The organism is Dinoroseobacter sp. S76 (assembly GCF_049801095.1).
Lineage (GTDB): Bacteria > Pseudomonadota > Alphaproteobacteria > Rhodobacterales > Rhodobacteraceae > Dinoroseobacter.
Genome location: NZ_JBNAGH010000004.1, coordinates 1 through 56114, shown reverse-complemented (window position 1 = coordinate 56114; position 56114 = coordinate 1). Strand labels below are relative to the sequence as shown.

The window sequence follows — 56114 nt, the reverse complement described above, 5'->3', positions numbered from 1 at the left end:
GATATGGACCCAATCCGCATCAGTCTCTCCGGTCAGCAGGATCATGGTGGCGATGGAGCCGGGCCCGGCAATCAGTGGTGTCGCCAGCGGGAAGACCGAAGGATCATCGGTCTCGCTCTCTTCATTGCTCGCGGCCTGATCCTCGCGCCGTTTCGTCCGCCGCTCAAAGAGCATGTCCAGTGCCGTCAGGAAGAGCAGAATGCCCCCGGCCATCCGGAAAGCCGGCATGGAGATCCCGAGGAAGTTCAGCACGGCCTCTCCGGCCAGGCCAAAGAGGGTCAGCAGAACCAGCGCCACGAGACAGGCGCGCAGGCCGATGGCCCGGCGCGCCTTGGCCGATGCGCCTTGGGTCAGGGCCACGAAAAGCGGGGCGAGTCCGATCGGATCGATCACCACAAAGAGCGCCACGAAGGCGGTGATGTAGAGGCTGATATCCATGCTGTGCTCATAGTAGAAGATTTGTCGCAGGGCAAAATGCAGGCGTCGCATCCCGTGCAAGTTCGCCCTATCTCAAGCCGGGAGCGTTGACCACCCATCGCTCCGTCCTTGGGATTCACATGGGTTATCAAAATCTTAACGCGCGTTGTGTTTTGCGGCTGCTTGGCCTTGCCGAATGGGAGGTCAGTGTCCAGCTGGATCGAAGTTTCTTGTTGATGAGCAATAACTTGCTGCACTGCAACACGAGCGTTGACCGAAAAAGGTTAACCGGTTAACCACACCCTCGGAACGCGTTAATAAGGAAATGACTATGTCGTTTAAGAGTCTGGCCGCCGTGCTGGCCATAGGTCTGGGTGTTGCAACTTCCGCATCCGCTGCCACCGATAAGTTTGTGTACGAGACTGCGCCCGGTAATGGCGCCTATACATTTGATCTCGAGTTTACTGTGACCACCGCCGATAGTTCGCCCGCGATCGGATTTCTGGTCGAAGATTTCTTCTCCGTTGGTGCCTTTGCACTGTCTTCGATCGATTCCGGAGCGATTTCCTACACGGTGAATGGGGTCGATACCGCATTTGACAACGTGCTGGCCGCTGGACAGTTTCCGTTCCCGGTCGGTCTCTATGACAGCAATGACGCGGTGTTCGTCCTCGGCTTTGGGTCTCAGAGCCTCGCTGTCGGGGATGTTGTTGGCTTCTCCGCAACGGGTCTTGTCCCCTCTCTGGCTGCGCCTGCGCCGACAGGTGGTGATCTGACCGCTTTCCTGCTGAACAATACCGGCGATGCGATCTCCGAGCGGATCATCATCGAAGAGCATGTGCCTGCGCCCGTGCCGCTGCCAGCGTCTGGCCTGCTGCTGATCGCGGGTCTGGGTGGGGCCGCCGCCGTCGCGCGCCGCCGCAAGGCTGCCTGATCGCGGCCAATGCCCTGATCTGAAGTTGTCAGCGCGCCTCCTGGCGCGCTGTTTTCGTTTTGGGAGACGTTAGGCGGCCGACGCTTTCTCCGCCGTCTCGAGCTTTTCGAGCGCGGCCATCCAGAGCGCTTCGGCCCGGTCCAGACCGTCCATGACCTCGGCATATTTCTTGTTCCAGGTCTCGAGTTCCCCGGCCTTGGCATCCTCATATAGCGCGGGATCGGCGAGCTTGGTCGACAGCTTCTCCTGCATCTCGCTGATCTTCTGGACACGCTCCTCGCATTTGCGCACCTCGGCGCGCAGGGCAAGGATCGCATCGCGCGAGGGGCGCTTGGCTGCGGGGGCGGCGGCGGGCTTGGGTTTGCGCGGCTTGTCCGGGGTCAGGAGCATCTTGCGATAGGCCTCCAGATCCTCTTCGTACGGGGCCACATGGCCATCCTTCACCAGCCAGAGCCGGTCCGCCACGAGGCTGAGCAGATGCATGTCGTGGCTCACGAGGATCACGGCACCGGTATAGGCGGTAAGCGCCTCGACCAGCGCCTCGCGGCTCTCGATATCCAGGTGGTTGGTGGGCTCGTCGAGGATGAGAAGGTGGGGCGCGTCGAGCGTGGCCAGCAGGAGCGAGAGCCGTGCCTTTTGTCCACCGGACAGTCGCCCGACCTCGGTCTCGGCCTGAGCGGCCATCAGCCCGAAGCCTGCGAGACGGGCACGCAGCTTGGCCTGACCTTCCTCGGCGCGGACGCGCAACAGATGCTGCAGCGGGGTTTCTTCGACCCGCAGCTCATCCACCTGATGCTGGGCGAAAAACCCGATCCGCAGCTTGTTGGAGGAGGTCATCCGCCCCTCCATCGCCTCAAGCCGCCCGGCGAGCAGTTTCGACAGGGTCGACTTGCCCTCGCCATTGCGGCCCAGCAGCGCGATACGGTCATCTTGGTCGATCCGCAGAGAAAGCTTGCGCAGCACGGGCGTGCCGTCATAGCCGACCATGGCGCCTTCGGTGGCGACGATGGGAGGGCTCAGCTCCTCGGGCGTCGGAAAGCTGAAGACCGTGCGGGCCGCGTCTTCGGGGGCGCGGATCGTCTCCATCTTCTCGAGCATTTTCACCCGGGACTGGGCCTGCTTCGCCTTGGAGGCCTTGGCCTTGAAGCGGGTGACGAAGCTTTGCAGATGGGCGCGCTTGGCCTCCTGTTTGCGGGCGGCAGCGGCTTGCAGGGCGCGTTTTTCCGCGCGCTGGCGGGCGAACTGATCATAGGGGCCGGAATAGAAGGTGAGCTTGCGGTCCTCCAGATGGAGGATCCCGCCCACGGCCCGGTTGAGCAGGCCCCGGTCGTGGCTGACGATCAGCACCGTGTGGGGGTAGCGCGCGAGATAGGCCTCGAGCCAAAGCGCGCCTTCGAGGTCGAGATAGTTGGTCGGCTCGTCGAGCAGCAAGAGATCGGGCTGGGAAAAGAGCACCGCTGCCAACGCCACGCGCATCCGCCAGCCGCCCGAGAAGGCTGAGCAGGGCTGGTGCGTTTCCGCCTCGGTGAAGCCCAGGCCGCGCAGGATCGACGAGGCGCGCGCCTCTGCCGACCAGGCGTCGATATCCGCAAGCCTGGTCTGGATCTCGGCGATGCGGCCCGGGTCCGTGGCCGTCTCTGCCTCCGCCATGAGTGCTGCGCGCTCGGTATCCGCAGCCAGCACCGTGTTCAGGAGGGACACCTCGTTGCCGGGCACCTCCTGGCTGACACCGCCGATCCGGGCGCCGGAGGGCAGAGAGATCTCGCCCGTATCCAGGGTCAGCTCGCCCCGGATGAGCCGAAAGAGCGTGGTTTTGCCCGTGCCGTTGCGGCCCACGAGCCCGACCTTGTGGCCGGTGGGGATCACGGCGGAGGCGTGCTCCAGCAGGGGGCGGCCTTCGACGGAATAGGAGATGTCTTCGATGCGCAGCATGAGGGGGATGTGGCGAGGTTTGCGCGCCCTGTCAACGGGGGCGCGTGGGGTGCGGGCGGGACGCCTCCGGCGGGAGTATTTCAGGAACAATGAGGAGAGGGCGCGCGCGCCGGGTCAGGCCGGGTGCTGGCTGCTGCGCAAGAACGTCTTTTCAACTTGCCCGGGCCGTGTTAGGCGGCGCGCGAGTGTCCGGCGGGCTGCCCGCCACCATGACCCTAAAGATGACATCCAAGGAGCGAGTCCCATGGCCATTCAGCGCACATTTTCGATCATCAAACCCGACGCCACCAAGCGGAACCTGACCGGCAAGATCAACGCCAAGTTCGAAGAGGCCGGGCTGCGGATCGTTGCGCAGAAGCGCATCCACATGACCAAGGCGCAGGCCGGCGTGTTCTACGGCGTGCACAAGGAGCGTCCTTTCTATGACGAGCTCTGCGAGTTCATGGCCTCCGAGCCGGTGATCGTTCAGGTGCTTGAAGGGGAAGACGCCATCGCCAAGAACCGCGAAGTCATGGGCGCCACCAACCCTGCCGATGCGGCCCCGGGCACCATCCGTGCCGAGTTCGCCCAGAGCGTGGGTGAAAACTCCGTCCACGGCTCCGACGCGCCGGAGACCGCTGCCGAAGAGATCGCCTATTTCTTCGCCGGGATCGAACTGGTCGGCTAAGCCCTCCGGATCGCGAGTTGTTGGAAGGCCGCCCGGGGGGCGGCCTTTTTTCATGGCGCCGCCCCGGTCACGTCGTGTTGGGGCCGTATTTCCATGGTTCCCCTGGGTGATCCCCGGAAAGGAGAGGTGGAGATGCGCAGATCAATCCTGTTCGTGCTTGGCGCGGCGCTCGGGCTTGCGGCCTGTGGCGGCGGTGGCAGCCCGGATATCCTCGCGCGGCAGGTTCCGCTGGACAATGCCACGCGCCTGCAAGCCCAGTCTCTGGTGGATGAGGGGCTGCATCACCCGGATTCGTCCTTTTACCGGATGGATCGGGCCTACCTCACGGCGGAGGGCGATACGGTGATTTGCGGGTCGGTGAATGCGTTGGCGCCCAAGGGCAGCTTTTCCGGCTTTACGCCCTTCTATGTGCGGTTCGAGATGAAAGGGAAGCGGAGCAAGACCAAGCAGCTCCTGATCGATACGCAGATCGCGCCGCTGCATTGCGCGCAGATCGCCGGCGGCGTTGTGCCCCGGGCGGGCTAGCCGCTGCGCGCCGGGCGCACGCCGATTTCATCGAGAATCCGTTCAATTCCCGGGATGACCTCGGGCTGGCACAGGGCCTTGAGCCCGTCAAAGCGCACGCGCAGCGCGTCTTTTTCCTTGCCCTTGGCATCATTCCAGGGACGCCCCTGCATCCCCATGACGAGCGCGTAATAGGCGATGAAATGCGGGCGCGACCCACCATTGAGCAGCCGTAGATAAGCCGCATCCGGTCCCAGATCATGGAGCATCTCCGCATCCGTGATCCCGACGCCGCTTAGGGCGTCGGCCATGGCGGGGCCGATATTTCGAACAGATGTCAGGGGCTCTGGCATGGCGGCAACCTAGCCGCGCCCGTGGCCCGAGAAAAGCCGGAACCGACCGCATCGGCAAACGCGGGCCGGGCCGGTCAGGCGCCGCGCCTGCGTGCCGATTGTTCAGAAGGGGGGGCTCAGATGCTGGCCCAGTCCGTGAAGCGGAAGGGCGGCTTCTCGGCTTGCCCACCGGAGGCCGGCGGGGCGCTCGGACGGGGGGCGGATGTCGGTGTCGGGGTTTGATCTTGATCTTGCATTTTACTCTCCACTCACACACGCGGGGTCTTTAAAAACTCTAGCCCCGCAAAGATATGTTACCACAAACCGCGCGAAATCTTTTCAAAAATTTCGCAAATTAACCTCAAATTGCTTAGAGCTCCTTTTAAGCGTTTCAAAACTGCTTAGGATTTGGGCAGTTCCGCGGGGCAGAGCGCCCGGAAAAAACCCTTGCTCAAAACGGTTTGGACGGACAGTGTGTCGCACAGGAGGCATGATTGTGATCGGGAGGGGAGCCCGGGCCATTTCTTGGACAAGTTGAAGTCTGCAACAGGCTTGCAACGGTTTTGATCGACAATGGTTCGCAGACGACGCTTCTGTTTCCCGAATTGCAGTGTCTCGAGACAAAAAACGATCCATGGGAGGATACATTGTCTTATCACGTGACCACAAAAACCGGACGCCTGATGCTGGGGGCCGCCATGGGGCTGGCCCTGACCGCAGGTGCCGTGCAGGCGGACACCATTCGGTTCTGGACCACCGAAGAGCAGCCCGAGCGCCTTGCCAAGCAGCAGGAGATGGCCGCGCAGTTCGAAGCGCAGACCGGCACCGCCGTTGAAGTGATCCCCGTGACCGAAAGCGATCTGGGCACCCGCGCGACGGCCGCCTTTGCAGCGGGCGATCTTCCGGACGTGATCTATCACACCCTGCAATATGCGCTGCCCTGGGCCGAGGCGGGTATTCTCGACACGGATGCGGCCAGCGAAGTGGTCGAGGATCTGGGCGAGGGGACCTTTGCGCCCGGTGCGCTGGCCATGGCCTCGACCGGCGATGGGGTTGCCTCGGTGCCCGTGGATGGCTGGACCCAGATGGTGGTCTACCGCAAGGACAAGTTCGAAGAGATGGGGCTGGAGGCGCCGACCTCCTTTGCCAATGTGACCGCCGCGCTCGAAAAGCTGCACAACCCGCCGGAGATGTATGGCTTCGTCGCCGCCACCAAGGTGGACGAGAATTTCATGTCTCAGGTGCTGGAGCATGTCTTCCTCGCCAACGGTGTGAGCCCGGTGGATGATGACGGTTTTGCACCGCTGGATGTGGCCGCGACCACCGAAGTGCTCGATTTCTACAAGGCGATTGCCGAGGCGTCCCCTCCGGGTGAGCTGTACTGGAAGCAGTCGCGCGAGCTCTATTTCGCGGGGCAGGCGGCGATGATCATCTGGTCGCCCTTCATCCTTGATGAGCTGGCCGGTCTGCGCGACAGCGCGCCGCCCACGATCAATGATGACCCGACCAGCTCGGAGCTGGCGAGCCTGACCGGGATTGTGACGAACTTCTCCGGTCCGTCGAACCCCGATGGCGCGGCCTGGGGGGATATCCGCTATTTCGGCATCACCAATGATGCGGATACGGATGCGGCCATGGAGTTCGTGAAGTTCTCGGTCGATGAGGGCTATACGCAAACGCTCAGCATCGCGCCCGAGGGCAAGTTCCCGGTTCGCAAGGGCACGGCGGAGGAGCCCACGAAATTCACCGACGCCTGGTCGAAACTGCCTGTCGGGGTGGATCGCAAGGCACCGCTCGGCGATCTTTATGACGCGCGGATGATCGACGAGATCGTCGGCGGGCTCGACGTGGCGCAGCGCTGGGGCGTGGCGGAGGGACAGCTGTCGCTGGCCTCCAAGATGATCAACAGCCAGGCGATCAACCGGATCGTGCGTCAGTATATCGATGGTGAGGTCGATGCGGCGGCGGCTGTTGCGGCCATGAACGACGCGCTGTCCGAGATCAACTGATCTGACGATGCGTGCGGCGTCCCGCCTTTGCGGGGCGCCCCGATCTAGCCTCGGAGCGGTGCCCCATGACTGACACGCCCAACCCCACGCCGCCCACCGGGCGGGGTGCCTTGCAGCGTCGCGAGGCGCGTCTCGCCTGGGGGCTCTTGCTGCCCACGGTGATCAGCGTCTCGCTGGTGGTGATCCTGCCGCTGCTGGCGATCTTCTGGATCAGTTTCAAACCGGTCGGGCTCGCCGATCTGCGCCCCACGGCGCCGATTGTCCGCGAGAGCCTGCGGGGCTCCGGGGACAACCTGCGGATCGAGTACCGGGTGCGGAACTCCAGCCAGGAGAAATCCGTCGCGGATGTGGCGCTGAGCGATACGCTCCCGCCCGAGGTACAGCTTGTCGGACCACCGCCGGAGCCCTGTACGCTGGACGGCAGCGTCCTGCGCTGCGTGTTTGGCGATATTCCCGGCGGGTTCAATGAGCGGATCCGCCTGCCCGTGACCCTGGCCGATGGGGTGGATGAAGACAGTGCCGAGGAGGCCGTGGAGAGCGGCCTGCCCGTGATCACCGGGACCGGCGACAGCATTCTGACCAATGCAGAGTTCACGCTGGAGAATTTCGCGCGGGTCTTTGATGGCGACGAGTTCGTCGAGGTCCTCTGGGTGACGATCTTCTACACGGTGTTCGGCACGCTCGGCGCGCTGCTCTTCGGGCTTTTTGCGGCGATGCTACTCAATAAGTCGTTCAAGGGGCAGGGGATCCTGCGGGGGCTTTACCTCTTCCCCTATGTCGCGCCGGTGATCGCCGTGGCCTTCACCTGGGTCACGCTGTTTGATCCGTTTTCGGGCTCGGCCAATGCGCTGCTCATCCAGATGGGTGTCACAGATGAGGCGATCAATTTCTTCGGGCAGCGTCCGCTTGCCCTGATCATGGTGACGGTGTTCGAGATCTGGCGGTACTTCCCGCTGTCGTTCCTGTTCATTCTTGCGCGGATGCAGAGCATCGATACGGATATGTATGAGGCCGCCGATATGGACGGCGCGTCGCCGTTCCAGAAGTTCTGGTATCTGAGCCTGCCCATGCTCTTGGGGATCCTGTCGGTATTGTTCCTGCTGCGCTTCATTTGGACCTTCAACAAGTTCGACGACATCTTCCTGCTGACCGGGGGCAATGCGGGGACGCGGACCCTAACCGTGAATGTCTATGAGCAGGCCTTCGCCGTGAGCAACATCGGCGCCGGGGCGGCGGTCGCCGTGGTGATTTTCGCCTGTCTTTTGCTGTTCTCGGTCCTGTTTTTCCGCTTCATCAGTCGGGAGGAAGGGCTGTGACCGCGCGCCAGTGGCGACCGGTTTGGCGCGTCTGCGACGCGGGCCTCCGGCGGGAGTATTTCGGGAACAATGAGGAGGGCAGCCCGTGAAGATGTTCTGGCACGGCCTTGTGACGGGCCCGGTTCTGGGCGCGCTTTGGATGGCGGTTCTGTCGACCACCGTGGCGGTGACCATGTCCTTTGCCACGGGCGATCCGTTCAAGCCGGCGATCCTGCTCTCGCTGATCTGGGGGGCGGCGATTGGGGCGCTTTTGCCATTGCGGGCGGGCGACCGGGTGGTCCAGGGCGGCGCGGCGATCGCGCTGGTCGCTTTGGTCTTGGTCGGGATCGGGCCGCTGGTCATGGGCGAGGGGGTGAGCCTTGGGGCGCGGGGCTTTGCGGCCTTGGCGCTGGCGGGGATCTTCGTCTGGTCCATGGCGGCGATCCTCCATGAGGTGCCCGCGGGCGCGCTCAATCGCCATGAGTTCGAGGCGGCGGTGATCCGGTTCCTGACGGGGTTCGGCTATATCTTCTTCACCGCCATCGTCATCATCCCCTTCTACGTGATGGTGATGACCAGTCTGAAATCCCAGCAGGCGCTGTTGCAAAACCCGCTCGATTTCTCGCTGGATCTGAGCCAGGGCTGGGATCTCTTTCGCTCCTATACGGAGCTTTTCGGCCAGTTCAATTTCGGCACCTATCTCTGGACCTCCTTCTTTGTCTCGGTGCTGACGGTGCTGATCACGCTCGCCTTCTCGATCCCCGGGGCCTATGCGGTGGCGCGGCTGCGCTTTGCCGGGCGGGCGGCGTTTTCGCGCTCGATCCTTCTGATCTATATGGTGCCGATGATCGTGCTGGCCCTGCCGATCTATATCGCCTTTTCCGTCACCGGGCTGCGGAACACGATCTTTGGCATCGTGCTGATCTATCCGGTGACGACCATTCCCGTGGCGCTTTACATGCTGCAGGGCTATTTCCGGGGCCTTCCTGCAGAGGTTGAGGAGGCGGGGCTTATGGACGGGCTCAACCGGTTGCAGGTGATCTGGAAGATCACCTTGCCGCTGGCGCTTCCGGCGCTGGCCTCGGTCAGCCTCTATGTCTTCATGATCGCCTGGAACGAGTTCCTTTTGGCCTTCATGCTGCTGGATGACCCGTCGAAATTCACGCTCACACGGGGCATTGCCAGCCTCAACAGCTCGGAGATCCCGCGCCAGCACCTGATGGCGGGGGCGGTCATCGCGACCGTGCCGATCATGGCGATTTTCCTCGGGCTGGAGCGGTTCATGACCAAGGGCCTGACGGCCGGATCGGTGAAGGGATGAAGGATCTATCGATGGATGTGGATGCGCTGGACGCCGAAGCCGAGCGCATCCTGCGGATGAATGACCGGGGCGGATATTCCGTGCCGACCGCCGGGCTCTATCCCTATCAGTGGAACTGGGACAGCGCCTTTGCCGCCTATGGTTACGCGATGTTCGATCTGGATCGCGGCTGGCGCGAGCTGGAGGTGCTCATGGCAGGGCAATGGCCCGACGGGATGGTGCCCCATATCCAGTTCCACAAGGTCGATCCGAGCTATTTCCCCGGCCCGGATATCTGGGGCGGGGTGGGGCCGGTGCCCTCGTCGGGGATCAGCCAGCCCGCGATTGCGGCGACCATGGCGCGGCTGGTCTATGAGCTCGACCCGCATGCGGGGGCCGAACGGATGCGCGCGCTCTATCCGAAATTCATCGCCTGGCATCGCTGGTTCATGGACTGGCGGCTGGACCGGGACGCGGTCTGCCTGACCCATCCTTGGGAGGCCGGGCGCGACAATGCCCCGGATTGGGACGGCCCGCTCGCGCGGATCGATCCGAGCGGCATCGCGCCCTATGAACGACGCGATACGGGCCATGTGGACCCGAGCATGCGCCCGAAAAAGGCCGATTACGACCGCTATCTCTGGCTCGTGAAGCAGGGCCACGATTGTGGCTGGGATCAGGCGCATCTGCGCGAGGTGAACCCGTTCCGCATGGCCGATCCGACCATGCATTTCACGCTGCTGCGCGCCCATCGGGACCTGATGTGGCTGGGCGAGGCGCTGGGGCTCGACACAAGCCCGCTGCCCGATTGGATCGCGCAGCTGGAAGCCGGTGCCGAGACCCTGTGGAACGCGCGCCTCGGGGCCTATGACTGCCGCGATACGGTGACGGGGGACTGGGCCGATGCGGTGAGCAACGCGGCCTTCCTCTGCTGGTATGCCGGGGTCGATCCCAAGACCACCGCCCAAGCCTATGCCCGGGTCCAGTCCAAGGTGCAGTTCGGTGTGGCGAGCCACGACCCCGAGAGCCCGGCCTTTGAGCCCAAGCGCTATTGGCGGGGGCCGACCTGGGCAATGATGAACATGCTGATCGCCATGGGGCTTGATGACGCCGGGCGGCCCGAGGGCGCAGAGCTGCGCGCCTCCACCGCGCGGCTGATCGCGGGCAACGGGTTTGCGGAGTATTTCGACCCGCTGACCGGCGCCCCGGCAGGGGGCAAGGATTTCACCTGGACAGCGGCCATCTGGCTCGGCTGGGCCAGTCCGAAGGCGCGGAGGGGACGATGGGCGGCATAACACTCAACAAGGTCGAGAAATGGTTCGGCGATGTGCAGGTGATCAAGGGGGTCGACCTGCAGATCAAGGATGGCGAGTTCGTGGTCTTTGTGGGCCCGTCTGGCTGCGGGAAGTCCACGCTTTTGCGGATGATTGGCGGGTTGGAGGACACGTCGCGCGGTGCGATCCTGATCGATGGCGACGACGTGACCGACCATCCGCCCGCCAAGCGCGGGCTGACCATGGTGTTCCAGTCCTACGCGCTCTATCCGCATATGTCCGTGCGCGACAATATGGGCTTCTCGCTCAAGACCGCCGGCGCGCCCGAGGCGGAGATCCGGGAAAAGGTCGATGCCGCAGCCGCCGTCCTGAAGCTTGAACCCTATCTCGACCGCAGGCCCAAGGATCTCAGCGGTGGGCAGCGCCAGCGGGTCGCGATTGGCCGCTCCATCGTGCGCGCGCCCACGGCGTTCCTCTTTGACGAGCCGCTCTCCAACCTTGATGCCGCCCTGCGGGTCGAGATGCGTTACGAGATCGCAAAGCTGCATCAGAGCCTCGATACAACCATGATCTATGTGACCCATGATCAGGTGGAGGCGATGACGCTCGCCGACCGGATCGTCGTGCTGGAGTTTGGGAAAATCGCGCAAGTCGGCACGCCGCGGGAGCTCTATGAGAACCCGGCGAACCTCTTTGTGGCGCAGTTCATTGGCAGTCCGAAGATGAACGTCATGCCCTGTGCGACCAGCGGCGGGGCGTTTCAGCTCGAAGGAGGGCGCGGCGGGGATTTCGCGGGTGATCAGGCCGCGACCCATCTGGGCATCCGGCCCGAGCATATCACGCTGGGACCTGCGGGGACCGGGGCCTGCGACGGGCGGGTCGATGTGGTCGAATATCTCGGCGCGGACACGTTGCTGGTGATTGATTGCGGCCCCCTGGGACGCGTGACGGCGCGGGTCATCGGCGACACGGATCTTACCCCCGGCGCGGATGTGGGCCTGAGCTTTGATCCCGAAAAGCTGTCCTTCTTTGGCGCGGATGGGCTGGCGATCCGGACGGGATCATGAGCGCGGCGCAATCGGCGCTGTTCCAACGGCTCTTTGACCTGACGGGCAAGCGCGCGCTGATCACCGGCGCCTCCAGCGGGATCGGCGCGCATCTGGCGCGGACCCTTGGCCAGGCCGGGGCGGATGTCGTGCTGGCCGCGCGCAGCGAGGACAAGCTGGAGCGCTATGCGGCGCAGCTCCGCTCTGAGCAGATCGGCGCGGAGGTGGTGGCAATGGACGTCACCGACGCGGCCTCGGTGGGGGCCGCCGCCGAGGCCGTGGGCGCGGTCGATATCCTCGTGAACAATTCCGGCGTTTCCGGGCATGAGATGCTGATGGACACCGCCGAGGCGGACTGGGACCGGGTGCTTGATACCAATCTCAAAGGGGCCTGGCTCGTCTCCAAGGCCTTTGCCCCCGGGCTCATCGCGCAGCAGGGGGTGATCCTCAAAGTCGCGTCGATCCTCGGGGCAGGGCTCGGCGTGCTCAAGACCGTGGGTCCTTATGCGGCCTCCAAGGCGGGGCTGGTACAGCTGACCAAGGCCATGGCGCTGGAACTGGCGCGGGACGGCGTGCGGGTGAACGCACTGGCGCCCGGCTATACGGAAACGCCGATCAATGCAGAGTTCTTCGCGACCCCGGCAGGGCAGAAGATGATCCGGGCCATTCCCCAGCGACGCCTTGCCCAGCCTGAGGATCTGGATGCCGCCGTGCTCAGCCTTGTGGGGCCCGGCGGGCGCGCGACCACGGGCACGGTGATCGTGGTGGATGGGGGGCATACGCTCGCCATTTCCTGACTGCCCCTGCGGTACCTTGTTGCAGTCGCAATAAATTCTTCCCAGAGCTCTGTTCACGCGTTAACACTTCACTCGGGACATGCGTCGCCAGAAGGCGCGCATGGGAGCGATCCGATCAACTTGCCGCCAAGAGAGGCTTCGGAGACGCATGAGTTTTGATTTTCTGTCCGACCCCGCACGGCCGTTCTATGACGGGCTGGCCGAAGGGCGTCTCATGATCCAGACCTGTCTGGCCTGCGGCACCAGTTGGGCGCCGCCCACGACGCGCTGCGAGAGCTGTAGCGAGACGCAGCTGGAATGGCGCGCCTCGGCCTGTCTGGGCACGCTGGAGCGGACGATTCCGCTCGGCGATGAGGCGGCCTTTGGTGATGACCCGGAGGCCACGCGCGCCATCGGCGCGGTACAACTGCGCGAAGGGCCGGTGGTGTCCGTGCGGATCGCAGGGGCGGTGCCGCCCGTGGGCTCCGTGGTTGAGATCCAGGTTCTGGCGGGTTCGCTGATCGCCCGCGCGCCCTCAGGGGTGTGAGATCCGCCGCAGCTGCCGGTTGCGTTCGAGCACGTCGAGCCCCTGCATCTGCAGGTAATGCAGCATGTCGATGAAGACCCAGTTCTCCGCCAGCTTGTCGCCCTCCCGGCGATAAACGTCCACCACGCGCATATCCGCCGGAAAGCCCGAGCCGGGCAGGCCAAGGAAGCCGCCCTTCGTGGTGTTGGTCAGGTTGGGCCAGCCGAAAAACGCGCCGTAATTCCCCTCGGCCAGCCGGGCCACATGGCCGTTGAAGGTCTTGTTCCCGAGGCTGAGGCGGAAGGGAAAGGTGTGCTGCTCCTGATAGCGGGGCAGGGTCTGGGTCGCGCCGATCCCGTAAGGCCCGTACCAGGACATGTCATCATGCCAGGTCTTCTGGAGCATCTCGATCCCCGCCCGGTCATTGCCCGACAGGTTCAGCGCGCTCAGATCCGCAACCATCCGCTCGATGAGATTGAGCGTCGCCGCGCCCTCGGCCGGATCATGAGGGCCGGTGAGCAGCCCGTCATGGGTGCGCGGGCCGGGATAGATCGCCATGGCACCGGTGGAGGGGGGCAGGGGATAGACCCCCGCCTGATGCATCAGGGACAGGATGTCGATGAAAGTCGCGCTCTCGGTGATCACATCGCCTTCGACCTTGTGAAATTCCGCATAGCGCAGCCAAGTCAGCCGCCCAGTGGCCGGGATGTCGAGAAAGTCGCGGTCAAAGAGCCCGGTCAGATGCCCCATGGAGCAGACCCAGATGCCCGGAGAGACCTGCAGATCGCTCTCGCCCGCAAAGAACACGTCCTGCCTTCGGTGCAGGTTCGGCATGGCCTCGGCCAATGGTGTCCAGAAGGCCGCGCTGACGTCTTCCGCGCCGGTCTGTTCGTGGAACGGCGCCACCCCGCGCCAGTGCCAATCGGGCGCGACGTGGCGGGCGAGCGCTTTGCTCATCCCGGCGGCGCCCGCCGCGTCGAGATCTGCGAAAAGGGCCTGTGCCCGGGCCTTGGCGGTTTGAAACTGGGTCATGATCGTTTGGGAATCGGGGATGTCGGCGCGACCTTGCGGCGCGCGGGCGAGGACCGCAAGCGCCATCTGCCTGCAGTTGCAAGCGACCGGGATGCGGGGCATTCTGGCCGCACCCGGAGGAGAGATGCGATGACCGACCAGACGCCCTTGCGCCGCAATGCCAAAGGGATCGCCACGGCCCTTGATGTGATGCGCCAACAATTTGGCGACCGGGTCCAGACCGGCGCGGCCCTGCGCGCCCAGCATGCCCACACCACCACTTGGCTCGAAACCCAGCCCCCCGATGCGGTGTTCTTTCCGCGCGAGACCGCGGAGGTGCAGGAGGTGCTTCGGATCTGCTCGGCATATGGCATGCCGCTCGTACCCTTTGGGACGGGCACCTCGCTGGAGGGGCATGTGAATGCGCCGCTTGGGGGCCTGTCCCTCGATTTTGCGGAGATGAACAAGGTGCTGGCCGTGCATCCCGAGGATATGGATTGCGTCGTGCAACCCGGCATCACCCGCAAGGCCCTGAATGAGGAGCTGCGCGCGACGGGCCTCTTTTTCCCGGTCGATCCCGGCGCGGATGCCTCGATCGGAGGGATGGCGGCGACCCGGGCCTCGGGGACCAATGCGGTGCGCTATGGCACCATGCGCGACGCGGTGATCGCGGTCGAGGCGGTGACCGCCGATGGTCGCGTCATGCGCACGGCTCAGCGGGCGCGCAAAACCTCAGCCGGGTATGACCTCACACGCCTGCTCGTGGGCTCCGAAGGCACGCTCGCGGTGATCACCGAGCTGACCCTGCGCCTCCATGGGATCCCGGAGGCCGTGGCGGCCGCGACTTGCAGCTTTCCCACCGTGGCGGAGGCCTGCAACGCGGTGATCGAGACCATCCAATACGGTGTGCCCGTGGCGCGGATCGAGTTTCTCGATGTGGTGTCGATCCGGGGGATCAACGCCTATTCCGGCCTGTCCTTGCCCGAAGCGCCGCTTCTCCTGCTGGAGTTCCACGGCTCCGAGGCGGGCGTGGCCGAGCAATCCGAGACCTTTGGCGAGATCGCCGCCGAGCATGGCGCGCTGGCCTTTGACTGGACCGCCGATGCCGAGGCCCGCAGCGCCATGTGGCAGGCCCGCCATGACGCCTATTGGGCGATGAAATCCCTGCGCCCTGGGGCGGATGTCTTTGTGACAGATGTCTGCGTGCCGGTCTCGAAACTGGCCGAAGCGGTCACTGCCTCGGCGGAGAAAGCCAAAGCCGAAGGCTTCATCGCGCCCACCGTGGGCCATGTGGGGGACGGGAATTTCCACGTCGCCCTCCTGATCGATCCGGAGGACCCCGCCGCGCGCGCGCGGGCCGAGGCCTATGTGGGCTGGCTGAACGATCTGGCGATCTCGCTGGGCGGGACCTGCACGGGCGAGCATGGGATCGGGCAGGGCAAGGCCAAGTATCTCGGGCGCGAGCTCGGCCAGACCTCGCTGGACATGATGTCGGCGATCAAACAGGCAATGGACCCGGACAATATCCTGAACCCCGGCAAGCTGTTTCAGGCGTGACCCGGGCGCGCGGCATGCAGAAACCGCCGGAAATCCCGGCAGATGCAGCGCAAATGCGCTCGGTTTCGCGCCGGATCCCCCGCCGATCTCCGGTCATCAAAAATTTACCAGTTGATAAAATTTTCGCGCCGTGTAGCGTTTTCTTCAGTCACCCGCGTCAGAGGTAGCCAACATGACTGCAAACCCGCACACTCCCGGTGTCGTGAATGCGCGCTTGTCCGAAGACGAGCTCGCGGCGAATTTTACCGATCTGCATGCGCCCTATGAGGTGCACGAAGCGCGCGTCGCGGCGGATCGGTGCTATTTCTGCCATGATGCGCCCTGCATCACGGCGTGCCCGACCAGCATCGACATCCCGCTTTTCATTCGCCAGATCGCCACGGATACGCCCGAGGCGGCGGCCAAGACGATCTTTGATCAGAACATTCTGGGTGGCATGTGCGCCCGGGTCTGCCCGACCGAGACCCTCTGCGAGGAGGCTTGCGTCCGTGAGGCCGCCGAAGGCAAACCGGTCGAGATTGGCCGGCTCCAGCGCCACGCGACAGATACGCTGATGGCGCAGGGGGCGCATCCCTATACCCGCGCGGCGGAGACCGGCAAGCGCATCGCGGTGCTGGGGGCGGGGCCTGCGGGACTGGCCTGCGCCCATCGCCTCGCGCTGAAGGGGCACGCGGTGGATCTTTTTGATGCCAACACCAAGCCCGGCGGGCTCAACGAGTATGGCATCGCGACCTACAAGACGGTCAACGATTTCGCCCAGGCGGAGGTCGACTGGCTGCTCAAGATCGGTGGCATCACCCTGCATCAGGGGCAGGCGCTCGGGCGTGAGCTCGACCTGACCAAGCTGGCGGCGGAGTATGACGCGGTCTTCCTCGGGATTGGTTTGGCCGGTGTGAACGCGCTCGCCGTCGAAGGGGCCGATAAGGAGAATGTCGCCGACGCGGTGGAGTTCATCGCGTCCTTGCGACAGGCCGAGGCCAAGTCGGATGTGCCCGTGGGTCGCCGGGTCGTAGTGATCGGCGGCGGGATGACTGCGGTGGACGCGGCGGTTCAGTCGCGGCTTCTCGGGGCCGAGGATGTCACCATCGCCTATCGCCGGGACAAATCCGCCATGAGCGCGAGCCTTTTTGAGCAAGAGCTGGCCACGGCCAAGGGCGTCCGGATCCTTTATAACGCGCAACCCAAGCGGATCCTTGGCAACGGGGCCTGCGTCGGGGTCGAGTTCGCCTATACCGAGAGCGGCCCGGACGGGCTGCGCGAGACCGGTGAGACCCGAGTCGTGGCTGCCGATCAGGTGTTGCGCGCCATTGGCCAAACCCTGGAAGGGGCGCCCGAGGCGTTGACCATCACCGGCGGCAAGATCGCCGTCTCCGAGACCGGGCGCACGGATATGCCATCGGTCTGGGCCGGGGGCGATTGCGCGGCGGGCGGTGAGGACCTGACGGTCACCGCCGTGGCCGAGGGGCGCGACGCCGCCGAAGATATTCACGCCAGCCTGATGGGCTAACCGAGGGCTCTGCCTTCAGAAAGGACGACTGGACATGGCTGATCTGCGATCTGAATTTGTCGGGGTGAAATCGCCCAACCCGTTCTGGCTGGCCTCCGCGCCGCCCACGGATAAGGAATACAATGTCCGCCGCGCCTTTGAGGCCGGTTGGGGCGGTGTCGTGTGGAAGACCCTGGGCTTTGATCCCCATGTGGTGAATGTGAACGGCCCGCGCTATGGCGCGGTCTGGGGGGCGGATCGCCGTCTTCTGGGCCTCAACAATATCGAGCTGATCACCGATCGCCCGCTGGAGGTGAACCTCCGCGAGATCAAGCAGGTCAAGCGCGACTATCCGGATCGGGCAATGATCGTCAGCCTCATGGTGCCCTGCGAAGAGGAGCCCTGGAAGAAGATCCTGCCCCTGGTCGAGGACACCGGCGCGGATGCGATTGAGCTCAATTTCGGCTGTCCCCATGGGATGAGCGAGCGGGGCATGGGCTCCGCCGTGGGACAGGTGCCCGAATACATCGAAATGGTGGCGCGCTGGTGCAAGCAGCACACGCGCATGCCGGTCATCGTCAAGCTGACCCCGAACATCACCGATATCCGCTACCCGGCGCGCGCGGCGCTGGCGGGGGGCGCGGATGCGGTCAGCCTGATCAACACCGTGAGCTCGATCACCTCGGTCAATCTCGACAGCTTCAGCCCGGAGCCGAGCATTGATGGCAAGGGCTCCCATGGCGGCTATTGCGGCCCGGCGGTCAAGCCGATCGCCCTGAACATGGTGGCCGAGATCGCCCGCGATCCCGAAACGGCGGGCCTTCCGATCTCCGGTATTGGCGGGGTGACGACCTGGCGCGATGCGGCGGAGTTCCTGGCCCTTGGTGCGGGCAATGTGCAGGTCTGCACTGCGGCCATGACCTATGGCTTCAAGGTGGTGCAGGAGATGATCACGGGCTTGTCCCAGTATCTCGATGAGAAGGACATGGCCCTGTCAGATCTGGTCGGGCGGGCCACGCCGAACGTGACCGATTGGCAGTATCTCAACCTGAACTACGTGGCCAAGGCCAAGATCGACCAGGACGCCTGCATCAAATGCGGGCGCTGCTACGCGGCCTGTGAGGACACGTCACATCAGGCGATCTCCATGAGTGAAGATCGCGTGTTCGAAGTGATCGACGCGGAATGCGTCGCCTGCAATCTCTGCGTCAATGTCTGCCCGGTCGAGGACTGCATCAGCATGGTGGAGATGGCCCCGGGCGAGGTAGATCCCCGCACGGGCAAGGTGGTCGAGAAGACCTATGCCAACTGGACCACGCATCCGAACAACCCGTCCGCGCAGGCGGCAGAGTGACAGACCGGCGACAGGACTATTCGTCCTGCGCCGCCATATCCGCCGGAAGCACACGCGGCACCATCGCCTTGTCCGGCTCCGCCGTCATCAGGGCGGTGGCCAGAGCCTCGGCACTGAGCCTGGGCAGGGTCGGCTCGCGGTAGGAGAGCGCATTGCGCGCCTGCGCCTCATCCAGAGGATCCCGTGGTGCCTCCGCACCGGTGACATCCGTGGACTTGGCGTCCTTGTCGGCCTTTTGCTTGAGCTCGGTGAGCGTTGCCGCTTCCCCTGCCTGTCGGCTATGGGGCGATGCGGAGCCGCTCGCCTTGGCAACACGTGCGACCGCATCCGGGATCCTTTGGCCCGATTGCGGCTGAGATTGCTGCTGACCCATGGGGGACACCCCCGGGCCAGTATCGAAATATGGTCTGTGCCCCTCGATTTTCATGACACGCCTCGCGGTTCATAACGCCGCCCACCGAGATCATGATTAGCACTGAAGTCTTACCGGGGTCTTAAGGCGGGCCGGTCTCTGAGCCGGAATTGGCTGCGACATCTGGGGCAAGAAGTCGCGCAAACATGTGGTCGAGAAAGGCTGCGGCATCCGGGAAGGGGTCCTCGCCGGTCCCGAGCACCATGTCGATCTGGGTGCGGAAATCCGCGTAATGCTGGGTCGTGGCCCAGATCGAAAAGATCAGATGCTTGGGATGAACATCGGCGATCTTGCCCGCGGCACTCCACTCGGCAATGACCTTCGCCTTCTCATCCACAAGGCGGCGCAACTCACCGCTCAGCAACCCCTCGATCTCTGGCGCACCTTGCAAAATTTCCGTTGCAAATAAACGGCTTTCACGGGGAAATTCACGTGCCATCTCAAGTTTTCGTCCCACATAGGCGCGCAACTCCTGCAGGGGGTCGCCGCCCTCATCCATGCTGATCAACGGGTCGAGCCAGGTCTCGAGGATCTGGGACAGGACCTGTGTATAGATCGCCTCTTTCCCCGCAAAATAATACAGCACATTCGGCTTTGAGAGCCCCGCGCGCGTTGCGATCATGTCGAGTGTCGCGCCGCGAAACCCGTGCTGCGAGAACACGTCGAGGGCAGCATCGAGGATCGCCTCGCGCTTGGCCTTCTGGATTCGGGTCTGACGGACAGGCGGGCGGTCGGGAGCGGCTGAGGACGGAACGCGGGACATCGAAAGGGCTTTCTTGAAATAGAGCGCAGCTGAAACACGAGATGGCGTATGATCACTACACGTTAAGCGCGCTCGATTCACAAGCGAAACGCTGAGGAGATGTGCGGATCGGCGAAGTGCGGGATGCTGGGGGCGGGCTATGCTTGACTGGCTCCCGCGCTTTGATAGCGTGAAATGGACCATTTGGTCAAACTGTTGAAGCGCCCTGAGAGGAGACTGCCATGGCCCTGGATTCAAAGTCCCGTCCAAACGATCTGAGCGCGTTCTGGATGCCGTTCACGGCGAACCGGCAGTTCAAATCGAACCCGCGCATGTTTGTCGCGGCTGAGGGCATGCACTACACCACCGCGGAGGGGCGGCAGGTGCTGGATGGCACGGCGGGGCTCTGGTGCTGCAATGCGGGCCATAAGCGGCCGAAGATCGTTGAGGCGATCCAGGCTCAGGCGGCAGAGCTCGATTACGCGCCTGCGTTCCAGATGGGGCATCCCAAAGCGTTTGAGCTGGCCAACCGTCTGGTCGAGATCGCGCCAGAGGGAATGGATCATGTATTCTACACCAATTCCGGTTCGGAGGCCGTTGAATCGGCATTGAAAATTGCCATTGCCTATCATCGCGCGCGGGGCGAGGCCGGACGAACGCGGCTGATCGGGCGCGAACGGGGTTATCACGGAGTTAACTTTGGCGGGATCTCCGTCGGGGGGATCGTCAATAACCGCAAGCATTTCGGGACGTTGCTGGCCGGAGTTGATCACCTTCCCCACACGCACATCCCTGAAAACCAGTGGTCCAAAGGCATGCCGGAGCATGGGGCGCATCTGGCCGATGAGTTGGAGCGGATCATTGCCCTCCATGGGCCCGAAACGGTGGCTGCCGTCATTGTCGAGCCCATGGCGGGATCAACCGGTGTTCTCTTGCCGCCCAAAGGGTATCTGGAGAGATTGAGAAAGATCACGCAAGATCATGGAATCTTGTTGATTTTCGACGAGGTGATCACCGGGTTTGGCCGTGTTGGCGCCGCCTTTGGCGCGCAACGGTTCGGGGTCACACCGGACTTGATCACCTGCGCCAAGGGGTTGACCAATGGCGTGATCCCCATGGGCGCGGTGCTCTGTGCCAGCCATATCCATGATGCGTTCATGCAGGGGCCGGAGAACCTGATCGAGCTCTTCCACGGTTATACCTATTCCGGCAACCCGATGGCCGCGGCGGCGGGGCTGGCCACGCTGGAGACCTATCGCGAGGACGGGCTCTTTGAACGTGCGCTGGAGCTGGAGCCCTATTGGCAGGAGGCGCTGCACTCCCTGCGCGATGCGCGTCACGTGATCGATATCCGCAATCTCGGACTGATCGGCGCGGTAGAGCTCGAACCGATTGCCGGCGCGCCGACCAAGCGCGCCTTTCAGGCGTTTCTCGATGCCTATGAGAAGGGGATCCTGATCCGCACCACGGGGGATATCATCGCCATGTCGCCGCCCCTGATCATCGAGAAGCCGCAGATCGACCAGCTGGTCGAGACCCTGCGCGATGTCCTCATGGCGCTGGACTGACGGGGTGGTGGTCCGCGACGGAGCAGAAATGGTGCGCCAGATGGCGCCGCGCCTGTGTGACGGGGTGTTCGGCTTCGAGGCCGCGACCGCCTCTGCGATCGCGGCGGACGCGCTCTGCTGGTTCCGGGAGGAGGAGGGTGTCTCGGTCATCCGGCCTGTCCCCGCGGGCACCCCCGACGCCATGCGCCAGATCACCCTCGATGTGCATTCGGCGCTGGATGGCGTGGGTCTGACGGCGGCTGTGTCGAAGGCGCTCGCTGCCGCAAATATCCCTTGCAACATGGTGGCCGCTTTGCACCATGATCACGTATTCGTCCCCGAGGCGGACGCCCCGCGCGCGCTGCAGATCCTGCAGCGGCTCAGCGCGGGCGAAGACCAGACCTAAGACCAGGAGAGAGCGATGCCCGCCGACACAGACGCCGCCAGCGCAGCCCCCGGAGAGAACCTCAAGATCGACGGCAGCCGTCTCTGGGACAGCCTGATGGAGATGGCCAAGATCGGCCCGGGGATCGCGGGCGGCAATAACCGCCAGACCCTCACGGATGAGGATGCCGAGGGCCGCGCCCTGTTCCAGCGCTGGTGCGAGGCGGCGGGCTGCACCATGGGCGTGGATACGATGGGCAACATGTTCGCCCGGCGCGAGGGGACGGACCCGGATGCGCTGCCGGTCTATGTAGGCTCCCATCTCGATACCCAGCCCACGGGCGGCAAGTACGATGGGGTTCTGGGCGTGCTCGGCGGGTTGGAGATCATCCGCTCGCTCAACGATCTGGGGATCAAAACCAAGCATCCCATCGTGGTCACCAACTGGACGAATGAGGAGGGGACGCGCTACGCCCCTGCCATGCTCGCCTCGGGCGTGTTCGCGGGCAAGCATACGCAGGACTGGGCCTATGACCGCGTCGATGCCGAGGGCAAGCGCTTTGGCGATGAGCTCAAGCGGATCGGCTGGGTCGGGGATGAGCCCGTGGGCGACCGCAAGATGCACGCGTTCTTCGAGCTGCATATCGAGCAGGGCCCGATCCTCGAGGCCGAGAACAAGGAGATCGGCGTGGTCACCCATGGCCAGGGCCTGCGCTGGATCGAATGCACCGTGACCGGGAAGGAAAGCCACACGGGCTCCACCCCCATGCATATGCGCCGCAATGCCGGGCGCGGCCTCGCGCGGATCACCGAGCTCGTTCATGAGATCGCCATGAAGAACCAGCCCAATGCCGTGGGCGCGATCGGCCATATCGACGTCTATCCGAACTCGCGCAACATCATCCCGGGCAAGGTCGTCTTCACCGTGGATATGCGGACCCATCTGCTGGACAAGCTCAATGGCATGGTCGCCGAGTTCAACGAGAAGGCGCCGAAGCTTTGCGAGGAAATCGGCGTCGAGTTCTCTTCGGAAATTGTCGGTCAGTTCGATCCGCCTGCGTTCGACGAGGGCTGCGTGACGGCGGTGCGCAGCGCGGCGGAGCGGCTCGGGTATTCCCATATGGATATCGTCTCCGGCGCGGGGCATGACGCCTGCTGGATCAACGATCTTTACCCGACCGCCATGGTGATGTGCCCCTGTGTGGACGGGCTCAGCCACAACGAGGCCGAAGAGATCAGCCCGGAATGGGCCACGGCGGGGACGAATGTGCTTTTCCATGCGGTGGTCGAGACGGCGGAGATCGTGGCATGACGCGGTTTGCCGCCTTCGGCGCGCTTTCCCTTGGCCTCGCGGCCTGCGAGCCCCTGACCGATGAGGCGGGTGTGCCGCTCTTGGAGGATATCTCGCCCCGCGCGCTCGCGGCCTTGCCCGACGGCGTGCCAGCCTCGCTGCTCATTCGGGACAAGAATGGCTGCTACGGCATCGCCATCGAGGCGACCGAGCCGCAAACCGGCGCACCGCTCATGGATGCGGATCAGCAGTTGATCTGCGATCCGTAGCGCCATCCCGGCAGAGTCACAGCGAGGAGCCATGCCATGACCGCCCTTGAGACAATGGATGAAACGCAGCTGCGGATCGATCTGGCCGCGGCCCTGCGCCTGTCCTGTCGCGAGGGCTGGCATGAGGGCGTGGCGAACCATTTCTCGGCGGCGGTTTCGGCGGATGGGAAGCGGTTTCTGATCAATCCGCGCTGGATGCATTGGAGCCGGGTGCGTGCCTCGGACCTGGTCCTGTGCGATGCCGAGGATGCGACCACGATGGACCGCGCGGATGCGCCGGACCCGTCGGCCTGGTCGATCCATTCCGCGCTGCATCGCGAGGTGCCTCAGGCGCGGGTCGCGCTGCATCTGCATCCGCCCCATGCCACGGCGCTGGCCGCGCTCAAGGATCCGACGATCCATCCCATCGATCAGGTCACCGCGCGCTGGTACAAACGCATCGCCTATGACCTGTCCTTTGGCGGCATCGCGTCGGAGGCGGAGGAGGGCGCGCGGATCGCCCGCTCCGTCGGCACCCATCAGGCGGTGATGATGCAGAACCACGGGGTGACGACCTTTGGTGCCACCGTGGCCGAGGCTTGGGACGCGCTTTATCACCTGGAACGTGCCGCACGAACCCTCGTGCTGGCCTATTCCACGGGCCAGTCGCTCGCCATCCTGCCAGACGCGCTGGCCGAGGCCACCGCCGCCGAGTGGCAGACCTATAAACAAGCCGAACTCGCCCATTTTGCCGAGATGAAGCGCCTCCTCGAAAGGGATGCGCCGGATTACAAAGACTAACACGAGCCAAGGCCCGGCCTTGCCCCGCGCAAGGCCCCGGCCGCAGACCCGAGACGGAGAGAGCCTATGTCGACAGTCATCAAGAACGGAACAGTGGTCACAGCCGACCTGACCTATGCGGCCGATGTGCTGGTCGAGGGCGGCAAGATCGTCGAGATCGGGCAGGGGCTTTCCGGCGATACCGAGCTCGACGCGACAGGCTGCTATGTCATGCCCGGCGGGATCGACCCGCATACCCATCTGGAGATGCCCTTCATGGGCACCTATTCCTCCGATGATTTCGAGAGCGGCACGCGCGCGGCCCTCTCGGGGGGCACGACCATGGTGGTGGATTTCGCGCTGCCCAGCCCGGGGCAGGGGCTGCTCGACGCGATCCAGATGTGGGACAACAAGTCGACCCGCGCCAATTGCGATTACTCCTTCCATATGGCGATCACCTGGTGGGGGGAGCAGGTCTTCAACGAGATGGATGCGGTGACCCAGCGCGGCATCAACACCTTCAAGCATTTCATGGCCTATAAGGGCGCGTTGATGGTGAATGATGACGAGATGTTCGCGTCGTTCCGGCGTTGTGCCGAGTTGGGCGCGCTGCCGCTCGTTCATGCGGAGAATGGCGATATCGTTGCCGATCTGCAGGCCAAGCTTATGGCCGAGGGCAATAACGGCCCCGAGGCCCATGCCTATTCCCGCCCCCCTGCGGTGGAGGGCGAGGCTACGAACCGCGCGATCATGATCGCTGATATGGCCGGTGTGCCCGTCTATATCGTCCACACCTCCTGCGAGGAGGCCCATGAGGCGATCCGCCGGGCGCGGATGCAAGGTAAGCGCGTCTATGGTGAGCCGCTGATCCAGCACCTGACCCTGGACGAGAGCGAATATGCCCATCCCGATTGGGACCACGCTGCGCGCCGTGTGATGTCGCCGCCCTTCCGGGATCAGAAGCATCAAGACAGCCTCTGGGCCGGGCTGCAATCGGGCTCGCTCTCGGTGGTGGCCACGGATCACTGCGCCTTCACCACCGCGCAAAAGCGCAATGGGGTGGGCGATTTCACCCAGATCCCCAACGGGACTGGCGGGCTCGAGGATCGGATGCCCATGCTCTGGACCGAAGGTGTGGCGACCGGGCGGCTGACGCCGAACGAGTTTGTCGCGGTGACCTCGACCAATATCGCGAAGATCCTGAATTGCTACCCGACAAAGGGCGCAATCCTTGTGGGGGCGGACGCGGATATCGTGGTCTGGGATCCGGAGAAAGAGAAGACGATCACCGCCGAGACCCAGCAATCGGCCATCGACTACAACGTGTTTGAGGGCAAGCATGTCAAGGGCCTGCCACGCTATACGCTGACCCGCGGCCAGGTTGCCGTGATGGATGGGGAGGTGAAGACGCAAGAGGGTCACGGCAAGTTCGTCGAGCGCCCGCCCGTCACTCCCGTTGCCAAAGCACTCAGCACTTGGAAGGAGCTCACGGCGCCCCGCAAGGTCGAACGCACCGGCATTCCGGCAAGCGGGGTCTAGCGCACCCCATGCTCAGTCGCGACGAAATTGACGGGTTCGATCATGAGCCCGAAGAGACGAAGAGTGCCCAGCCCGTGCCACCCAAGGTGACCCCCTCAACCCCTTTGGCCGGAGAAGCGGAACTAGCCGCGCGGAAGGGCAGCTGGCGCTACGAGGCGCCCGCCTCTGCCGCGGTACCCGAGCCAGAGGCGGAGGCGCCGCCCGCTGCGCGCGCGGCGCAGACCCGCGAGGCGGTGATCTCGGCGCGGGATGTGGATCTCGTATTCGAGACCAATGACGGTCCGGTGCACGCCCTGTCGGGCGTCAACCTTGAGATCGAGAAGGGCGAATTCGTGTCCTTCATCGGCCCTTCGGGTTGTGGCAAGACCACCTTCCTGCGGGCCGTTGCGGGGTTGGAGCATCCCACCTCCGGCACGCTCACCGTGAACGGGATGAGCCCGGATGAGGCGCGGCAGGCGCGGGCCTATGGCTATGTGTTCCAGGCGGCGGGGCTTTACCCGTGGCGGACCATCGCGCGGAATGTATCTCTGCCGCTGGAGATCATGGGCTATCCCAAATCTGAGCAGGCCGAGCGTGTGGCGCGGGTGCTGGAGCTCGTGGACCTGTCCGGGTTCGCCAAGAAGTTCCCCTGGCAACTCTCTGGGGGCATGCAACAGCGCGCCTCGATCGCCCGGGCGCTGGCCTTTGATGCGGATATCCTGCTGATGGATGAGCCTTTTGGCGCTTTGGACGAGATCGTTCGGGACCATCTGAACGAGCAGCTTCTGGCGCTCTGGCAGCGGACCGAGAAGACGATCGGCTTTGTCACCCATTCGATCCCTGAAGCGGTCTATCTCAGCACCAAGATCGTGGTGATGTCGCCGCGCCCGGGCCGGATCACCGATGTGATCGACAGCCCGCTGCCCAAAGAACGCCCGCTGGAGATTCGCGATACGCCCGAGTTCATCGAGATCGCACATCGGGTGCGCGACGGGTTGCGGGCGGGGCATATCGATGAGTGAGATCAACAGGATGAGCCGCTTGCCCCAGCCAAGCGGCAAGCGACCCTCATCGTTCACGGTCATCGGCTCTCCAGCCTGTACCGTGGCTCCAGAGAACCGCAGATTGGTTTCATTGTTCCTAAAATACTCAAAAACCTGCGCGAGGGGCTGGCGTTGCGTCGTGAGTATTTGCGGAACAATGAAGGAGAGACCGTCATGCGTCTGATCCTGCCGGTTCTCACGGTGATCGCGGCCCTGGTTGCGATCTGGTATGCGGCTGCCGTGCCCATGAACATCAAGGGCGTGCTGGTCGAGGCGGAGCGGGCCGGGGCGGTGGTCACGCCGGAAACCCCCGCCGCGCGGCGGGATATGAGCGCGCTCGTGCTGGTGGCGACCAACAGCTTCGCGATCCCGGCGACCTGGGCACAGGATCGGCCCCGGCTGCCCGCGCCCCATCAGGTGGCCATCGAGCTTTGGGAGACCACGGTCGAGAAGAAGATCACCTCCAAGCGCAGCCTTGTCTTCCATGGCTGGGTGACCCTGAGCGCCACGATGCTCGGGTTTCTGATCGGCTCGGCGGCGGGCGTGCTGCTCGCCATCGGGATCCTTTATAACCGCGCGATGGATCTCAGCGTGATGCCCTGGGCGATTGCGTCTCAGACCATCCCGATCCTCGCCATCGCGCCGATGATCATTGTGGTGCTGAACTCAGTGGGCGTGCAGGGGCTGCTGCCCAAGGCGATGATCTCGGCTTATCTCAGCTTTTTCCCTGTGGTGGTCGGCATGGTGAAGGGGCTGCGCAGCCCTGATGCCATGCAGACGGACCTGTTGCGCACCTATAACGCCAGCCCGGCGCAAAGCCTTTGGGTGCTGCGCCTGCCGGCCTCGCTGCCTTACCTCTTCACCTCGCTCAAGGTCGCCGTAGCTGCGAGCCTTGTCGGCGCCATCGTCGGTGAGCTGCCCACGGGTGCGGTGGCCGGGCTGGGAGCGCGGCTGCTCGCGGGGAGCTATTACGGCCAGACGATCCAGATCTGGTCCGCGCTTTTCGGGGCGGCGATCCTCGCGGCGCTGCTGGTCGGGCTGATCGGGGTGATCCAGCGGGTGACCCTCTCGCGCATGGGGCTGAGCCAATGACCGGGGCGCTGCGCAGCTATGGCGCCTTTCTGGCGGTGCCGCTTCTGGCGGCGGTGCTGGATCTTCGCCTGGGTCTGGTCCTGGCGCTTTGGGCGGCGGCCTGGGCGCTCAATGTCTGGCTCTCGCGCAGCGCGGCACCTGCGGTCCGCGCCGCGGTGCCCGTTGTCTTTGGGCTGACCATCCTCGCGCTTTGGGAGGCGACCGTGCGGCTCTATGCGGTGCCCGGGGTCATCCTGCCGCCGCCTTCGGCCATCGGGGCGCGGATCGCCACGAGCCTGCCGATCCTGTGGGAGGATTTCGTCCAGACCTTCGTCAAGGGCGCGCTCTCAGGCTATGCGATGGGGGCGCTTGCGGCCTTCGCCGTGGCGCTTCTGGTGGATCGCTATGGGTTCCTGCGTCGCGGGTTGCTGCCCGTGGGGAATTTCATGGCCGCGCTTCCCATCATCGGCACGGCGCCGATCCTCGTGATGTGGTTCGGCTTTGACTGGCAGTCCAAGGCCGCCGTGGTTGTGGTGATGGTCTTCTTCCCGATCCTCGTGAACACCGTAGAAGGCTTGCGCAGCGCGGACCGGATGCAGCGCGACCTGATGCACACCTATGCGGCCAGTCACTGGCAGAGCCTGATCTTCCTGCGCTTGCCCGCGGCGATGCCGTTTATCTTCAACGGGCTCAAGATCGCCACGACGCTCGCGCTGATCGGCGCGATTGTGGCGGAGTTCTTTGGCTCCCCGATCCGCGGCATGGGCTTCCGCATCTCCACCAGTGTGGGGCAGCTCGCCCTCGACATGGTTTGGGCCGAGATCACCGTGGCGGCCCTGGCCGGATCGGCGTTCTACGGGACGGTGGCGCTGATCGAGCGGCGGGTGACCTTCTGGCACCCCTCCATGCGGCGCTAGGCCAAAAGAAAACGGGCGGTCCCGAGGGGCCGCCCGCGCATTTTCCAGAGACTTACGAGCTTCAGGCCGCTTTGCGCTTCCGGCGCTTGGCAGCACCCAGCGCGCCGAGACCCAGCGCCAGCAGCGGCAAGGCCGCAGGCAGGGGGATCGGCGACGCATTGACGTCGTAGTAGAAGAACCCACCCGTTGCCGCGGTGTTCAGATCATCGATCTCGACACTTGCGATGGTGCCAAAGGCGCTCAGATCAACGGTGAATTGCGAGATGCCATTCGCGTCCGCGCCACCTGCGGCAAGATCGCCCGAATCCACATCCACGGTCCCGAGCAGATTGCTCATGGCATCAAAGGCTGAAACCTGGATGGTATCCACGGCCCCGACCGGCAGCGCGTCGCCGACCGAAAAGCTCACATCCGTCGAGGGGGTCGCAAAGGTCAGGATCAGATCATTGGCGCAGGTCGTGCCGTCGAATGCGCAGAACACGACTTCCTGCACGCCAAAGACAGGCGCGCCGCCGACGAAAATGGTGGCGGCAACCTCGGGTGTCGAAATGGACAGCTCGGGCACCGAGACCGGATTGCCGGAGGTGTCTATCAGCGAGGACAAATCAATTGGAGCGGCCTGAGCGGAAAAAGCCGAGGCCGTCAAAGCAGCAAAGGCGAGGGCCGAAACGCGACGCAACATGTTCATGTACTCCCATAAGAACAATTAACCCTATGGTAACACATTTTGGCGGTTGCGAAGATAGTTCCCGAGGGACTGGCTGAGTTCTGCTCAGATTGAGACCGTTTCCCCGAGATCACCTTTGAAACGCGATGTTTTTTCCCGATGGCCGCAGCGCTTGCTGGTGTTTCCTGACACATTGGTCAAAATATCAATGGGCACACGGGAATACGTGGCCAGGGAACACGAATCACGACGGGAGACTTGTATGAAGACGGCATTGATCGGTGCGGGCATGGCGGCCATGTTTGGAGCTTCGGCGGCTCAGGCTGCGGATGAGGTGAAGCTGCAGCTGCAATGGGTCACGCAGGCCCAATTCGCGGGCTATTACGTGGCGCTCGACAAGGGGTTCTACGAGGAAGAGGATCTCGACGTGACGATCCTGCCGGGTGGTCCTGACATCGCGCCGCCCCAGGTGCTCGCGGGCGGTGGCGCCGATGTGATGCTAAACTGGATGCCGTCCGCGCTCGCGGCGCGGGAAAAGGGTTTGCCGGTGGTGAACATCGCCCAGCCGTTCAAGAGCTCGGGCCTGATGCTGACCTGCTGGAAGGATACCGGGATCACCGGCCCTGAGGACTTCAAAGGCAAAACCATCGGCGTTTGGTTCTTCGGCAATGAATACCCGTTCCTGAGCTGGATGAGCCAGCTGGGCATCCCCACCGATGGCGGGGATGAGGGCATCACGGTGCTCAAGCAGGGCTTCAATGTGGATCCGCTGCTCCAGCGTCAGGCCGATTGCATCTCGACCATGACCTATAACGAGTATTGGCAGGTGATCGACGCCGGGGTCAGCCCGGAGGAACTGGTGACCTTTAAATACGAAGAGCAGGGCGTGGCCACTCTCGAAGACGGGATCTACGCGCTGGAGGAGAACCTCTCGGATCCGGCTTTCGTGGACAAAATGGTCCGCTTCGTGCGCGCCTCCATGAAGGGCTGGAAATACGCCGAGGCGAACCCGGATGAAGCCGCCGAGATCGTGCTCGACAATGACGCGACCGGAGCCCAGACCGAAACCCACCAGAAGCGGATGATGGGCGAGATCGCCAAGCTGACCGCGGGCTCCAACGGGACGCTGGATCCGGCGGATTTCGACCGCACGGTGGCGACCCTGCTGGGCGGCGGCTCTGACCCGGTGATCACCAAGGAGCCTGAGGGCGCCTGGACTCACGCCATCACGGATGCGGCGCTGAACTGAGCCTGCGCAAAGCTGAATTTGATCCTCGCAGCCCAAGACAGGTTGCGGGGATTTTTTTTGTGACTTGGCTAGAGGGCGGGGCTTGTTTTCGTCGCCCGGGACCAAACGAACGGTCTCGACCGCCTCGATTTGCGCGCCAATTGCCTGTCAGTTTATGGGGCGCGACGCGTCTTGGTCCGAGCTGGTCTGATGCGGATCTGTTGGGGCCGCTCGGCAGGCTGGCGCGAGGGCAAAAAAATGCTCGCGGCGCTTCAGAAAACTATTGATCCGACTCAGCAATGGTTCCATATGCGCCCGTATTGACGCCAACGCACGCGCCTCTGCCGGGGCGGATCCAAGCGGATCCAAATGGGTTATGTAGCGACGGTAACGTCTTCTTTGGTACTGGTCGGGACCGCAAGGGCCCGGGTCTGATGGAGATGACCATGAACGCTTACGTAACCGGGCTCGCCCGTGTGGCGCCCATTGCGCCTGTTTCTCTCGCTTCTGATGCCGTCGAAGATCGCCTGCGCGCGTTTATCGATGGGCGCGTGTTCGATCGCCCGACGCTGGTGCTGGATTGCGGCGCGGTGGTGGCCAAGTACCACGCTCTGGCGCGCGGGTTGGGGCAGGGCACGCTGATCCATTATGCGATGAAGGCCAACCCGGCGCCGGAAGTGTTGCGCGCACTGGCGGCCGAGGGTTGCGGGTTCGATGCGGCATCGCGCGGCGAGATCGAGATGGCGCTGGCCGCGGGCGCGTCGCCGGAAAAGATCTCCTTCGGGAACACGATCAAGCGGGTGTCGGACATCGCCTATGCCCATGCCCATGGGATTGATCTCTTCGCGGCGGATGCGGAGGCCGAGCTCGACAAGATCGCTGCACACGCGCCGGGCGCGCGGGTGTTCCTGCGCGTGCTTGTCGGGGCGACCGGGGCGGACTGGCCGCTCTCGCGCAAGTTCGGCTGCGCCCCGGAGATGGCCCTGCGTCTCATGGATCGGGCGGCCTATCTCGGGCTGCGGCCCGTTGGGCTCAGCTTCCATGTGGGCTCCCAGACCCGGGATCCGGGCATGTGGGCGGAGACGCTCGATGCCATGGCCGAGATCTGGCATGCGGGCCGGGCGCAGGGCCATGACCTGACGTTGATCAATATCGGTGGTGGGTTCCCGGCCTTCTATGGCGATCCGGTGCTCGAGGCCGAGACCTATGCTGCGCGGGTGGCGGCATTGGTTCAGGCGCGGTTTGGTGCTGCGACGGTGATGGCCGAGCCCGGGCGTGGGCTGGTGGCCGAAGCCGGAATGATCGTGGCCGAGGTCTTGCTCGTGTCGCGGAAATCCGAGGATGATCTCTGCCGCTGGGTCTATCTCGACATCGGGAAGTTCTCGGGACTGGCGGAGACCATAGAGGAGGCGATCCGCTATCAGTTCGAGACGCCCCATGATGGGGGCGAGCTTGGGCCCTGCATCGTCGCCGGTCCGTCCTGCGACAGTGCCGACGTGCTCTATGAGAAGCGCCCGATGCATCTGCCGCTGGCGCTGGCTTCCGGGGACCGGGTGCTGATCAAGGCGACGGGCGCCTATACGACCACCTATTCCAGCGTGGGGTTCCTGGGGTCCCCGCCGCTTTTTGTGTTGGTTTTGGGTGGGGGTGCGCGGGGCCCCCCCCGCTGGGGGGCGCCGCGGACGCGCTTGGGCCTTTGGTCAGGATCTTGTTGCAACCCCAGCTGCGACGCGGGTCCGCGCCCTGCGCAGGCGCAGGGCGCCACGTTTACACGTCCGGATAGGTCGCCGTCACGCCGTCCAGGGGCAGATCGCGCAGCTTGCGCAAGAGATCAATCATCCCAGCCACTTGATGGGCGCAGGTCGCGCGGCCTTTCTCGGCCGTCCCGGCGCTGGCATCGCCCACGGTGCCCGCCTGGTTCAAATCGGACGACACCCAGCCCAGGCTCAACGGCCCGATCGGCGAGATCGGTGCGCTCTCGGCACTGGAGCGAAAGGCCTGCGCTTGGGACAAATCCACCGTCTCGGGTCGGAAGGCGAGCATCAGTGAGGTCTCCACATCGCCGCCATGAATGCCGAAGGCCCGCTCCGCCTCGGAATACATCCCCTCCGGCGTGCCAAAGCTCATCCACTGCGCTTTGACCGCCAGCATGCCCGCGCGCACGCGCAGCTCCCGGCTCAGGATCGAAACCAGATCCAGATTGCCCCCATGGGAGTTGATGCAGACCACCTTGCGCAGCCCGGTGCGCGCAATGGACAGGCCCACCTCGCGCCAGGCGCCCAGGGCGGTTTCGGCTTCCAGCGTCAGTGTTCCCGGCGCGTGGATATGTTCGTTCGACTTGCCCACCGCCTGGATCGGCAGGATCCGGATCTCCAGATCCTCGGGCAGGGCCGTGCAGAGCGCGTCCAGCATGCCCTGCATGATCATCGTGTCGGTGCCCGTTGGCAGATGCGGCCCGTGCTGCTCAATCGCAGCCGTGGGCAGGATCGCGATCACCCGCTCTGGATCGAGACCCTCGAATTCCGTTGTCCGGTATTCGGCCCACCAGTGTCGACGCTCAGCCATAGGTTGCCTCCAAACGGCTGCGCAGATACTCCGCGCCCGAGATCGGGGCGTATTTCGCCTCGCCCAGACCGGGCAAACAGGCCACCTCCGCCTCCGGGTTCGGGTCGAGGAAAAACGCGATGGAGCGCCGCTGTCGTGGCGGCGGCAGCACCCGGTGGGGCGTCGAGACATAGGTGTCGTTGGACCAGCGCATGAGGCAATCGCCGATATTGATGATATAGGCGCCGGGCACATCCGGCACATCGATCCAGTCCGACTGGCCGCGCGGCTGCACCTGCAATCCGGGCACGCCGTCCGTCAGCAGGAAGGTCAGCGCGCCATAATCCGTATGGGCCCCCGCGCCGATCCCATCCGTCGCGGAGCCCGCCGGATAACTCAACAGGCGCAGGGTCGCCATGGGCGCATCGAAGGATTTCTCGAAATGCCCGGGAGGCAAGCCCAGATCCCGGGCCACTGCCTGCATCACGCGCTGGCCCAAGCCATGAACCGCCTCGAAATACTGCCGCAAGGTCTCCGCAAACCCCGGCAGGTCCGGCCAGCGATTGACCCCACGAAACGGCTCCCCGGCGAGGATGCGCGGATCGTCCGCAGCCAGATTGAGCCCCATGTTGAAGGCCTCTTTCCGGTCCACCTGACCACTCTCGGGATCGAGCTTTTCACTGCCTTCCCAGGCCCACCCGCGATTGCCCGCATCGATGGCAATGCGCGCCTTCTCGGCCTCTGGCAATGCAAAGAAGGCATCCCCCTGAGCGAGCACCTGCGCGATCAGATCCGCCGAAACCCCGTGGTTCTCGAGCAGGAAAAACCCCGATCCCCGTGCCGCCCGACCGAGATCCGTCGCAAACCCATCCGGATCCTGGGCCATCCGCTGGGCATCAAGAAGGGGGATCTCCATGTGCTCAGGCCACCGCTGTGGGCTGAGGCTGCGAGCGCGGCGCCTTGCCGATGAGCTTGTCCATCACCTTGCCGACCTTACCCAGATGGGCGGCGCGGCTCTCGGGCGTGGAACTGTCCATCAGGTAATGGGCTGCGAAATGAACCTTGCAGCCCTTGGCACAGATCAGCCGCACGCCCCGGGTCAGCGTCCGCCGCCCAGGCGCCCCGATCAGACTGGTGAGCCAACGGCTCGCCCCGCAGGTCGTAAACACCCCAAGCGAGGTGATGTTCGTCAGCCCCGGCCGAATATCCTTGTTCTCCGCGTCAGGCATCAGGAAAGCCACATCGGGCAAAAGCACCCGGTCCAGCCACCCCTTCAGCATCGCAGGCAACCCGTACCACCAGGTCGGGTAAACGAAGATCAACGTGTCCGCCCATCGCAGATCGGCCACATCCCGAGCCACGGGCTCCACATTGTCCGGACAGTCCAGATAGGCATCGAGCTCGCAGGCGGGCAAGACCGGCGCAAACTCTCTCTCATACAGATCGATCAACCGCACTTCCGCCCCCCCGCGGCGCAGCTTGTCGAGAACCGTATCTTTCACGGCAGCATTGAAGCTGCCCTTTTTCGGGTGGCAATACACGACCAAGGCGCGCATCAGAAAGCCTCCATCTCCCGGGTGACCTTGTCGAGAAAGGCAGCCCGCTTGGCATCTGTCGCGCGGTTCATGTCATAGAGCGCGAGATACCGCATCTTGAAGGGACGACAAACGTGCCAGACAGCCCGCTTGACGCAGTGACGGGGCGGGTCCCCTGCGAGAAACGCACGGGTACGCGTACCTCCATAGGTTGTCACAGCTGCGAGCCTTTTAATATGCGTCAGATTGGGCTTTACCTTGCCATCCACCAGTTTAAACGACACGCCGGGTAGAAAAACCCGGTCGAGAAAGCCTTTGAGGATCGCCGGATAGCCGAAATTCCACACCGGAAAGACCATGACCATGGCATCCGCCGCTCGCAGCCGCGCCACGTACTCTGCCACGGGCTCGATATTCGCAGGCTCCTCGTGATAGCCGCGCCGCCCGGTCTCGGACAGAACCGGGTCGAACCCCTCGGCATAGAGATCGCAATCATCCACCTCCCAGCCTTGCGCCGTCAGGGTCTTCACCACCCGCGCATGCAGGGCCTGGGAAAAGCTCTCGGGACAGGGATGGGCCGCCAGTACCAGAACGCGCCCTTTGCCATCCGCCGCCATGATCAATCCTTCTTAAGTCTGGAAATATCCCGGGGGGAGGCTGCGGCGCAGCCGGGGGGCAGAGCCCCCCAAACGCGGGCATCTCCTTGGGCGCAGCCCACAATTGGATCCTGCGTCATTCCCGTCATTCCGCCGCGGTCATCTTCGGGTAGGCATACATTTCCGAGAAATCGAAATCCGGATCATCCCAGGCGATCATCTTGCCCGGGTTGAGCAGGCCTTTTGGATCCGCCTCCCGTTTGAAGGCCAATTGCCGGTCATCCACGGTCTGCCGCCCACCTTCCTCCAGCGTATAACGATGGGGGTTGAAGATCATGGCCCCGGCCTCCTCATGGATCCGGATGATCTCGTCCAACCGCTCCTCGGAGGTGAATTTCACAAGGCTCAGCCCGGCAAACATCACCTTGCCGTTCTCACGCAGCACCTCCAGATGCTGGAGCACTTCGGGGCTGAATGCGTCGCGCATCTTCTCGATCAGGCTGAGATGCTCGGGAAAGCCGTAGCGCACCTGCAGATAGGTGATGCTCGGATCCACCTTCAGCGCCCGCAGGGTCGTGTGGTTCCAGCCATATTCAAAGACCGGCCCGGGCCCACGCTCCCAATCGCTGGCATCCGAGCGATAGACAATCCGCGCCTGCGGACGCCGCCCGAGAAAGGTCTCGAACCCGTCCATGGAATGGGGCGCGACCATGAGGCCGATCAGGGTTTCCTTGTCCGAGATATGGGGCTTCACACGCTGGAAGTAGTCAAGCGGCGCCGGGGCCTCATAGACGCTGGCGAGCTTGATCAGGATCCCGTCCTCATTGGCCAGCTCCTCTGCAAAGCGGGCCGCATCCATGAAATCCTCGCAGGCCACGAACATCTCGACCCAGTCATAGGCGGGCGCCAGCGGCATCTCGATCTCGGTGATGATCCCGTTCGTGCCATAGGCATGGGAGACGCGCGCAAGTTCCTCGCCGCGGAACTCCAGCACACGCGGCTCTTCCTCCATGGTCACCACGCGCAGCCGGATGATATTGCCCAGATCCCGCAAGGACCCCCAGGTGCAGGAGCCGACGCCGCCGGAGCCCCCGGCGATGAACCCGCCAATCGTCGCCGTGGCCCAGGTCGAGGAGAACATGCGGATCTCCTGGCCCGAATCCGCTTTGCAGGCCGCGTCCAGATCCTTGAGCAGGATCCCCGGCTCGCAGACCACCCGACCCGGCGCGATTTCCTTCACCGCCGTCATATGGCGCAGATGCATGACGCAGCCGCCGCGCATGGGCATGGCCTGCCCGTAATTCCCGGTGCCCGCGCCGCGTGTGGTCACCGGCACGTCATGGGCGTAGCAGACCCGCAGGATCTCAATCACCTCGGCCTCGTTCCGGGGGCTGACCACGAAATCCGCGATCAGGTGATCCATCCGCGCCTTGAGCACGGGCGAGTACCAGAAGAAATCCCGGCTCTTGGATTTGATCGCGTTGTCATTCTGCTCGATGTCGAGATGGGCGAGGGCTTCCTTGGCGGCAGCCACATTGGCGGGCAGGGTCATGTGTCGGTCTCCATCAGGGCGTCGAGTTCGGCATAATCGGGCAGGGTGCGGTCGATCGGCTCGCCTCCGCGCAGAACAATGCGGTCGCTTTGCGGGCGGGCGAAGAACTCGTTCCAGTTCCGCGCGCGTGTGATCACCAGATCCGCGGGCGCGCCCACGGCAAAGCTCGGCGCGTCAAAGCCGCAGCTCGCCGCCGGGGTCGCAGTAAAGGCGCGCACCCAGTCGCTGCGGCCATGGTCGAGATGGCCGATCCGCGTTGCCTCCCGCATCACCTCGATCATATCCATATCGCCATAGGCATAGAACGGATCGCGGGTGTTGTCGGAGGCAAAAGAGACGGGGATGCCGCGCTCCACCATTTCATGGACCAGCGTGATGCCGCGCCCGCGCGGGGTGCGGCCCGAATGGCGGTCCTGTAGATAGAGGTTGCAGAGCGGCAGGGAGACCACGTTGATCCCCTGTTTCGCCACCAGATCCAGCGTATCCAGCGCGCGCGCCTCCTCCTGGGTGCTGAGCGAACAACAATGGCCCACGGTGATCGGCGCGTCGAACCCGACCTCGGCGGCAATCTTGGCGATGCTGCGCAAGGTTTCCGAGCTCGGATCCATGGTCTCATCCACATGGAAATCGGCCGCCAGTCCCCGTTCGGCGGCCAGCGCGAAGAAGCCGCGCAGCCGGTCATCGAGATCAGGCACGGGATAGGTCACCATGCCCAACACGCCGCCCTTGGTGCGCGCGACGATATCGGCGGTCTCCTTGAACGGGCCGCCTGAGGAGAAGTGATCGCAACCGATCAGACACACTGCCTGCAGATCGATCCGCCCGGCCCAGTCGGCCTGCAACTCGGAGAAGACCGGGAAGCTGATCCCGTCCTGGGGCGGAATGCTGTCGAGATGGGTGCGGATCGCGCGGGTCCCATGGGCATAGGCGCAGCGCAGGGAGAACTCCATCCGCGCACGCACATCCTCGGCGCTCCAACTGGCGACCCGATCCGCGCCAACCGTGGTCAGCGCCCCCATGAAGGTGCCGTCGGGATTGGGGGAGCGGGGCCAGATATGCCCCTTGTCCAGATGGGTGTGCATATCCGTGAAGCACGGCAGCACAAGCGCGCCTTCCATGTCGATGGCGATGGGCTGGGGCTCCGACAGCGCGCCTTGGGCGTCAATGGAAATCTCGGTCAGGACAAGATCTCCGTCCTGTCCCAAAAGGCATGCGGGAACATGCACATTCGATAAAGTGTAAGCGCCGCTGGGCAAAGCGCGGTAGTCCATCAGCCCTCCCGTGTCAGGGCACTCTCGTGCCATTTATGGAGCAGAGCATGACTGAGGATCGAGAGCGCCGCAAAGATAAAGACGCCCATCGCGGCAATGAGCGAGAGAGCGGCGAACATCCGCGCGATGTTGAGCCGGTAGCCCGCCTCCTGGATCCGCGCGGCGAGCCCCGCGCCCACGCCGCCCGTGCCCGCCACGAGTTCGGCCACCACGGCGCCGATCAGGCTGAGACCGCCTGCGATTTTCAGCCCGCCGAGGAAGTAAGGGAGCGCCGAGGGCAGTTGCAGCATGGTCAGTTTCTGCCAGCGGCTCGCCTTGTAGATCCGGAAAAGGTCGCGGAGGTTGTGATCCACCGAGTTGAGGCCCAGCGTCGTCGAGCTTAGCACCGGAAAGAACGCCACGATCCAGGCGCAGAGCAGCATTCCGGCGGTCTTGCTGTCCACATAGATGAAGATCAGCGGCGCGATCGAGACCACAGGCGTCACCTGCAGGATCACCGCATAGGGGTAAAAGCTCATCTCCACCATCTTCGACTGGTTGAAGAGGATGGCGAGGCCGGCCCCGCCCAGCACGGCCAAAAGGAGCGCGAGGATCGTGGTGCGCGCGGTCAGGAGCGACGCCTCATAAAGGATCCCCCAATCGGCGATCAACGTGTCGAGCACGCGGCCAGGCCCGGGCAGGATGTAATGGGGGATCTCGTTCCAGACGACGATCCGATCCCAGAAGAAGATGCCGAGTGCCATGACGATGACGGGCAGGGACCATTTGCCGATCTTTTCGAGCCGGCGGGCGCGCAGCCGGGCCAGCTCGTCCGCGTCGGGCGCCTCGACCATGGGGGTGGGATCGGCAATGCTCATGCGGCCACTCCAATCGCTTCGTGCAACGCGTCCGAGGCGGCCCGGCAATGGGCGGCATATTCGGCGCTGGTGCGGAATTCCTCGGTGCGCGGGTAGGGGGCGTCGACCTGCACCTCGCGCAGAACGCGCCCGGGACGCGCGGCCATGACAACGATCCGATCCGACAGGAACACACTCTCGAACACGGAATGGGTCACGAAGATCACCGTGCAGCCGATTTTTTCCTTCAGGGCGAGAAGGTCGTTGTTCAGCTTGAAGCGTGTGATCTCATCGAGCGCGGCAAAGGGCTCATCCATCAGGATCAGTCGCGGGCGCGTGACCATGGCGCGGGCAATGGAGACCCGCATTTTCATCCCGCCGGACAGCTCTCGCGGATAGGCATTCGCGAACTTGTCGAGGCCCACGAGCTTGAGCGCTTCGAGCACTTCGTCCTTCACCGAATTGTATGATTTGCCGCGCAGGCGGTAGGGCAGAAACACATTCTGCGCGACCGTGGCCCAGGGCATCAGCGTCGGCTCCTGAAAGACCACGCCCAGATCGCCTGTATCATGCCCTCCGGCCCAGTTCACCGAACCCCGGGTCGGGTGCAGCAGGTCGGCGATTATCCTGAGGGCGGTGGATTTCCCGCAGCCCGAGGGCCCGAGCAGAGACATGAAGTCCCCCTGATTGATCTGCAGGTTCAGGTCCCGGAGGGCGACCACATCGCCATTGAACACCTTGTCGACCCCGGTGAGGGTCAGGACCGGCGGGCGCGCATCCAGCGGGGCCAGCGGAGCAGGGGCAGCGAGAGACATGCCTATCCTTTGCACTCAAGCGCCGGCACGCTCTCGCGGACCGGCGGGGTCGTTCCGAACCGTCCGCGCGCGTGGGAGGTGCTGCGCGGACGGTGTGAGGCAGCCTCAGCCGCCGGGTTTCAGGTCCATGCCGAGGCCCTGGCCCACGAACTCTGTCGTATAGGCGGCCTTGATGTCGAGCCCGTCATCGATCACGCCCGCGGCGACCATCTTGGCATAGAAATCCTCGACCACCGCGTCGGTCATCACGCCGATGCCCATGGTCTCGGCATCGCCGGAATCCACGATGCCTTCGGTCAGCATCTTGTCGATGGCAAAGGCGATCTTGTCGTCAGACATGTCCGGGTTGGCCGCCTTGATCAGCTCATTCGCCGCTGCGTTGTCACCATAGAGGTAGTTGTACCAGCCCTTGATCGAGCCCTCGACGAAGCATTTCACCTCCTCGGGCTTCTCCTCGATCGTGGCGGCCATGGTCTCGATCGTGGTGGCATAGCTGGAATAGCCATTATCCGCGATCAGGAAGATGTTGGGTTTGAACCCGCCTTCCTTTTCAACAACATAGGGCTCGGAGCTCAGGTAGCCCTGCATGCCCAGATTGGTGTCTGCAAGGAAGGGCGCCGGATTGAAGGTGTAGGGCTGACGCTGCTCGACCGTGAAGCCATGGGCCGAGATCATCCACTGATAATAGGAGGTGAAGCCATTGTCGCCGATCAGCAGGGTCTTGTCCTTCAACTGATCCCAGCTCGTGACATCCGGATGGGCCACGATGACCTGCGGGTGTTTCTGGAAGATCCCGGCGATGGCAACCACCGGAATGCCCTCTTTCACCGCATTGAACGCCTGCAGCAGGTCGCCGCCCATATGGTAGTCGATCCGCCCGGCCAGCATCAGCGCTCGGTTGTTCACCTGAGGTCCGCCAGAGATGATCTCCACGTCCAGACCACAGGCCGCATAGGTGCCATCGGCCACGGATTGATAGAAACCACCATGTTCAGCCTGCGCCAGCCAGTTGGTGCCGAAGACGACCTTGCTGTTTTCTGCCGAGGCGGCGCTCGCGCCAAGCACAGCGGCCAGAGCCACCAGAGAAGGGGTGAGACGGGTCATGAGCTCTCCTGTCGGGTTTTTGTACTTCTTGGTCCAAAGTTAACGTTTCGGGACGAAATGGCAGGCTCACATCGGTGTCAGGGCGCGGAGCTGCTCATTTTTCCGGCGACTTGGGTTAAGTGTTGAGCGTGGTGATCAAAAAGCAAGCGGTTTTTGACGATCCTCTCCGTGAGGCGCTTCGGGCTGGCCTCTCTCCGGCGGGGCTGGCACCATCTGCCGCGAGACAGAGAGGAGACTTCGATGCTGCGCCCGCTTATCCCCGAGACGATCCGCCCGCCCTTTGCCCGCTATGCCCATGGGGTCGAGGTGCCCGCGGGCGCGCGGCTGGTGGTGTGCTCGGGGCAGCTGGGGATCGGCCCGGACGACGTGGCCCCCGAGAGCGCCGAGGCGCAGGCGGCCTTGTGCTTTGCCAATCTCGACGCCGTGCTCGCCGAGGGCGGGATGGGGCGCGGTGATGTGGTGCGGATCAACGCCTATGTCACGGACCGCGCCCATATGACGGGCTATATGGCGGCGCGGGATGCCTGGTTGGCTGCCATGCCGGATCATCTGCCAGCCTCGACCCTGATGATCGTGTCGGGCTTCACGCGCCCCGAATTCAAGGTCGAGATCGAGCTTTTGGCGGCGCAGGTTCCCCAAGGATGATCACAACAGATCCGAGGTGAGCTTGCTGAGCTCTTCGGTCAGTTCCGCGTCGAGAAGCGGCGGCGGCGTCTGTCCGGCCAGCTCTGTCAGACGGCGATAGACCGTGTTGTTGCGATGGGCGCGGCGCAAGATTTCCCGGGTGAACGGCCCGGCCTGAGGATCGTCAGCGCAGACCCGCTCCAGCCGTTCGGTCATGAGCGTGATCATCTCACCCTTTTCGACCCAATAGGTGATCATGCCGTCAAAGAGCGGCCCGCCCCCCGCCAAACGACGCTGCGGCGGCCAGGGGCGGGGCACAGCATAGAGCCGCCGCTCGGTCTCGCTGAGTTTCAAGGTATTGGCGAGCAGGCTCCCGGCGATGCCCATGGCGCGCTGCGCCTGATCCCGGCCATGATCCGCGAAGCTGTCGGTGATCGAGACCAGCCAGCGCAGCTTCATTTCTGATGCAAGCTGCGTGCTGTATCCATCTGTAATCTTGTGAAAAAGCTCTGCGGCTTCCGTGCAGTTCGGGTCGCGTCGCAGGATCACGACCGCCGCGGCCAGAAGATGCGCCAGCCGGGATTGGTCGGCGAATTCCGGTTGCAGCTTGCGGAAATGGCGGATCAGGTTTGGCTCCCGTCCGGCCCAGGTGTTCCCTCGGCGCCCACCCACCAGGCTGTCGGCGAAGGGCGTCAGATCCACATCTGGCGGCGGCAATGCCTCCGCCGCGGTTTCGATCCGGATGTCCTGGTGATCAAAAAAGGCCGGCCAGAGATCCCAGACATGCGGCGCGGGCGTGGGGATCTGCGCAATGGCCCGCCGGGGTGCAACGCAGTCGGGCGCATAGCCCAGCAGCTCAAAATCCTTGGTATAGATGCGGGTCAGCCGTTCGCGGATCTCTGCGGGCACTTCGGGCAGGGTCTCCGGACGTTCCGGTGCCGTGAAGGATGGAAGGTCTTCCGGCAAGGGCTCCTCCGCGCGCAGCACCCGTGTCGCGCGGTGCAGATGTCGGATCGGATGGGTCTGGGGCGCAAGCGCCGCCTTGAGCTGTGCCTGCGGGTAGGCCCGGCTGTGATCCAGGGGCGCGCGGGGGTTCTCGAGAATGTCGAGCGCAGCTTCGGCAGTCAGTCCGGGCAGGCGTGGTGCCGTGGCGCGCTCCTGCGGGGTGGCGAAGGCCTCCAGCACGCGGGCAAACCGCAGGAATGGGTGCGCAACAAGCGCGATCAGGGGCAGATCGGGCGCCTCCATCCGAGTCACGCGGCGCCTCTCCACCGGGGCGCCAAGAACCGCGCGCAGCTCCGCCGCGCCAGTCCCGGGAATGTCCAGCAGGACAAGGTCCGGATTGGCATATCGGTAGCTGGTCACGGGCGGGTCCTCACTGGCGTGAGCCGAGTGTAGCGGTGCCGCAAACGAGGTGCGAGAGGTCAGGCGCAGATGGCTCGAATTGCAGCGAGATTTCCAAATGAAAACGCCGCGCTGGTGGGCGCGGCGCATCAAATTTCATGGCCGTAGCGGATCAGCCGACGGTTGCAGGCTCATCCTTGCGCTCTGCGTAGATCAGCAGCGGCTTGGCATCGCCGGAGACCACTTCCTCATTCACGACCACCTCATCAACGCTGTCGAGGCTCGGAAGGTCGAACATGGTGTCGAGGAGGATGTCTTCGAGGATCGAGCGCAGACCCCGCGCGCCGGTCTTGCGCTGGATCGCGCGCCCGGCGATGGCGCTCAGGGCGTCATCGGTGAAGGTCAGCTGCGCCTCTTCGAGCTCGAACAGACGCTGGTACTGCTTGACCAGCGCGTTCTTCGGCGCGGTCAGGATCGTAACCAGCGCGTCCTCGTCGAGATCCGTGAGCGTTGCGATCACCGGCAGACGCCCGACGAATTCCGGGATCAACCCGAATTTCAGCAGATCCTCAGGCTCCAGCTCCGTGAACATCTCGCCCACGCCGCGATCGTCATTGTTCCGCACATCGGCGCCAAAGCCCATGGCCGAGCCCTTGCCGCGCTGCGCGATGATCTTCTCGAGACCCGCGAACGCGCCGCCGCAGATGAAGAGGATATTCGTGGTATCGACCTGCAGGAATTCCTGCTGCGGATGCTTGCGTCCGCCTTGGGGTGGCACGGAGGCGACCGTGCCTTCCATGATCTTCAGCAGGGCCTGCTGCACGCCTTCGCCCGACACGTCCCGGGTGATCGACGGGTTGTCGGACTTGCGGGTGATCTTGTCGACCTCGTCGATATAGACGATGCCGCGCTGCGCACGCTCCACATTGTATTCGGAAGCCTGCAGGAGCTTGAGGATGATGTTCTCCACATCCTCGCCCACATAGCCCGCCTCGGTCAGAGTGGTCGCATCGGCCATGGTGAAGGGCACATCGAGGATCCGCGCCAGCGTCTGCGCCAGCAGGGTCTTGCCGCAGCCGGTGGGCCCGATCAGCAGGATGTTCGACTTCGCCAGCTCGATATCGGTTTTGCCCGCGTGGTTCAGGCGCTTGTAGTGGTTGTGCACCGCCACCGAGAGCACCCGCTTGGCGTGGCTCTGGCCGATCACGTAATCATCGAGGACATCGCAAATCTCCTGCGGGGAGGGAACCCCCTCGGAAGATTTCAGACCGGACGATTTTGTCTCTTCGCGGATGATATCCATGCAGAGCTCGACGCATTCATCACAGATGAACACAGTCGGACCCGCGATGAGCTTGCGGACCTCATGCTGGCTCTTGCCGCAGAAGGAGCAGTAGAGGGTGTTTTTACTATCGCCGGAGTTATTCGCCATCGGGTACCTCGTCGATTGCACCCCCAACCTTTGATCCGGTCAAATCAACCCGTTTTTCGGGCCGGCGGGGAGCGCGTTTCGGCCATGCTAGGGCAGGGCCTAATCCTTCACAATGCCAAAATTTGGCGCATGCCGGAGAGGTGACGTCACATCACCGGGACCGGCTCGGGGCAGGGGGAACGGGGCAAGCGATCTTGCCCCGCGCAGGCTTAGCTTTCGGCGTCGTCACGGGGGCGGTTTTCGACGATCTCGTCGATCAGGCCCCAGTCCTTGGCCTGTTCCGCATCCATGAAATTGTCCCGCTCCAGCGCGTCGACAACCTTCTTCATCGTCTGGCCGGTATGCTTGACATAGATCGAGTTCAGCCGGTCCTTGAGCTTCTGGGTCTCCTGGGCGTGGATCATGATATCCGTCGCCTGGCCCTGATAGCCGCCGGAGGGCTGGTGCACCATGATGCGGCTGTTGGGCAGCGAGAAGCGCATGCCCGGCTCCCCGGCAGTCAGCAGAAGCGAACCCATGGAGGCCGCCTGACCAATCACAAGGGTCGAGACCTTGGGCTTGATGTACTGCATCGTGTCATAGATCGACAGACCGGAGGTCACGACACCGCCGGGGCTGTTGATATACATGGAGATTTCCTTGCTCGGGTTCTCAGCTTCGAGATGCAGAAGCTGGGCCACCACGAGCTGGCTCATCCCGTCATGGACGGGGCCGTTCAGGAACACGATCCGTTCTTTGAGCAGGCGCGAGAAGATGTCATAGGCGCGCTCGCCGCGGCTGGTCTGTTCAACCACCATCGGAACGAGATTCATGTAGGTGTCTACGGGATCGTGCATGCGGTGCCTCAAGTCTGTGCGGGGGTGTTGTAGGACTGAACTGTCAACAAGATGTTAGGTCCGCGAACGGGGAGGTACAAGGGCATCTCGCCGCATCCGTGATCGGGGCCTGTGCGAGGACGCTTAGGCGCGCCGGGAAGGGTGGTATTCGGGGATAAGCGCGCGCGGCTCGCGCCTCGGACCCATGCCCTGACCGGTGCCTTGACCCGGGCCAAGGCCAGCTTAGCTCCGTCCCATGGATGCACCGACCCTCTTTCCGCCCAGCCGTGACGCGGCGCTTGCCCGGCTCCGGGATTTCCTGCCCAAGGCTGGTGCCGATTATGCCCGCAAGCGCAACTACAGCCTGCCTGAGCAGGGGCACCCCCATGTCTCGACCCTCTCGCCCTATCTGCGCCACCGGATGCTCACCGAAGAGGAGGTCGTGCAGGCGACGCTCGGCCGGCACTCGGCCTCAGCCGCGGAGAAATTCGTGCAGGAGGTCTTCTGGCGCACCTATTGGAAAGGCTGGCTGGAGCGGCGCCCCCAGGTCTGGACCGCCTATAAGGCCGGGCTGGCCCAAGCCCTCAACCGGGTGCAGAGCGAGAGCGGGCTGCGTCGGGGCTGGGAAGAGGCTTGCGCCGGGACCACGGGCATCGATGGGTTCGACGACTGGGCGCAGGAGCTCGTGGGGACCGGCTATATGCACAACCACGCGCGCATGTGGTTCGCCTCGATCTGGATTTTCACCCTGCGCCTGCCATGGGAGCTTGGGGCGGATTTCTTCCTGAGGCATTTGCTCGACGGGGACCCGGCCTCGAACACGCTGAGCTGGCGCTGGGTCGCGGGGCTGCAGACCCAGGGCAAGCATTATGTGGCCCGGGTCGCGAATATCTCGAAATACACTGAAGGTCGGCACCGGCCCCTGCATCAGCTGACACCGCAGCCCGAGCCGCTGATGGGGCTGCCCCATCCGCCGCTGGGCCCTGTGCCCGCGCCGCCATTGCCACAGGGCGATGCACCTTGGGCGCTGCTGATCACCGAGGATGACCTGTCCCCAGGCTATCTCCGCAAAGCTCTGGCGCAGGGGCCTTTGGGAACCGCGGTGATCAACGGCACCGGTCATCGGTCACCATTGGCAACGGCGGAGCCTGTCACCCGCTGGGCGGAGGCCGCGATCGCAGAGACGACCGCCCGCTATGGGGACTGGATGGGGCGCGTCACCCATGGGCCCGAGGATCTGGTGCAATGGGCGCAGGATTTGGGGGCGCGCCAGATCGTGATGCCCTATACGCCGGTGGGGCCTGCAGCGGACCTGATCGCGCAGCACCGCGCCGCGCTCGATCAGGCCGGGCTTCCCCTCGTGCCCGTGCTGCGCAGCTGGGATGCGGCGGCCTGGCCCCATGCCACGGCGGGGTTCTTCAAGCTGAAGTCGAAAATCCCCACCATCCTGGCCGAGCTTCGCGGCCTGTCGCTCGCCTCCTGATACGCACGCCCGGCACCTCCGTTTCCCGCGCCCCCGCGTCCGCATGTCGCTGGACGCCGCGCGCGCAATCGGCCATATCTGGGCCATCCGGACCGGAGGCCTTTATGAAGTTCCTGCTGCAACTCATCACCTGGTGGAATGCCGAAACCCTGGGCATGCGCCTGTGGACCAATCGCAATGGCGAGAAGGTGGGCGAGGACGAGGCTGGCAACGTGTTCTACCAGTCCAAGGACGGCAAGCGGCGCTGGGTCATCTATAATGGTGAGGTTGAGGCGAGCCGTGTGTCTCCAGACTGGCATGGCTGGCTGCATTTCACCTGGGCTGAGCCGCCCACGGACAATCCGCTGCCGCACAAGCCCTGGGAAAAGCCCCATGAGGAAAACCTCACAGGCACTCCGCTCGCTTATGCGCCTTCGGGGTCTCTGCGGCGCGCCGCTCCTGCGGAGCGTGCCGACTATGAGGCATGGCAGCCGGAATAAACTGCCTGTAAGATGCGCGCGAACCACAACCGCGTGACGTCCCGATGGGGGCGCACGCCGCGCAACGGGATCGCAGACAGGCATGTCGCATACACCAACTGAAGTTCTCGTGGGCGGGGCCGTTCTGGCCGTCGCTCTGGGGTTTTTGGCCTTTGTCGGCAGCTCGACCGGCGTCTCGGGCAGTGGCGGGGGCTATCCGCTCACCGCGAGCTTCCGCACCGCGGACGGGATCTCTGTCGGCACGGATGTGCGACTTGCGGGCGTGAAGGTCGGCACGGTGACTGGCATCGATCTCAACCCGGATACATTCCGGGCTGACACGACCATCTCCGTGGCCAGCAATATCGAAATCCCCGATGACAGCGCGATCTCGGTCTCGTCCGAAGGCCTGCTCGGAGGCAATTTCGTCGAGATCCTGCCCGGCGGCTCGCCCTTTGTGCTGGCCGAAGGCGATGAGTTCACGTCCACCCAGGGCTCCGTCAGCCTCGTGTCGCTCCTGATGAAATTCGTGGGCTCGGGCGGGGACGACTCGTGATCCGGCTCGCGCTGCCCCTGGCATTGCTCTGGGTCGGTTGCGCGGCCGCGGCCCAGCAGGATGCGATCATCGTTTCGCCCCTCGATGAGCTGGAAGAGCGCGCCGAGGATGGCTTTGGCGGCGCGCTGAGCCTCAAGGATGAAGAGTTCCAGACCTTTGAGCAGGAGCAGCGGGTCACCGATGCCGAGGCCGGGTTTGTCCGCGTGCTCGACAAGACCACCGGGCGGGTTGAAACGCTGGAGCTGCAATCCGGGGAAACCCGTGCCAGCGGACGGTTGCAGGTCGCCATGATCGAATGCCGGTATCCTGAGGAAAACCCCTCCTCGGATGCGTTCGTCCAACTTCGGATCTCGGAACAGGGACGTCCCGGACTGCTCTATGATGGCTGGATGATCGCGTCTTCGCCCGCGCTCGCGGCGCTCGACCATCATCGCTATGATGTCTGGGCGATCCGCTGTCGTCTGCCGGGCGGGGTGCAGACGCCTGAGGTACAGGCCGGGCTGCAATCGCCGCGCCCGCCGGCACGGCCCTGACACGGCTCAGCGCGTGAGACTGTCCGCTGGATCGGGCGGCAGGGCGCAGCGCCGGATATCCGCATCCACCGACAAAGCCTCGCGCAGACGCGCGCGATAGGTCTCGCGCGGGATCTCCATCGCGCCCATGCCCGCCAGATGCGGGGTCACGAACTGCGTGTCGAACAGGGTGAAACCGCAGGCCCGCAAATGGGCACAGAGCGCGACCAGGGCCACTTTCGACGCGCTCGGTGCGCGGGAAAACATGCTCTCGCCAAAGAACGCGCCGCCAATGGCCACGCCGTAGACCCCGCCGATCAGCTCCGCACCGTCCCACAGTTCCAGCGCATGGGCATGGCCCATCTCATGCAGATCCGTATAGGCCTCGAAAATCTGATCGTTGATCCAGGTCTCGTCGCGATCGGCGCAGCCCTCCAGTACGCCGATGAAGTCCCGGTTCAGGGTCACGCGCCATTCTGTTCGCCGCATCAGCCGCGCAAGCTTGCGCGAGACATGAACCTCCGCGAGCGGCAGCACCCCGCGTTGGCGGGGATCGACCCAGAACACTTCGTCATCCGCACGCCCCTCAGCCATGGGAAAGATCCCGGCCATGTAACCGCGCAGGAGCAGGTCCGGCGTCAGCGGTGGCGGAGGAGGAGGAAACATGTCGTGGGCCATGGTGCCTACAACCTAGGCTTGTAGCGCGCGCGGGTCCAGCACCCCGCACCCGGTCCGCTGGCCCGGCGGTGCCCCGGTGCCACAAAGGCCCCACCCATGGGCAGGACCTGTGCAAATTCTGAAAAGGCGAGCGGCAGCGGGCGTCAGAGCTCGGCTGTCTCCAGCCATTCCTCGAGCCAGTGGATGGTATAATCCCCGGTGAGCACGGCCTCTTCGCGCAAAAGCGCATGAAAGAGCGGCACGGTTGTGTCGATCCCATCCACGATCAATTCGCCAAGCGCCCGGTTGAGCCGCGCAAGTGCCGCGGGCCGGTCCTGGGACAAGACGATCAGCTTGCCGATCAGGCTGTCGTAGTAGGGCGGGATGGAGTAGCCACCATAGAGCGCGGAATCCATCCGCACCCCGAGACCGCCGGGCGTGTGGAAGGTCGTGACCTTGCCCGGGCAGGGGGTGAAGGCAGGGACCTTCTCGGCATTGATCCGCACTTCGATCGCATGGCCCCGCACAGTCAGATTTTCCTGCTGGAAGGTCATGGGATAGCCCGCGGCGACGCGGATCTGCTCCTTCACGAGATCGACCCCGAAGATCGCCTCGGTCACCGGATGCTCCACCTGCAGACGGGTGTTCATCTCGATGAAATAGAACTCGCCATTCTCATAGAGGAATTCGATGGTGCCCGCGCCTGCATAGTTGATCCGGGCCACGGCCTCGGCACAGGTCTTGCCGATCCGCGCGCGGGTCTCAGGATCGATCACCGGGCTCGGGGCTTCCTCGAACACCTTCTGGTGGCGCCGCTGGAGCGAGCAGTCGCGCTCGCCCAGATGGACCGCGCGGCCCTTGCCGTCGCCGAACACCTGCACCTCGATATGGCGCGGGGTGCCGAGATATTTCTCGATATAGACCTCGTCATTGCCGAAGGCGGCCTTGCCTTCGGCCCGGGCGGTCTGAAATGCTTCGTCCAGATCCTCGGCGGTCTTGGCGAGCTTCATACCGCGCCCGCCGCCGCCCGCGGTGGCCTTGATGATCACCGGATAGCCCATGTCGGCGGCCACCTTGCGCGCGCTCGCAAGATCCGGCACGCCACCATCAGAGCCTGGCACGCAGGGCACTCCGAGATCGATCATCGTCTTCTTGGCGGTGATCTTGTCGCCCATGACCCGGATGTGATCTGCGGTCGGGCCAATGAAAGTCAGGTCGTGATCCTGCACGATCTGCACGAAATTCGCGTTCTCCGACAGAAAACCATAGCCTGGGTGGATCGCCTCGGCGCCCGTGATCTCGCAGGCCGAGATGATCGCCGGGATCGACAGGTAGCTCTGCGGACTGGGGGCTGGCCCGATGCACACCGCTTCGTCGGCCATGCGCACATGCATCGCGTCGCTATCGGCGGTGGAATGCACGGCCACCGATTGAATACCCAGCTCGCGGCAGGCACGGATCACACGCAGGGCGATCTCGCCCCGATTGGCAATCAGGATCTTGGAAAACATCGCCCGGCCTTACTCGATGACCATCAGGGGCTGCCCAAACTCCACGGGCGTCCCGTCTTCGACGAAGATCCGCGTGACCTTGCCGGATTTCGGCGCGGCGATCTGGTTCATGGTCTTCATGGCTTCGATGATCAGAACGGTCTGGCCTTCCTTGACCGTATCGCCGGGGCTCACGAAGGAGGCCGCACCGGGCTCGGGCTGCAGATAGGCGGTGCCCACCATGGGCGAGGTCAGAGCATTGGGATCCTGCGCCGGATCCGCTGGGGCCGCGGCCGCAGCGGCCGGTGCCTCGGCGGCGGGCGCCGGGATGGCCGCGGGTGCGGCGGCGGGCACGGGCGCCATAACGGGGGCTGCCACCGTGGCGGTCTGGCGCGAGACCCGCACATTCAGGCTGTCATCTTCGCCATAGTCCCGTTTGACCTGCAATTCGGTCAGATCATTGTCGCGCAGCAACTCTGCAAGTGCCTTGATGAAGGCCACATCATCGTCATGGGACTTGTTGGTCATGCCGTCCTCGGTTCTTCGAAATATCCGTCCGGAGAGGTCTGAAATCGCGTCCCTCCGGCGCTCTGACCCTCCCTATACGTGAGCCCCGCGCCCGAGGAAAGGGCCGGACCGGTGTTTTCGCGCCCGGGCCCGCGCGTTGTGACCTTGCGGCAAACCGGAAGGCTAAGGGGGGATAAGGATTGGCAGATCAGGGGCTGGAGGGCTATGTCATTTGGGTGAGAGCCGGCCCCGGAGAGGCTGTGCCCAACGACAGGGAGAGGCCCGCTACAATGAGTTACGACTTTACGACTGCAGTTTTTTTCGGGGATAGCCTGACCGATGACGGCAATCTCTTTGAGTTGACCTCCGAGATCGGCACGGTGGGCGTGCCCGTCGAGGCCGCTGGCTACAACATGCGCTTCAGCAATGGGCTCGTCTTTGCAGAGTATTCTGCGGAGCTTCTGGGTGTCGCGACCGAGCAGAATTTCGGGATCGGCGGCGCGCGCGCATTGGGTGAGTTGACCCTGCGCGATCTGGTCATCGAGAACGATGTCGAGGATTTCCTCACCGTTCCCCTGGATGACCCGGCGCTTGATTTCGACATCAACCTGAGCGCGCAGATCGACCGCTACTTGGCAGAGACCGATGGGCAGGACCGCTCCGACAGCAGCGCCACCGTCTTCATCGGGGCCAATGACTATCTGAACTTCGATCCGTCCTCGCCCGATGCGCTGGTGCTCGAAGGGCTGGCCCTGATGCGTGAGATCACCGATGCCACCGAGGCCGCCGCGCGCAGTCTCGTGGATGCGGGTGTAGGGCAGATCGTCATCAACGCGTTGCCATCCGGCGAGTACTTCCCGGCGGTCCGCTCGGATCCACAACTTGCCCCGGTAGCTGATCTCGTTCTGAGCCTGCACAACAATCGCCTGCAAGCCACGGTGGAGGAGCTGCAATCCGAAGGCGTCAAAGCGGTCTATGTGGACATCCAGGCGATGACCCAGACGATCGTGGACGATCCGCTGAATTTCGGCATCACGGCGCCTTTCGATGAGTTCGTGGTGCTGGATGATGATCCGGATAACCCTGTGCTGAACCCGGCGCTGGATGATTTCTCGCTCAACCAGGTGGCGTTCTATGATGCGGTCCACCCGACGGATACGATCCACGGGGTGCTGGGCAGTTTCCATGCGGCGTCCCTGACCCAGGATGTGACCATCGGCTCGGCCTTTGGCAGCTTGCGGTTCCTCGGCGAGGCGCAGGATCTGGCGCTCGCGGGCGCTGGGGCAGACATCCTCGCGCTGCGGGGGGGCGATGATACGGCCTTTGGCGAGGCGGGCGAAGACCGGCTGATCGGCGGGCAGGGGCTCGATATCCTCTCCGGAGGCGCCGATGACGACCTGCTGATCGGCGGGGCGGATGATGATGTCCTCACGGGGGGCACGGGCAATGATGTGACCCGCGGCGGTCGCGGCAATGACATCCATGTGGACCATCTGGGTTCGGACACCCATCTGGGCGGGTTCGGCGACGACATCTTCGTCTGGCGTCAGGAGACGCTGATCGGCGGCGAGGTCGGGGTCGATGACAACCTCTTTGATGGCGGGTTTGGTGATGACTTCCTCGTCATGCTGTTTGAAACCCAAGCCGATCTTGATGCCTTCGGGGCGGCCAGCGCGCAGGTCGGGCTGACCCAGGCCTTCGCGGATCTCGGGATCACCCTGGACAGCGTCGAAGACTTCACCGCCGTTGTGGACCCCGACGCAGACCTGCTCGTGGAAGAGATGGGCGATCTCGCACGGTTGGCGGAGGCGGATCTCTGGGCGCTGGTCTAGCGCCTCGGGTCGCGTGGAGTGTTGCTCTGCAGCAACCGCGTAAAAACCCAATAAAATAGGGCGGATTTTCCCGTCTGACCGATCTTGTCGGCCACGTTTCCGCGTGGCCGATTTGCGATTCAGGGGGGCGGTCTTCGCAACCTCCTGCACGAACACTCTTTTTTAATCTCTCGATGTCACCAGCAAGCTCCGGGCGCGCGTTCTGAACGCGTATGTCCCGTTGCGGCATGCCGCGACGGCACCGCTTGACCGCGCGGAAGTGTTTACGTTTTCGAAAGTTTCTCGGCGCACCCACGATGTGCCGATCAACCTGCCCGTGCGCAGGGGCCGAGGGCTCGCGTCGTCACTCACCGGACGCGGTCCTCTCAGGAGAAGCGTGAAAGGAGCATCATGCCAGAGCAGTATCAGTACCAGACCGCGGTCTATTTCGGGGACAGCCTGACCGATAACGGCAACTTCTACAATTTGACCAGTTCCACACTCTCGATCAGCCTGCCGCGGGACAGTTTCGGCTACAACCAGCGCTACTCGGATGGTCTGGTCTATTCCGACTATGCGACGCAGTTCCTGGATCTGGACAGCCAGTTGAACTACGCCGTCACGGGCGCGCGCGCCATCGGGGATCGCAGCTTTCTGGAGCTGGTCTACGAGCTGCGGCTCGACAGTTTTCTCGAGGTGCCGGGCAGTGATCCGCTCCTGGCTCAGGGCATCGATCTTGCCGGGCAGGTGGCGCGCTTTCTGTCGGACAGCGCCGGCGAGGACCTTTCGCAGGTCAGCGCGACCCTGACCTTCGGCTCGAACGACTATGCGGAGTTCAAGCCCTGGCTCGTTACCAACTACATCGAGGACAGCAAGGCCTATGTGGCCGAGATCATCGGCGAGATCACCAAGGCCGCGCGGACGCTGGATGCGGCAGGGGTCGGGCAGGTGGTGATCACCGGGCTGCCATCGGCGAATTTCGCGCCGACCTACTATGACAGCCCCTTCCGCTCCCCCATGAGCAACTACTCTCTGGCCTATCACAACAATCAGCTCGAGCGCGCAGTGGACATGCTGCAGAGCGAGGGGATCAACGCGGTCTTCGTGCATATGGAGGCGATGGGACGCGCCATTGCCCGGGACCCACTGAATTTCGGGATCACCGCGCCGCTGGAGCAGTCCTATCTGCTGGACACCTCGGGCACGGATCCGATCTTCAACCCGGCGGTGGAAGATATCCCTCTGGATCAGATCGCCTTTCTCGACGGGCGTCACCCGACCGATGTGGTCCATGCCATGCTGGGCGCGTTCCATGCGGCGAGCCTGACCAGCACGGTCTATGTGGGCAATGAGTTCGGCAATCGCAAAACCTTTGGCGATGAGCAGAACCTGGTCATGGCGAGCGGCGGCTCTGATCGCATCTCTGTCAATGGTGGCGATGACATCGTCTTTGGCGAGCATGGCACGGATGACATTTCCGGCGGGGCCGGGATGGATATCCTCTCAGGTGGGTCCGAAGGCGATGTGCTGCGCGGCGGCGACGGGGATGATGTGGTCCATGGCGGGTCTGGCAATGACCTGATCTATGGTGATGACGGCGCCGATGTGCTGCTCGACGGGCTTGGCTCGGACAGTGTCTATGGCGGGGCTGGGGACGATCTTTTCATCTTCCATCAGGCGTCTCTGATCGGCGGCGCGGATGGCGTGGATCTCGACTATTTCGACGCGGGTGAGGGCACTGATACGCTTGTTCTCCTCCTGACCGAGGCCAATGCTGCGGAATACGCGGCGGATCTGGACGAATTTGGTGCGCTGGTCGCCCTGACCAACCAAGGCATCGCTGCCACCGGGTTTGAGGATGTGCGCGTGGTCACCGACCGGGCAGAGCTGGACCAGTTCAATGATCTGGCCCGCCTGGGTGAGGCCGATGTCTGGGGCTTGGTCTGACGGATCTGCGCCGATAGGGATAAAGGAAAAGGCCGGTCAGGGACCGGCCTTTCCGCGTTTCAAAAACCGAGTGCCCTCAGCCCTTATTCATTCTGTTTTCGATGAGGTCATCGACGACGGAGGGGTCTGCGAGTGTTGAGGTGTCTCCGAGGGCTCCGAAGTCGTCTTCGGCGATTTTGCGCAGGATGCGGCGCATGATCTTGCCGGAGCGGGTTTTCGGCAGGCCCGGGGCCCATTGGATCAGGTCCGGGGCGGCGATCGGGCCGATCTCGGTGCGGACCCAGGTGCGCAGCTCCTTGCGGAGCTCCTCGCTGGGCTCTTCGCCGTTCATCAGCGTCACGTAGCAATAGATGCCCTGGCCCTTGATCTCATGCGGGTAGCCGACCACGGCGGCCTCGGCCACCTTGGCATGGGCGACCAGCGCGCTTTCGACTTCGGCGGTGCCCATCCGGTGGCCCGAGACGTTGATCACGTCATCGACCCGGCCGGTGATCCAGTAATAGCCATCCGCGTCCCGGCGGCAGCCATCGCCCGAGAAGTAGTAGCCCTTGTAGTCGCTGAAATAGGTCTTCACGAAGCGCTCATGGTCGCCGTAAACCGTGCGCATCTGGCCGGGCCAGCTGTCCTTGAGGCAGAGCACGCCCTCGCATTCGGTCGTGGTGATTTCCTCGCCCGTGGTGGGCTCGAGCACGACGGGCTGCACGCCGAAGAAAGGCGTGGTGGCCGAGCCGGGCTTCAGGGCCGTGGCCCCGGGCAGCGGCGTCAGCAGGTGACCACCGGTCTCGGTCTGCCACCAGGTGTCGACGATCGGGCATTTGCCCTTGCCCACATGGTCATTATACCAGTTCCAGGCCTCGGGGTTGATCGGCTCGCCCACGGTGCCCAGCACTTTCAGGGTGCTCAGATCGCATTTCTCGACGAATTCCGGCCCCTTCGCCATCAGCGCGCGGATCGCGGTGGGGGCGGTGTAGAACTGGGTGACCTTGTGCTTGTCGCAGACCTCCCAGAAGCGGGACGCATCCGGATAGGTCGGCACGCCCTCGAACATCACCGTGGTGCCGCCATTGGCGAGCGGGCCATAGACGATGTAGCTGTGGCCCGTGACCCAGCCCACATCGGCGGTGCACCAGTAGATATCGCCCTCATGCACGTCGAAGACGTATTTCTGGGTCATCGCCGCATAGAGCAGGTAGCCACCCGAGCTGTGCACCACGCCCTTGGGCTGCCCGGTGGAGCCGGAGGTGTAGAGGATGAACAGCGGATGCTCGGCCTCGACCTCGACGGGCATGTGGTGGTCGGAGGCCTCCATGGCCATCTCGTTATAGTCGAAATCGCGCCCATCGACCCAGGTGGTCTGACCGCCGGTGCGCTTCACGACCAGCATCTTGACGCTGTCCTTGGTGTGCAGCAGAGCCGCATCGGCGTTGGATTTGAGCGGGGTCTGACGGCCGCCGCGCGGTGCGTAATCGGCGGTGACCACGACCTTGGCATCGGCGCCGTTCACACGGGCGGCCAGGGCGTCGGGGGAGAAGCCCGCAAAGACGATCGAATGGATCGCGCCGATCCGCGCGCAGGCGAGCATCGCATAGGCCGCCTCGGGGATCATCGGGAGATAGAGGATGACCCGGTCGCCCTTGCGCACGCCCATCTCCTCGAGAACATTGGCCATCTTGCAGACCGAGGCATGCAGCGCCTTGTAGGTGATGTGCTGGGCCGGCTCCTCGGGATCATCGGGCTCGAAAATGATCGCCGTCTGATCGCCGCGCGTGGCCAGATGCCGGTCGATGCAATTGGCCGCCACGTTCAGCGTGCCGTCCTCGAACCACTTCACATGCACATCGTCATGGGCAAAGGACGTGTCCTTCACCTTGGTGTAGGGCTTGATCCAGTCCAAAGACCGACCATGCTCCCCCCAAAAACCCTCAGGATCAGAAACCGACAACGCATACATCGCGTC

53 protein-coding genes and 1 pseudogene (1 of these 54 running past the window's edge) are annotated in these 56114 nt (G+C 64.0%); 31 read left to right on the top strand and 23 right to left on the bottom strand.

The genetic code is table 11. From position 1 onward, the window contains the following. Positions 1–438, bottom strand: the 5' portion of a protein-coding gene (locus ACP153_RS13390) for a MarC family protein (protein ID WP_424971799.1). Its footprint begins 189 nt before the window's first position; only the first 438 of its 627 coding nucleotides appear in the window; it begins with the start codon at positions 436–438; its stop codon lies off the left edge, out of view. A 310-nt stretch (positions 439–748) separates the two neighbouring features. Here ACP153_RS13390 and ACP153_RS13385 point away from each other — a divergent pair, with 310 nt between their 5' ends. Beyond that, positions 749–1351: a VPLPA-CTERM sorting domain-containing protein gene (locus tag ACP153_RS13385; RefSeq protein ID WP_424971507.1), complete on the top strand. Its 603-nt coding sequence runs from the start codon at positions 749–751 to the stop codon at positions 1349–1351. A 69-nt stretch (positions 1352–1420) separates the two neighbouring features. On the opposite strand, the gene ACP153_RS13380 is transcribed toward ACP153_RS13385, so the two are convergent. Further along, on the bottom strand, positions 1421–3283 hold the full coding sequence (locus ACP153_RS13380) for an ABC-F family ATP-binding cassette domain-containing protein (protein WP_424971506.1): 1863 nt from the start codon (positions 3281–3283) through the stop codon (positions 1421–1423). 244 nt (positions 3284–3527) lie between these two features. Between ACP153_RS13380 and ndk the strand changes: the two genes are divergently transcribed. Then, positions 3528–3950 carry a nucleoside-diphosphate kinase gene (ndk, locus tag ACP153_RS13375; RefSeq protein WP_424966634.1) on the top strand — a complete coding sequence of 141 codons (423 nt, stop codon included), beginning with the start codon at positions 3528–3530 and terminating at the stop codon, positions 3948–3950. Between the two features lie 132 nt (positions 3951–4082). Continuing rightward, positions 4083–4475 (top strand): hypothetical protein, encoded by a 393-nt coding sequence (locus tag ACP153_RS13370; protein ID WP_424971505.1) that lies wholly within the window; start codon positions 4083–4085, stop codon positions 4473–4475. On the opposite strand, the gene ACP153_RS13365 is transcribed toward ACP153_RS13370, so the two are convergent. Continuing rightward, complete coding sequence (locus ACP153_RS13365) at positions 4472–4807, bottom strand: TfoX/Sxy family DNA transformation protein (protein ID WP_424971504.1); 336 nt, start codon at positions 4805–4807, stop codon at positions 4472–4474. The genes ACP153_RS13370 and ACP153_RS13365 overlap by 4 nt on opposite strands. A 662-nt stretch (positions 4808–5469) precedes the next feature. Between ACP153_RS13365 and ACP153_RS13360 the strand changes: the two genes are divergently transcribed. The 7 genes from ACP153_RS13360 to ACP153_RS13330 all read left to right on the top strand — a co-directional run bounded on the left by ACP153_RS13360 (position 5470) and on the right by ACP153_RS13330 (position 13033). Further along, positions 5470–6795 carry an ABC transporter substrate-binding protein gene (locus ACP153_RS13360; protein WP_424971798.1) on the top strand — a complete coding sequence of 442 codons (1326 nt, stop codon included), beginning with the start codon at positions 5470–5472 and terminating at the stop codon, positions 6793–6795. Positions 6796–6860: 65 nt separating this feature from the next. After that, entirely contained in the window at positions 6861–8111 is a 1251-nt protein-coding gene (locus ACP153_RS13355; protein WP_424971503.1) for a carbohydrate ABC transporter permease, read from the top strand. 85 nt (positions 8112–8196) lie between these two features. Further along, the gene (locus ACP153_RS13350) at positions 8197–9411 is read left to right on the top strand and encodes a carbohydrate ABC transporter permease (protein ID WP_424971502.1); all 1215 of its coding nucleotides are present in this window, start codon (positions 8197–8199) and stop codon (positions 9409–9411) included. Beyond that, positions 9408–10685 (top strand): MGH1-like glycoside hydrolase domain-containing protein, encoded by a 1278-nt coding sequence (locus tag ACP153_RS13345; RefSeq protein WP_424971501.1) that lies wholly within the window; start codon positions 9408–9410, stop codon positions 10683–10685. Before ACP153_RS13350 ends, ACP153_RS13345 begins: the two co-directional genes overlap by 4 nt. Next, entirely contained in the window at positions 10673–11731 is a 1059-nt protein-coding gene (locus ACP153_RS13340; RefSeq protein ID WP_424971500.1) for an ABC transporter ATP-binding protein, read from the top strand. Before ACP153_RS13345 ends, ACP153_RS13340 begins: the two co-directional genes overlap by 13 nt. Then, positions 11728–12507, top strand: coding sequence for an SDR family NAD(P)-dependent oxidoreductase (locus ACP153_RS13335; RefSeq protein ID WP_424971499.1), 780 nt, complete (start codon positions 11728–11730; stop codon positions 12505–12507). The genes ACP153_RS13340 and ACP153_RS13335 overlap by 4 nt, the downstream gene beginning before the upstream one ends. A 148-nt stretch (positions 12508–12655) precedes the next feature. Next, a complete protein-coding gene (locus tag ACP153_RS13330) occupies positions 12656–13033 on the top strand; it encodes a Zn-ribbon domain-containing OB-fold protein (protein ID WP_424971498.1) in 378 nt (125 codons plus the stop codon). On the opposite strand, the gene ACP153_RS13325 is transcribed toward ACP153_RS13330, so the two are convergent. After that, positions 13022–14110: an ester cyclase gene (locus tag ACP153_RS13325; protein WP_424971497.1), complete on the bottom strand. Its 1089-nt coding sequence runs from the start codon at positions 14108–14110 to the stop codon at positions 13022–13024. The two genes, ACP153_RS13330 and ACP153_RS13325, sit on opposite strands and share 12 nt — an antisense overlap. Before the next feature lie 63 nt (positions 14111–14173). On the opposite strand from ACP153_RS13325, the gene ACP153_RS13320 reads away from it, so the two are divergent. From ACP153_RS13320 to preA, 3 genes are all read left to right on the top strand, one after another. Next, positions 14174–15580, top strand: coding sequence for an FAD-binding oxidoreductase (locus ACP153_RS13320; RefSeq protein ID WP_424971496.1), 1407 nt, complete (start codon positions 14174–14176; stop codon positions 15578–15580). A 172-nt stretch (positions 15581–15752) separates the two neighbouring features. Further along, complete coding sequence (locus ACP153_RS13315; protein ID WP_424971495.1) at positions 15753–17087, top strand: NAD(P)-dependent oxidoreductase; 1335 nt, start codon at positions 15753–15755, stop codon at positions 17085–17087. Positions 17088–17121: 34 nt separating this feature from the next. Continuing rightward, positions 17122–18420 (top strand): NAD-dependent dihydropyrimidine dehydrogenase subunit PreA, encoded by a 1299-nt coding sequence (gene preA / locus ACP153_RS13310; protein ID WP_424971494.1) that lies wholly within the window; start codon positions 17122–17124, stop codon positions 18418–18420. Positions 18421–18436: 16 nt separating this feature from the next. On the opposite strand, the gene ACP153_RS13305 is transcribed toward preA, so the two are convergent. Both ACP153_RS13305 and ACP153_RS13300 read right to left on the bottom strand, forming a co-directional pair. After that, on the bottom strand, positions 18437–18793 hold the full coding sequence (locus ACP153_RS13305) for a hypothetical protein (RefSeq protein ID WP_424971493.1): 357 nt from the start codon (positions 18791–18793) through the stop codon (positions 18437–18439). Between the two features lie 121 nt (positions 18794–18914). Next, on the bottom strand, positions 18915–19595 hold the full coding sequence (locus ACP153_RS13300) for a TetR family transcriptional regulator C-terminal domain-containing protein (protein WP_424971492.1): 681 nt from the start codon (positions 19593–19595) through the stop codon (positions 18915–18917). Positions 19596–19816: 221 nt separating this feature from the next. Between ACP153_RS13300 and ACP153_RS13295 the strand changes: the two genes are divergently transcribed. From ACP153_RS13295 to ACP153_RS13255, 9 genes are all read left to right on the top strand, one after another. After that, positions 19817–21142, top strand: coding sequence for an aspartate aminotransferase family protein (locus ACP153_RS13295; protein ID WP_424971491.1), 1326 nt, complete (start codon positions 19817–19819; stop codon positions 21140–21142). Positions 21143–21170: 28 nt separating this feature from the next. Next, on the top strand, positions 21171–21527 hold the full coding sequence (locus tag ACP153_RS13290) for an ACT domain-containing protein (protein WP_424971490.1): 357 nt from the start codon (positions 21171–21173) through the stop codon (positions 21525–21527). Positions 21528–21542: 15 nt separating this feature from the next. After that, complete coding sequence (locus ACP153_RS13285; RefSeq protein ID WP_424971489.1) at positions 21543–22817, top strand: Zn-dependent hydrolase; 1275 nt, start codon at positions 21543–21545, stop codon at positions 22815–22817. Then, entirely contained in the window at positions 22814–23065 is a 252-nt protein-coding gene (locus ACP153_RS13280; RefSeq protein ID WP_424971488.1) for a hypothetical protein, read from the top strand. The genes ACP153_RS13285 and ACP153_RS13280 overlap by 4 nt, the downstream gene beginning before the upstream one ends. Positions 23066–23101: 36 nt before the next feature. After that, positions 23102–23845 carry a class II aldolase/adducin family protein gene (locus ACP153_RS13275; protein ID WP_424971487.1) on the top strand — a complete coding sequence of 248 codons (744 nt, stop codon included), beginning with the start codon at positions 23102–23104 and terminating at the stop codon, positions 23843–23845. A 66-nt stretch (positions 23846–23911) separates the two neighbouring features. After that, on the top strand, positions 23912–25363 hold the full coding sequence (gene hydA, locus ACP153_RS13270) for a dihydropyrimidinase (protein WP_424971486.1): 1452 nt from the start codon (positions 23912–23914) through the stop codon (positions 25361–25363). A gap of 233 nt (positions 25364–25596) precedes the next feature. Continuing rightward, entirely contained in the window at positions 25597–26364 is a 768-nt protein-coding gene (locus ACP153_RS13265; protein ID WP_424971797.1) for an ABC transporter ATP-binding protein, read from the top strand. Positions 26365–26559: 195 nt separating this feature from the next. Beyond that, on the top strand, positions 26560–27477 hold the full coding sequence (locus ACP153_RS13260) for an ABC transporter permease (RefSeq protein WP_424971485.1): 918 nt from the start codon (positions 26560–26562) through the stop codon (positions 27475–27477). Then, positions 27474–28373 (top strand): ABC transporter permease, encoded by a 900-nt coding sequence (locus ACP153_RS13255; protein ID WP_424971484.1) that lies wholly within the window; start codon positions 27474–27476, stop codon positions 28371–28373. The genes ACP153_RS13260 and ACP153_RS13255 overlap by 4 nt, the downstream gene beginning before the upstream one ends. A 61-nt stretch (positions 28374–28434) precedes the next feature. Here the strand turns inward: ACP153_RS13255 and ACP153_RS13250 are convergent, their stop codons facing one another. Further along, positions 28435–29055 (bottom strand): VPLPA-CTERM sorting domain-containing protein, encoded by a 621-nt coding sequence (locus tag ACP153_RS13250; RefSeq protein WP_424971483.1) that lies wholly within the window; start codon positions 29053–29055, stop codon positions 28435–28437. A 247-nt stretch (positions 29056–29302) separates the two neighbouring features. Here ACP153_RS13250 and ACP153_RS13245 point away from each other — a divergent pair, with 247 nt between their 5' ends. Both ACP153_RS13245 and ACP153_RS13240 read left to right on the top strand, forming a co-directional pair. Next, on the top strand, positions 29303–30289 hold the full coding sequence (locus tag ACP153_RS13245; protein WP_424971482.1) for an ABC transporter substrate-binding protein: 987 nt from the start codon (positions 29303–29305) through the stop codon (positions 30287–30289). Positions 30290–30702: 413 nt separating this feature from the next. Next, a pseudogene (locus ACP153_RS13240) lies at positions 30703–31908 on the top strand (type III PLP-dependent enzyme); the annotation flags it as partial. A gap of 127 nt (positions 31909–32035) precedes the next feature. Here the strand turns inward: ACP153_RS13240 and ACP153_RS13235 are convergent. From ACP153_RS13235 to ACP153_RS13195, 9 genes are all read right to left on the bottom strand, one after another. Further along, entirely contained in the window at positions 32036–32833 is a 798-nt protein-coding gene (locus tag ACP153_RS13235; protein WP_424971481.1) for a creatininase family protein, read from the bottom strand. Continuing rightward, positions 32826–33728: an isopenicillin N synthase family dioxygenase gene (locus ACP153_RS13230; protein ID WP_424971480.1), complete on the bottom strand. Its 903-nt coding sequence runs from the start codon at positions 33726–33728 to the stop codon at positions 32826–32828. Before ACP153_RS13230 ends, ACP153_RS13235 begins: the two co-directional genes overlap by 8 nt. 4 nt (positions 33729–33732) lie before the next feature. Next, positions 33733–34368 carry an NAD(P)H-dependent oxidoreductase gene (locus ACP153_RS13225; RefSeq protein ID WP_424971479.1) on the bottom strand — a complete coding sequence of 212 codons (636 nt, stop codon included), beginning with the start codon at positions 34366–34368 and terminating at the stop codon, positions 33733–33735. After that, positions 34368–34964 carry an NAD(P)H-dependent oxidoreductase gene (locus ACP153_RS13220; protein ID WP_424971478.1) on the bottom strand — a complete coding sequence of 199 codons (597 nt, stop codon included), beginning with the start codon at positions 34962–34964 and terminating at the stop codon, positions 34368–34370. The genes ACP153_RS13225 and ACP153_RS13220 overlap by 1 nt, the downstream gene beginning before the upstream one ends. 124 nt (positions 34965–35088) lie before the next feature. Next, positions 35089–36495, bottom strand: coding sequence for an FAD-binding oxidoreductase (locus tag ACP153_RS13215; protein WP_424971476.1), 1407 nt, complete (start codon positions 36493–36495; stop codon positions 35089–35091). Then, a complete protein-coding gene (locus ACP153_RS13210; RefSeq protein WP_424971475.1) occupies positions 36492–37766 on the bottom strand; it encodes a cytosine deaminase in 1275 nt (424 codons plus the stop codon). The genes ACP153_RS13215 and ACP153_RS13210 overlap by 4 nt, the downstream gene beginning before the upstream one ends. Further along, complete coding sequence (locus ACP153_RS13205) at positions 37766–38623, bottom strand: ABC transporter permease (protein WP_424971474.1); 858 nt, start codon at positions 38621–38623, stop codon at positions 37766–37768. The genes ACP153_RS13210 and ACP153_RS13205 overlap by 1 nt, the downstream gene beginning before the upstream one ends. Further along, entirely contained in the window at positions 38620–39417 is a 798-nt protein-coding gene (locus ACP153_RS13200) for an ABC transporter ATP-binding protein (RefSeq protein ID WP_424971473.1), read from the bottom strand. The genes ACP153_RS13205 and ACP153_RS13200 overlap by 4 nt, the downstream gene beginning before the upstream one ends. 105 nt (positions 39418–39522) lie before the next feature. Next, positions 39523–40521: an ABC transporter substrate-binding protein gene (locus tag ACP153_RS13195; protein ID WP_424971472.1), complete on the bottom strand. Its 999-nt coding sequence runs from the start codon at positions 40519–40521 to the stop codon at positions 39523–39525. 240 nt (positions 40522–40761) lie between these two features. On the opposite strand from ACP153_RS13195, the gene ACP153_RS13190 reads away from it, so the two are divergent. Continuing rightward, positions 40762–41166, top strand: a complete 405-nt coding sequence (locus tag ACP153_RS13190; protein ID WP_424971471.1) for a RidA family protein — start codon at positions 40762–40764, stop codon at positions 41164–41166. On the opposite strand, the gene ACP153_RS13185 is transcribed toward ACP153_RS13190, so the two are convergent. The 3 genes from ACP153_RS13185 to ACP153_RS13175 all read right to left on the bottom strand — a co-directional run bounded on the left by ACP153_RS13185 (position 41167) and on the right by ACP153_RS13175 (position 44757). Then, positions 41167–42510: a hypothetical protein gene (locus ACP153_RS13185; protein WP_424971470.1), complete on the bottom strand. Its 1344-nt coding sequence runs from the start codon at positions 42508–42510 to the stop codon at positions 41167–41169. 151 nt (positions 42511–42661) lie between these two features. After that, a complete protein-coding gene (gene clpX, locus ACP153_RS13180; RefSeq protein ID WP_424966591.1) occupies positions 42662–43921 on the bottom strand; it encodes an ATP-dependent Clp protease ATP-binding subunit ClpX in 1260 nt (419 codons plus the stop codon). A 209-nt stretch (positions 43922–44130) separates the two neighbouring features. Then, positions 44131–44757: an ATP-dependent Clp protease proteolytic subunit gene (locus ACP153_RS13175; protein WP_424971469.1), complete on the bottom strand. Its 627-nt coding sequence runs from the start codon at positions 44755–44757 to the stop codon at positions 44131–44133. Positions 44758–44992: 235 nt separating this feature from the next. Between ACP153_RS13175 and ACP153_RS13170 the strand changes: the two genes are divergently transcribed. The 4 genes from ACP153_RS13170 to ACP153_RS13155 all read left to right on the top strand — a co-directional run bounded on the left by ACP153_RS13170 (position 44993) and on the right by ACP153_RS13155 (position 47766). Continuing rightward, positions 44993–46219 (top strand): FAD-binding domain-containing protein, encoded by a 1227-nt coding sequence (locus tag ACP153_RS13170; protein ID WP_424971468.1) that lies wholly within the window; start codon positions 44993–44995, stop codon positions 46217–46219. Positions 46220–46323: 104 nt separating this feature from the next. Beyond that, positions 46324–46698, top strand: a complete 375-nt coding sequence (locus ACP153_RS13165) for an NADH:ubiquinone oxidoreductase subunit NDUFA12 (protein WP_424971467.1) — start codon at positions 46324–46326, stop codon at positions 46696–46698. An 82-nt stretch (positions 46699–46780) separates the two neighbouring features. Continuing rightward, complete coding sequence (mlaD, locus tag ACP153_RS13160; protein WP_424971466.1) at positions 46781–47233, top strand: outer membrane lipid asymmetry maintenance protein MlaD; 453 nt, start codon at positions 46781–46783, stop codon at positions 47231–47233. Further along, positions 47230–47766 (top strand): DUF2155 domain-containing protein, encoded by a 537-nt coding sequence (locus tag ACP153_RS13155; protein WP_424971465.1) that lies wholly within the window; start codon positions 47230–47232, stop codon positions 47764–47766. The genes mlaD and ACP153_RS13155 overlap by 4 nt, the downstream gene beginning before the upstream one ends. Positions 47767–47772: 6 nt before the next feature. Here the strand turns inward: ACP153_RS13155 and aat are convergent, their stop codons facing one another. From aat to accB, 3 genes are all read right to left on the bottom strand, one after another. Next, positions 47773–48411 (bottom strand): leucyl/phenylalanyl-tRNA--protein transferase, encoded by a 639-nt coding sequence (gene aat / locus ACP153_RS13150; RefSeq protein WP_424971464.1) that lies wholly within the window; start codon positions 48409–48411, stop codon positions 47773–47775. A 155-nt stretch (positions 48412–48566) separates the two neighbouring features. After that, on the bottom strand, positions 48567–49913 hold the full coding sequence (gene accC, locus ACP153_RS13145; RefSeq protein ID WP_424971463.1) for an acetyl-CoA carboxylase biotin carboxylase subunit: 1347 nt from the start codon (positions 49911–49913) through the stop codon (positions 48567–48569). 9 nt (positions 49914–49922) lie between these two features. Beyond that, positions 49923–50420, bottom strand: coding sequence for an acetyl-CoA carboxylase biotin carboxyl carrier protein (gene accB, locus ACP153_RS13140; RefSeq protein ID WP_424971462.1), 498 nt, complete (start codon positions 50418–50420; stop codon positions 49923–49925). 269 nt (positions 50421–50689) lie between these two features. Here accB and ACP153_RS13135 point away from each other — a divergent pair, with 269 nt between their 5' ends. Beyond that, the gene (locus tag ACP153_RS13135; protein ID WP_424971461.1) at positions 50690–52231 is read left to right on the top strand and encodes an SGNH/GDSL hydrolase family protein; all 1542 of its coding nucleotides are present in this window, start codon (positions 50690–50692) and stop codon (positions 52229–52231) included. A gap of 390 nt (positions 52232–52621) precedes the next feature. Further along, positions 52622–54157 (top strand): SGNH/GDSL hydrolase family protein, encoded by a 1536-nt coding sequence (locus tag ACP153_RS13130; RefSeq protein ID WP_424971460.1) that lies wholly within the window; start codon positions 52622–52624, stop codon positions 54155–54157. Positions 54158–54233: 76 nt separating this feature from the next. On the opposite strand, the gene acs is transcribed toward ACP153_RS13130, so the two are convergent. Further along, on the bottom strand, positions 54234–56114 hold a 1881-nt coding region (gene acs, locus ACP153_RS13125), incomplete at its 5' end, for an acetate--CoA ligase (RefSeq protein WP_424971459.1).

Coding starts and splice junctions, on each gene's coding strand:
- ACP153_RS13195 (WP_424971472.1), bottom strand. CDS start 40,521: ATGACCCGTCTCACCCCTTCTCTGGTGGCTCTGGCCGCTGTGCTTGGC.
- ACP153_RS13360 (WP_424971798.1), top strand. CDS start 5,470: ATGCTGGGGGCCGCCATGGGGCTGGCCCTGACCGCAGGTGCCGTGCAG.
- ACP153_RS13340 (WP_424971500.1), top strand. CDS start 10,673: ATGGGCGGCATAACACTCAACAAGGTCGAGAAATGGTTCGGCGATGTG.
- ACP153_RS13285 (WP_424971489.1), top strand. CDS start 21,543: ATGCCCGCCGACACAGACGCCGCCAGCGCAGCCCCCGGAGAGAACCTC.
- clpX (WP_424966591.1), bottom strand. CDS start 43,921: ATGGCGAATAACTCCGGCGATAGTAAAAACACCCTCTACTGCTCCTTC.
- ACP153_RS13330 (WP_424971498.1), top strand. CDS start 12,656: ATGAGTTTTGATTTTCTGTCCGACCCCGCACGGCCGTTCTATGACGGG.
- ACP153_RS13200 (WP_424971473.1), bottom strand. CDS start 39,417: ATGTCTCTCGCTGCCCCTGCTCCGCTGGCCCCGCTGGATGCGCGCCCG.
- ACP153_RS13380 (WP_424971506.1), bottom strand. CDS start 3,283: ATGCTGCGCATCGAAGACATCTCCTATTCCGTCGAAGGCCGCCCCCTG.
- ndk (WP_424966634.1), top strand. CDS start 3,528: ATGGCCATTCAGCGCACATTTTCGATCATCAAACCCGACGCCACCAAG.
- ACP153_RS13290 (WP_424971490.1), top strand. CDS start 21,171: ATGGTGCGCCAGATGGCGCCGCGCCTGTGTGACGGGGTGTTCGGCTTC.
- ACP153_RS13190 (WP_424971471.1), top strand. CDS start 40,762: ATGCTGCGCCCGCTTATCCCCGAGACGATCCGCCCGCCCTTTGCCCGC.
- ACP153_RS13255 (WP_424971484.1), top strand. CDS start 27,474: ATGACCGGGGCGCTGCGCAGCTATGGCGCCTTTCTGGCGGTGCCGCTT.
- ACP153_RS13225 (WP_424971479.1), bottom strand. CDS start 34,368: ATGCGCGCCTTGGTCGTGTATTGCCACCCGAAAAAGGGCAGCTTCAAT.
- ACP153_RS13385 (WP_424971507.1), top strand. CDS start 749: ATGTCGTTTAAGAGTCTGGCCGCCGTGCTGGCCATAGGTCTGGGTGTT.
- ACP153_RS13250 (WP_424971483.1), bottom strand. CDS start 29,055: ATGTTGCGTCGCGTTTCGGCCCTCGCCTTTGCTGCTTTGACGGCCTCG.
- ACP153_RS13315 (WP_424971495.1), top strand. CDS start 15,753: ATGACTGCAAACCCGCACACTCCCGGTGTCGTGAATGCGCGCTTGTCC.
- ACP153_RS13300 (WP_424971492.1), bottom strand. CDS start 19,595: ATGTCCCGCGTTCCGTCCTCAGCCGCTCCCGACCGCCCGCCTGTCCGT.
- ACP153_RS13205 (WP_424971474.1), bottom strand. CDS start 38,623: ATGAGCATTGCCGATCCCACCCCCATGGTCGAGGCGCCCGACGCGGAC.
- preA (WP_424971494.1), top strand. CDS start 17,122: ATGGCTGATCTGCGATCTGAATTTGTCGGGGTGAAATCGCCCAACCCG.
- ACP153_RS13275 (WP_424971487.1), top strand. CDS start 23,102: ATGACCGCCCTTGAGACAATGGATGAAACGCAGCTGCGGATCGATCTG.
- accC (WP_424971463.1), bottom strand. CDS start 49,913: ATGTTTTCCAAGATCCTGATTGCCAATCGGGGCGAGATCGCCCTGCGT.
- ACP153_RS13210 (WP_424971475.1), bottom strand. CDS start 37,766: ATGGACTACCGCGCTTTGCCCAGCGGCGCTTACACTTTATCGAATGTG.
- ACP153_RS13355 (WP_424971503.1), top strand. CDS start 6,861: ATGACTGACACGCCCAACCCCACGCCGCCCACCGGGCGGGGTGCCTTG.
- ACP153_RS13335 (WP_424971499.1), top strand. CDS start 11,728: ATGAGCGCGGCGCAATCGGCGCTGTTCCAACGGCTCTTTGACCTGACG.
- aat (WP_424971464.1), bottom strand. CDS start 48,411: ATGTTTCCTCCTCCTCCGCCACCGCTGACGCCGGACCTGCTCCTGCGC.
- ACP153_RS13135 (WP_424971461.1), top strand. CDS start 50,690: ATGAGTTACGACTTTACGACTGCAGTTTTTTTCGGGGATAGCCTGACC.
- ACP153_RS13170 (WP_424971468.1), top strand. CDS start 44,993: ATGGATGCACCGACCCTCTTTCCGCCCAGCCGTGACGCGGCGCTTGCC.
- ACP153_RS13235 (WP_424971481.1), bottom strand. CDS start 32,833: ATGGCTGAGCGTCGACACTGGTGGGCCGAATACCGGACAACGGAATTC.
- ACP153_RS13305 (WP_424971493.1), bottom strand. CDS start 18,793: ATGGGTCAGCAGCAATCTCAGCCGCAATCGGGCCAAAGGATCCCGGAT.
- ACP153_RS13130 (WP_424971460.1), top strand. CDS start 52,622: ATGCCAGAGCAGTATCAGTACCAGACCGCGGTCTATTTCGGGGACAGC.
- ACP153_RS13175 (WP_424971469.1), bottom strand. CDS start 44,757: ATGCACGATCCCGTAGACACCTACATGAATCTCGTTCCGATGGTGGTT.
- mlaD (WP_424971466.1), top strand. CDS start 46,781: ATGTCGCATACACCAACTGAAGTTCTCGTGGGCGGGGCCGTTCTGGCC.
- ACP153_RS13215 (WP_424971476.1), bottom strand. CDS start 36,495: ATGACCCTGCCCGCCAATGTGGCTGCCGCCAAGGAAGCCCTCGCCCAT.
- ACP153_RS13295 (WP_424971491.1), top strand. CDS start 19,817: ATGGCCCTGGATTCAAAGTCCCGTCCAAACGATCTGAGCGCGTTCTGG.
- ACP153_RS13165 (WP_424971467.1), top strand. CDS start 46,324: ATGAAGTTCCTGCTGCAACTCATCACCTGGTGGAATGCCGAAACCCTG.
- ACP153_RS13345 (WP_424971501.1), top strand. CDS start 9,408: ATGAAGGATCTATCGATGGATGTGGATGCGCTGGACGCCGAAGCCGAG.
- ACP153_RS13280 (WP_424971488.1), top strand. CDS start 22,814: ATGACGCGGTTTGCCGCCTTCGGCGCGCTTTCCCTTGGCCTCGCGGCC.
- ACP153_RS13320 (WP_424971496.1), top strand. CDS start 14,174: ATGACCGACCAGACGCCCTTGCGCCGCAATGCCAAAGGGATCGCCACG.
- ACP153_RS13245 (WP_424971482.1), top strand. CDS start 29,303: ATGAAGACGGCATTGATCGGTGCGGGCATGGCGGCCATGTTTGGAGCT.
- ACP153_RS13260 (WP_424971485.1), top strand. CDS start 26,560: ATGCGTCTGATCCTGCCGGTTCTCACGGTGATCGCGGCCCTGGTTGCG.
- ACP153_RS13365 (WP_424971504.1), bottom strand. CDS start 4,807: ATGCCAGAGCCCCTGACATCTGTTCGAAATATCGGCCCCGCCATGGCC.
- ACP153_RS13220 (WP_424971478.1), bottom strand. CDS start 34,964: ATGGCGGCGGATGGCAAAGGGCGCGTTCTGGTACTGGCGGCCCATCCC.
- ACP153_RS13370 (WP_424971505.1), top strand. CDS start 4,083: ATGCGCAGATCAATCCTGTTCGTGCTTGGCGCGGCGCTCGGGCTTGCG.
- hydA (WP_424971486.1), top strand. CDS start 23,912: ATGTCGACAGTCATCAAGAACGGAACAGTGGTCACAGCCGACCTGACC.
- ACP153_RS13325 (WP_424971497.1), bottom strand. CDS start 14,110: ATGGCGCTTGCGGTCCTCGCCCGCGCGCCGCAAGGTCGCGCCGACATC.
- accB (WP_424971462.1), bottom strand. CDS start 50,420: ATGACCAACAAGTCCCATGACGATGATGTGGCCTTCATCAAGGCACTT.
- ACP153_RS13230 (WP_424971480.1), bottom strand. CDS start 33,728: ATGGAGATCCCCCTTCTTGATGCCCAGCGGATGGCCCAGGATCCGGAT.